29 protein-coding genes, 2 tRNA genes and 5 rRNA genes (2 of these 36 running past the window's edge) are annotated in these 57,671 nt (G+C 42.8%); 15 read left to right on the top strand and 21 right to left on the bottom strand.

All coding sequences use genetic code 11. The annotated features are described in order from the left end of the window. The 4 genes from ylqF to AC2SLO_RS02400 all read left to right on the top strand — a co-directional run. Window positions 1-131: the end of a ribosome biogenesis GTPase YlqF gene (gene ylqF, locus AC2SLO_RS02415; RefSeq protein ID WP_486541890.1), read on the top strand. Its footprint begins 841 nt before the window's first position; 131 of the gene's 972 nt are visible here — the last part of the coding sequence; the start codon falls outside the window, past its left edge; the stop codon is at window positions 129-131. Window positions 132-658: 527 nt separating this feature from the next. Beyond that, entirely contained in the window at window positions 659-1,126 is a 468-nt protein-coding gene (locus tag AC2SLO_RS02410; RefSeq protein ID WP_486541888.1) for a hypothetical protein, read from the top strand. Between the two features lie 94 nt (window positions 1,127-1,220). Beyond that, window positions 1,221-2,471, top strand: a complete 1,251-nt coding sequence (gene mutY, locus AC2SLO_RS02405; RefSeq protein ID WP_486541886.1) for an A/G-specific adenine glycosylase — start codon at window positions 1,221-1,223, stop codon at window positions 2,469-2,471. A gap of 214 nt (window positions 2,472-2,685) precedes the next feature. Beyond that, window positions 2,686-4,008 carry a lytic murein transglycosylase gene (locus AC2SLO_RS02400; RefSeq protein ID WP_486541884.1) on the top strand — a complete coding sequence of 441 codons (1,323 nt, stop codon included), beginning with the start codon at window positions 2,686-2,688 and terminating at the stop codon, window positions 4,006-4,008. Window positions 4,009-4,269: 261 nt separating this feature from the next. On the opposite strand, the gene AC2SLO_RS02395 is transcribed toward AC2SLO_RS02400, so the two are convergent. Beyond that, window positions 4,270-5,166, bottom strand: coding sequence for an acyl-CoA thioesterase (locus tag AC2SLO_RS02395; protein WP_486541882.1), 897 nt, complete (start codon window positions 5,164-5,166; stop codon window positions 4,270-4,272). A 438-nt stretch (window positions 5,167-5,604) separates the two neighbouring features. On the opposite strand from AC2SLO_RS02395, the gene plsB reads away from it, so the two are divergent. Beyond that, window positions 5,605-8,445: a glycerol-3-phosphate 1-O-acyltransferase PlsB gene (gene plsB / locus AC2SLO_RS02390; RefSeq protein ID WP_486541880.1), complete on the top strand. Its 2,841-nt coding sequence runs from the start codon at window positions 5,605-5,607 to the stop codon at window positions 8,443-8,445. Between the two features lie 201 nt (window positions 8,446-8,646). Here plsB and AC2SLO_RS02385 read toward each other — a convergent pair whose 3' ends face one another. From AC2SLO_RS02385 to AC2SLO_RS02360, 6 genes are all read right to left on the bottom strand, one after another. Continuing rightward, entirely contained in the window at window positions 8,647-10,566 is a 1,920-nt protein-coding gene (locus AC2SLO_RS02385; RefSeq protein ID WP_486541878.1) for a ShlB/FhaC/HecB family hemolysin secretion/activation protein, read from the bottom strand. A 175-nt stretch (window positions 10,567-10,741) separates the two neighbouring features. Next, window positions 10,742-15,298 carry a two-partner secretion domain-containing protein gene (locus AC2SLO_RS02380; RefSeq protein WP_486541876.1) on the bottom strand — a complete coding sequence of 1,519 codons (4,557 nt, stop codon included), beginning with the start codon at window positions 15,296-15,298 and terminating at the stop codon, window positions 10,742-10,744. Window positions 15,299-15,910: 612 nt separating this feature from the next. Further along, entirely contained in the window at window positions 15,911-16,783 is an 873-nt protein-coding gene (locus AC2SLO_RS02375) for an OmpA family protein (protein WP_486541874.1), read from the bottom strand. 126 nt (window positions 16,784-16,909) lie between these two features. Then, window positions 16,910-28,930, bottom strand: coding sequence for an ESPR-type extended signal peptide-containing protein (locus tag AC2SLO_RS02370; RefSeq protein WP_495637085.1), 12,021 nt, complete (start codon window positions 28,928-28,930; stop codon window positions 16,910-16,912). 1,041 nt (window positions 28,931-29,971) lie between these two features. Beyond that, entirely contained in the window at window positions 29,972-31,633 is a 1,662-nt protein-coding gene (ettA, locus tag AC2SLO_RS02365) for an energy-dependent translational throttle protein EttA (protein ID WP_486543841.1), read from the bottom strand. A 79-nt stretch (window positions 31,634-31,712) separates the two neighbouring features. Next, the gene (locus AC2SLO_RS02360; protein WP_486543842.1) at window positions 31,713-32,237 is read right to left on the bottom strand and encodes a GNAT family N-acetyltransferase; all 525 of its coding nucleotides are present in this window, start codon (window positions 32,235-32,237) and stop codon (window positions 31,713-31,715) included. A 201-nt stretch (window positions 32,238-32,438) separates the two neighbouring features. On the opposite strand from AC2SLO_RS02360, the gene AC2SLO_RS02355 reads away from it, so the two are divergent. From AC2SLO_RS02355 to AC2SLO_RS02345, 3 genes are all read left to right on the top strand, one after another. Next, complete coding sequence (locus AC2SLO_RS02355) at window positions 32,439-32,720, top strand: GNAT family N-acetyltransferase (RefSeq protein WP_486543843.1); 282 nt, start codon at window positions 32,439-32,441, stop codon at window positions 32,718-32,720. 107 nt (window positions 32,721-32,827) lie between these two features. Next, a complete protein-coding gene (locus AC2SLO_RS02350) occupies window positions 32,828-33,121 on the top strand; it encodes a 4a-hydroxytetrahydrobiopterin dehydratase (RefSeq protein WP_486543844.1) in 294 nt (97 codons plus the stop codon). Window positions 33,122-33,251: 130 nt separating this feature from the next. Continuing rightward, window positions 33,252-33,959, top strand: coding sequence for a metal-dependent hydrolase (locus tag AC2SLO_RS02345; RefSeq protein WP_486543845.1), 708 nt, complete (start codon window positions 33,252-33,254; stop codon window positions 33,957-33,959). Between the two features lie 53 nt (window positions 33,960-34,012). Here the strand turns inward: AC2SLO_RS02345 and AC2SLO_RS02340 are convergent, their stop codons facing one another. Then, complete coding sequence (locus AC2SLO_RS02340; RefSeq protein WP_486543846.1) at window positions 34,013-35,236, bottom strand: Lnb N-terminal periplasmic domain-containing protein; 1,224 nt, start codon at window positions 35,234-35,236, stop codon at window positions 34,013-34,015. Between the two features lie 184 nt (window positions 35,237-35,420). Between AC2SLO_RS02340 and AC2SLO_RS02335 the strand changes: the two genes are divergently transcribed. Both AC2SLO_RS02335 and AC2SLO_RS02330 read left to right on the top strand, forming a co-directional pair. After that, window positions 35,421-36,311: a CBS domain-containing protein gene (locus AC2SLO_RS02335; RefSeq protein ID WP_486543847.1), complete on the top strand. Its 891-nt coding sequence runs from the start codon at window positions 35,421-35,423 to the stop codon at window positions 36,309-36,311. Beyond that, window positions 36,304-37,344 carry a patatin-like phospholipase family protein gene (locus AC2SLO_RS02330; protein WP_486543848.1) on the top strand — a complete coding sequence of 347 codons (1,041 nt, stop codon included), beginning with the start codon at window positions 36,304-36,306 and terminating at the stop codon, window positions 37,342-37,344. The genes AC2SLO_RS02335 and AC2SLO_RS02330 overlap by 8 nt, the downstream gene beginning before the upstream one ends. Window positions 37,345-37,441: 97 nt before the next feature. Here the strand turns inward: AC2SLO_RS02330 and AC2SLO_RS02325 are convergent, their stop codons facing one another. Together AC2SLO_RS02325 and AC2SLO_RS02320 are read right to left on the bottom strand one after the other, a co-directional pair. Then, the gene (locus AC2SLO_RS02325) at window positions 37,442-39,187 is read right to left on the bottom strand and encodes a choice-of-anchor I family protein (RefSeq protein ID WP_486543849.1); all 1,746 of its coding nucleotides are present in this window, start codon (window positions 39,185-39,187) and stop codon (window positions 37,442-37,444) included. 221 nt (window positions 39,188-39,408) lie between these two features. Beyond that, the gene (locus AC2SLO_RS02320; protein ID WP_486543850.1) at window positions 39,409-40,017 is read right to left on the bottom strand and encodes a hypothetical protein; all 609 of its coding nucleotides are present in this window, start codon (window positions 40,015-40,017) and stop codon (window positions 39,409-39,411) included. A 19-nt stretch (window positions 40,018-40,036) separates the two neighbouring features. Between AC2SLO_RS02320 and AC2SLO_RS02315 the strand changes: the two genes are divergently transcribed. Both AC2SLO_RS02315 and argA read left to right on the top strand, forming a co-directional pair. After that, window positions 40,037-40,171: a hypothetical protein gene (locus AC2SLO_RS02315; protein ID WP_495637084.1), complete on the top strand. Its 135-nt coding sequence runs from the start codon at window positions 40,037-40,039 to the stop codon at window positions 40,169-40,171. A 311-nt stretch (window positions 40,172-40,482) separates the two neighbouring features. Next, entirely contained in the window at window positions 40,483-41,805 is a 1,323-nt protein-coding gene (gene argA / locus AC2SLO_RS02310) for an amino-acid N-acetyltransferase (protein ID WP_486543851.1), read from the top strand. 131 nt (window positions 41,806-41,936) lie between these two features. Here the strand turns inward: argA and bamJ are convergent, their stop codons facing one another. Beyond that, complete coding sequence (bamJ, locus tag AC2SLO_RS02305; protein WP_486543852.1) at window positions 41,937-42,710, bottom strand: BamJ family beta-barrel-assembly machinery protein; 774 nt, start codon at window positions 42,708-42,710, stop codon at window positions 41,937-41,939. A gap of 710 nt (window positions 42,711-43,420) precedes the next feature. Between bamJ and AC2SLO_RS02300 the strand changes: the two genes are divergently transcribed. Then, a complete protein-coding gene (locus tag AC2SLO_RS02300; protein WP_486543853.1) occupies window positions 43,421-44,992 on the top strand; it encodes a mechanosensitive ion channel in 1,572 nt (523 codons plus the stop codon). A gap of 340 nt (window positions 44,993-45,332) precedes the next feature. After that, window positions 45,333-46,115, top strand: a complete 783-nt coding sequence (gene budC, locus AC2SLO_RS02295) for a meso-2,3-butanediol dehydrogenase (protein WP_486543854.1) — start codon at window positions 45,333-45,335, stop codon at window positions 46,113-46,115. Between the two features lie 94 nt (window positions 46,116-46,209). On the opposite strand, the gene AC2SLO_RS02290 is transcribed toward budC, so the two are convergent. The 3 genes from AC2SLO_RS02290 to AC2SLO_RS02280 all read right to left on the bottom strand — a co-directional run bounded on the left by AC2SLO_RS02290 (window position 46,210) and on the right by AC2SLO_RS02280 (window position 49,626). Next, on the bottom strand, window positions 46,210-46,878 hold the full coding sequence (locus AC2SLO_RS02290; RefSeq protein WP_486543855.1) for a lysophospholipid acyltransferase family protein: 669 nt from the start codon (window positions 46,876-46,878) through the stop codon (window positions 46,210-46,212). A 64-nt stretch (window positions 46,879-46,942) separates the two neighbouring features. Next, window positions 46,943-48,832, bottom strand: a complete 1,890-nt coding sequence (gene parE / locus AC2SLO_RS02285; protein ID WP_486543856.1) for a DNA topoisomerase IV subunit B — start codon at window positions 48,830-48,832, stop codon at window positions 46,943-46,945. Between the two features lie 170 nt (window positions 48,833-49,002). Further along, on the bottom strand, window positions 49,003-49,626 hold the full coding sequence (locus AC2SLO_RS02280) for a YqiA/YcfP family alpha/beta fold hydrolase (RefSeq protein ID WP_486543857.1): 624 nt from the start codon (window positions 49,624-49,626) through the stop codon (window positions 49,003-49,005). A 122-nt stretch (window positions 49,627-49,748) separates the two neighbouring features. On the opposite strand from AC2SLO_RS02280, the gene AC2SLO_RS02275 reads away from it, so the two are divergent. After that, window positions 49,749-50,009: a DUF1289 domain-containing protein gene (locus tag AC2SLO_RS02275; protein WP_486543858.1), complete on the top strand. Its 261-nt coding sequence runs from the start codon at window positions 49,749-49,751 to the stop codon at window positions 50,007-50,009. 276 nt (window positions 50,010-50,285) lie between these two features. On the opposite strand, the gene rrf (AC2SLO_RS02270) is transcribed toward AC2SLO_RS02275, so the two are convergent. The 7 genes from rrf (AC2SLO_RS02270) to AC2SLO_RS02240 form a co-directional block, all read right to left on the bottom strand. Continuing rightward, a 5S ribosomal RNA gene (rrf, locus tag AC2SLO_RS02270) occupies window positions 50,286-50,399 on the bottom strand. A 150-nt stretch (window positions 50,400-50,549) separates the two neighbouring features. Continuing rightward, window positions 50,550-53,402, bottom strand: a 23S ribosomal RNA gene (locus AC2SLO_RS02265). A gap of 309 nt (window positions 53,403-53,711) precedes the next feature. Next, a tRNA-Ala gene (locus AC2SLO_RS02260) sits at window positions 53,712-53,787 on the bottom strand. Window positions 53,788-53,873: 86 nt separating this feature from the next. Further along, a tRNA-Ile gene (locus tag AC2SLO_RS02255) sits at window positions 53,874-53,950 on the bottom strand. 66 nt (window positions 53,951-54,016) lie between these two features. Further along, window positions 54,017-55,553 (bottom strand): 16S ribosomal RNA (locus AC2SLO_RS02250). Between the two features lie 875 nt (window positions 55,554-56,428). After that, a 5S ribosomal RNA gene (gene rrf, locus AC2SLO_RS02245) occupies window positions 56,429-56,542 on the bottom strand. 150 nt (window positions 56,543-56,692) lie between these two features. Further along, window positions 56,693-57,671, bottom strand: a 23S ribosomal RNA gene (locus tag AC2SLO_RS02240); it runs 1,874 nt beyond the window's last position. Together the 16S, 23S and 5S rRNA genes with 2 tRNA genes alongside form the textbook arrangement of a ribosomal RNA operon.

Below are 57,671 nucleotides of genomic sequence, written 5' to 3'. Positions count from 1 at the left end.
AGACCCCTGCCATGCGTGAAGACGAGTTCAAACTGGTTGAAGCACTGCGAGAAGAGGCGGAACAGAAACGATTGGCAAAAATTGAAGAGAAAAAGCTGCGTAGAAGACGCGCTAAGAAGAATCGTAAATAGTTTATTAAAAGCTTAAAACTTAGCCTTGTTTATAATACGGCATTGGTAGCTACTCTTGCTATCCGCTTGTATCTGTCTTACCAATGACCTGCAAACTGTCGTGGCTAGAGTCGTTGCTGTTGTCTCGACACCTTCTCTAGCCACAGTCTACGTCAGAATACTGCTACTATCAAGGCTAAACCACACGGTTTGTACGGTGTCGCCATGCGCATCATTAGCAAGATCTTGTTTTAAATTTGGTGCGTGGAACGTACCCTACACCTACCTATCAATCAAAACCAGCGATGACATCGGTTTCTTGATATTATTTATCGTGGTTTGAGTCAGTAATACTAATATTCTCACAACAAAGCTTAAGAATGTATTTCCATAACGACAAGTGCAAAAGCTCCGTTAGTTATATCTTTTTTCATAAGCTTTCTTTAAACTTCAATAACAAAGATACGCCCTCTATTTGTGAAATCATAATGACGTTTAATATCAGTTAAACCCCTCTAGCGCCATAACTCAATGGATTTATAAATTACATGACAAACAAACCTTCTAAGAAGCCTGCTAAGTGGATACGAGTCATTATTATTATTGCAATTATTAGTATAGGTAGCAAAATCACAAGCTTTGCACTCAGTCATATATCAGAAAACAAAGTACACGATGACGTTGTCATGACTCTTACTAAAGAAGCTAAAACCCTGCAGGAGACTCTTCCCTTAGAACTGGATGAGTGGACTGTATTGGAAAGAGTTGACGTAGAGGATTTAGAAATCACCTATGGGTATAAAGTAAATATGGACGCTGAAACCATTAGCCCGTCAGAGCTTGAGAAAGCGAATCATGAACTCAAGACAGCGAATATTAATAAATCATGTAACGAGCCTGAGTTACAAGATTCTCTAGACTTTGGGGTGACCTATAATCATGAATATTACGACAACAACCGTCAGCCTATTTCGTATTTTAAAATTAATAGACAAGTATGTGATAACACGATGTAATCAATCTATCGGCTAATCTGTGAACACGTTTCAAACGTTATCAGACTCCCTATAATATTTTTATAAGCTTATAAGCTGAGTATACTTTCTAATTATGTCTACTAGAATCACCACTTTAAAGAACATGAGTAAAGACGCTAGTTTTAACCACACTCCCACCGAACTCGACAGCTTCGCTCCCCGTATTCTTAATTGGTTCGATAAAAACGGTCGCCACGATTTGCCGTGGCAGCAACACAAAACTGATACCCCAAACCCGTATATCGTTTGGCTGTCTGAGGTCATGTTGCAACAAACCCAAGTCACTACCGTTATCCCCTACTTTCAGCGCTTTATGACCTCCTTTCCAACCGTGCATGATTTGGCCAATGCGGACTGGGATATGGTGGCGGAACACTGGGCAGGGTTGGGTTATTACGCGCGTGCCCGCAATTTGCACAAAGGTGCTAAGCAATTGGTCGAGGTCATCAACGAGACAGGCGACTTTCCGCAAACCGTCGCAGGCTGGGAAGCAATATCTGGAGTCGGCCCTTCGACCGCAGGCGCCATTGTTGCTATGGGCTTGCATGGTTATGGGGTGATTTGTGATGGCAACGTCAAACGCGTATTAACCCGTTGGGCCGGTATCGAGGGAGATATCACTAAGTCTGCGACCAATAAAGAGCTGTGGGCACTGGCAGAGCGTCTAACGCCCATTGATGACAGCGGACACTACGCCCAAGCTATGATGGACATGGGCGCCACCTTATGTACCCGTCGTCATCCAAATTGCGAGGCCTGTCCGATTAGCCATGACTGTATCGCACATGCGCAAGGTCGTGAGATGGAGTATCCCTTTAAGGCCAAAAAGAAACCCAAGCCAAGCAAGTTTAGCAACGCATTATTGATTCAAAATGAGCAAGATGAGCTGCTGTGGTTACAACGTCCGGATAGCGGTATCTGGGGCGGTCTGTGGGTATTACCATTACAGTTTGAGAAAAAGACACTGGGAAGAACGGTCGTGTCCACCTCGGATGAAGACAGCGCTTTTGAAAGTGAAAACACGCTTGCAGAACAGATAGTCGATCAATGGATTGCAGATAATAGCTTAAATCCCATCTCAATTAGTAATGAGTTATTAGACGACTCCCCTATTCAACATACCCTGACCCATTTTAATTGGTATCTGCAGCCGCAAGCCCTGACACTCACTAAAGCCGAAAGCACAGCCTTGACAGCACAATTAAAGGATGCGGATATCCAGTCAACTTGGCTCACTGCCGCTGAGGCTAAAGTAACGCTAGGCTTACCAAAGGCGATGTTGAAAATTCTTGAGAGTTTGGGTACTGATAGTTTGAACAGATAGGACACCTATTTATTAACAAGGTGATATAACAGATCCTTTAGCCAGTATATGTCTACTCAATTACTTTATCACACTGCACGAACATCGACTTTACGCTCATTTATTGATACAGTATTTTGACTTAATCTTATGTAATCAATACGACCTGTTTTACCAACGCCTTGTATATCACTTTATTTCTCACCAAACAACCTATAATACGAGACCTTCTTTCATGCTAAAGCAACACGCTAATTTTCAGTTAAAACACGGCCTAGCGCTTATTTCAGCCCTATTTTTGGCAAGCTGTGCCAGCCAAGCACCAATACAACAAGTGCCGGTTCAAAAGCCAGTACCTATACAAAAACCAGCCCCGGTTATTGTTATCAAACCAGAGACTCCTAAAACCACACCTGCGCCGCGCCCCACACCTAAGCCCAAAACCACGTACCGTAGTTTTTCTGATTGGAAGTCTGACTTCACCATGCGCGCTATTTCAGAAGGTCATAATCCTGCTGATGTGAGCCGTTTAATTGACAGTGCGCAGCTTAACTCTCAGGTTATCTCGCTTGACTCAAGTCAGCCAGAATTCTCTAAAATGCCTTGGGAATATGCCGACTCTGCGGTATCAAGTGGCCGTGTTAGCCGTGGTGTTAGCAAGTTTAACGAGCATCGCTCACTACTTTCTCGCCTTGAATCACAATATGGCGTGAATGCTGAGATTATTGCCGCTATTTGGGGCATGGAATCGTCATTTGGCGCTGTCACCGGTAACAGCTATATCCCAAGCTCGCTTGCTAGCTTGGCTTATGATGGCCGTCGCCGTGAATTCGCTGAAGAGCAGTTAATGGCATTAATGACCTTAGTTGAGCGCGGCGATGTATATCCATCACAGCTTGACGGCTCTTGGGCTGGCGGTATGGGTCAGACTCAGTTTATCCCAGCCACTTGGTTGTCGCATGGTGTTGACGGCAATGGCGACGGTCGCCGTAGCCCTTGGACCACTGCAGATGCGCTTGCCTCTACCGCAAACTATCTAAGCAATTCAGGTTGGGTACGTGGTCTATCGCCATTTTATGAGGTAACGCTACCTGGCTCGTTTGATTACACCGTGATGGGTCAAAAGATGCCTGCCTCTACGTGGCGCTCAATGGGCGTAAACATGATTGATGGCTCGTATGTTGATCCAAATACGCCGCTTGAGCTTTGGTTACCAGCCGGTAAAGATGGTCCTGCCCTACTATTAAGCCCTAACTTTGATGTGATTAAAGTGTATAACAACTCATCAAACTATGCGCTTGGCGTGAGTTTATTGGGTCGTGCGCTTAACGGTCAATCAGGTATCCAAAAGTCATGGCCTCGTTACGAGCAGCCACTATCGACTATGCAAGTTACTAATTTACAGCAGCGTCTAACCAATGCTGGTTATGATACCAAAGGTGTGGACGGCATCATGGGTAGCAATACCCGCAAAGCTTTTGCCCGCTGGCAGGCTGATAATGGTCAAACACCAGATGGTTTCGTTAGCAAGCGCAGTGCCTCTGCACTAATTTGGTGAAATATAAGCTTCGCTTATGTGTTTGAGTGGGCTAAAAATGTTGATGAGCCCACTGTGCTAAGCTTTAGGCCAAGCGATAATGCTTAATGCCTAGGTTAAGAAACCTAAGCTGTGTGTCTAAAAACAGGCTATAAAAAATAATTAAGTGTAATAAAAATCCGCCGTTTATTAAACGGCGGATTTTTCGATTTTGGAATAAAGAAGTCTCAATATGTTGTCAGATGATATAAACCGCTTAATCGCAGTTTATCACGTGATGGTTTATCCACCACGTAAGCGCATCAAGCCTTCTTGCTGGACCGTGGCAACGAGATTGCCATTTTGCCAAAATTGACCATGGTTTAAGCCTTTAGAATGTGAAGTGGTGTCGCTCCACATATCATAAAGCAGCCAATTATTGATATCAAAAGGACGATGGAAATGCATCGAATGGTCAATACTGGCAGCCTGTAAGCCTTTGGTCATAAAGCTAATACCATGTGGCATCAGCCCTGTACCGACCAGATAGTAATCAGATGAAAATGCCAATAACGCCTGTTGAACCGCAAGTGGCTGCTCGCCAAGTTCTCGAATACGCAGCCAGTTGGCCTGCTTTGGTACCATTGGCTCTGGATACACCGGATCACGTGGCTTAACTGGCTTAATCTCGACATGACGAGGACGCATAAAGCGCTCACGCAATGGTTCTGGCACGCTACCGACATGATGCTCTTTTAGCGATTGCTCAGATTCCAAATCCTCTGGCGGCGGATAAGCGGGCATCTCTTCTTGATAGTCCAAACCGCCCTCCATCGGCGAGAAGGAGGCAATCATCGAAAACACCACTTGCTCAATCTTATTACCGTCTTGGTCTTCTTTAAATTGAACCGCAGTGACCTCACGTGCCGATAAGCTGCGTCCATCACGCAAGCGTCTTACTTGATATGTCACCGATTGATTGATACTACCGCCACGCAAAAAATAACCATGCAATGAATGGCAAGGTTTGTCCTCTTCTAGCGTATGCGCTGCCGCCATAATTGCCTGCGCCAGCACCTGACCACCAAAAATACGTTTACCAACATAATCATAACTGCGCCCCTCAAAAACATCGGGCGACACCTCTGTCAGTTTTATCGTATCTAATAATTGATCAACAAGCTGTTTATAATCAGGCATTTAAATCTCCCATAAGCACAAACAGAGGCCTAACCCCTGTTCAGTATTACAAAGTCTTAGTATTATACATAGGTAAGATTATTATCGTAACAGGATTTGCACGTCAGTAGGAGATTCATATAATCACCGCTGTCATGATAGGTGCATCATTAAATGTTATTTTAGCGTAGACATTTGCACTGTAATCAAATGGATCGTGTTACATCACAGACATTTATACTGTAATTAAATAATTTGTGTTACATAGTGTAGGAAGCAATTTTGTGGCATCGGATAGCCAAGATTCCCTTATCTTTTATAGGTTGCCATTAAACACCGCTCACCTAAGTAACGTATAATAACTCCTAACATTTAAATATTCCAGAGAACACCTGTATTACTTTCTCTAGATTTATGGCAATATAGCCTTATCTCTTTTAATAGGTTCAACCCAGACTTATGCAACCATCTCGTTTATTGCACTCGCTTAAAGAGCGATTAAAAAAACAACGCCAAACTCAAAAAAAGCATCGTGCTAATAGCACGCAGTCCTCACGAGCTGCGCTCAGCTTCCAAGAACAAGCAGCACAAGCCAGTGCGGCTATTTCACGTTCTGGACGCTCTGTTAACCAGTTATATCGCAAAATCTCTGGTAAAACGCTCGATGTGGCAGTAAAACCAAAAATCATTGGTGAGTTGCCAGAAATTAGCAGTGATGATGGCGCGCTGACCTTTTATGTGCTGCGTGAATACTCTCGCTCAAACAGTATTTTGGTCGATTTACAGACCAAGGAGCACGGCTTCCCGCCAGCACTGGTTGGTGTTGAAGATGAGACACACGGTATTGATGAAAATGCAGCAATTATCTTTTTGCATCATCCCAATGCCGCCGATCGCAAAGTATCGCCACGTTTGGCTCGCTTGGTCACCGCTTGCCGTCAGAACCCTGTACCGAAGATTAATTTGGTACCGGTGTCTATTCTGTGGGGACGTGCGCCAGATAATGAGGACTCGTTATTTAAGCTATTAATGGCAGATAACTGGGAAGAGCCGTCTATTCCTAAGCAGCTGTTTAATATTGGGGTGATGGGACGCGATACCTTTGTGCAGTTCCATCAGCCACTGTCTTTGCACGATTTTATCGACTCTTTATCAGATACCTCTACCGCTAATGATGCGCTGACCAATTTATTCTCTGATTCACATGAAGCCGGTACGGTATTAGCAGAAAATGAAAAAGAATTACTGATTCAGGCCAAGCGCAATATCGAAGGTCAAAGCTCATCAAGCTCGACTGCACTATTAACCGCTGCAGAAGCCAACTTCAGCCTATCACTATTGGTTCAGCATAAGTTGAATGCTTATTTAGACAGTCATCGTCAGAGTATGATAGGTCCTGACTTATCAGATAAGCGTAATTTGGTTGAAAAGCTAATTCAAACGCCAGCTATTACTCATGCATGTCAAGAGGAGGCGGCGAAATCAGATATTTCTCCTACTAGAGCCCGTCAATTGGCGCGCAGTTATGCCAATGAGATTGTGAACGACTACAACTACTCTGTGGTGAAGTTCTTCTATAAGTTCTTAAACTGGTTATGGACTCAGCTTTATGATGGCGTGGAGGTGCACCATTTTGAGCGTGTGCGTAATCTTGCAACGACGCATGAACTGATTTATGTACCGTGTCACCGCAGCCACGTCGACTATCTATTATTGGCCTATATTATTTTTGAAAAAGGCTTGGGACTACCATATGTTGCCGCTGGTAACAACTTAGATGTGCCTGTATTGGGCCCTCTACTGCGTAGCGCGATTGCTTTTTATATCCGTCGCAGCTTCAAAGACAACGACTTATATAAAGCAGTATTACGTGAATATCTACATACGCTTATTCAGCGCAATACACCGGTTGAATACTTTATCGAAGGTGGTCGCTCACGTTCAGGTCGCCTATTGCCGCCGAAGCTCGGTATGCTTGCAATGACGGTGCACAGCCATTTACGTGGCTCGAACAAGCCGCTTGCATTTATTCCGACGTATATCGGTTATGAGCGTATTATGGAAGGCGGTACGTATATTGGCGAGCTGAAGGGTAAACCAAAAGAGTCTGAATCTCTATTGGGTCTATTAAAAGTCAGCCGTAAAATTGAGCGTATTTTTGGCCATGTTCACCTAAGCTTTGGTACGCCACTGCATATGGACGACTTTATGCAGAAGTTCGATGTACAACCGAATAGCTTACCGGCCGATCGGACCGATACCCTGCTTGATGATAATGTTTCTGCGATGGTCGATAACATTGCGATTAAAATCATGCAGAATATCAACAAGGCTGCGGTGGTTAACCCGATATCGTTACTGTCTCTGGTCCTTCTATCGACCCCCAAAGCTGCCTTAGATGAAGACAGCTGTCGTGAACAAATTGCCTTATGTCAACACATTGCCACTGGCTCACCTTATGCCAAAGAGACCATCATTACCGATATGGATCCGCAGGCCATTATTAATTACGGTATCAAGCTAAAACTGATTGAGCGTACGCCGCATATCTTAGGCGATATGATTAAAGTTATGCCGAAACAGTTGGCGATTTTAAGCTACTTCCGTAATAACATCCTGCATGTGTTTATCATGTCATCGTTCTTGGCAGCTTTGGTATATCGCAATGGCCGTATCGAGCGCAAACATTTAGACAGCATTGTCACTCAGCTTTATCCGTTCTTGCAAAGTGAGCTGTTCTTGTACTGCTCTGCCCGTAATCTGCCGAACTTGATTGAGGAGAAGCTAAATAACCTTATCAAACAAGGCGTTATTATTGAGCTTAGCGAAGGCATACTGGGTACTCCTGAGAAAAATAGCGAGAAATATCAACAGCTTGACATGCTCGCCTCTCCGGTATCACAAAGTCTTGAACGCTACTTTATGTCGTTAGCACTATTGGCACAGCAAGGTTCAGGTAAATTAACTGCCGAGCAAGTGGTCGACTTATGTCACCTACTCGGTCAGCGTCTGTCAGTGCTTTATTCTGACGATATTCCAGACTTTTTTGATCGTGCGCTGTTTACTAGCTTCTTGAATGCGCTGATTCGTCTGGATTATGTGCAAAAAGACCCTGAAACAGGAGTATTAACCTTTGATGAGCGGATTAATAATATTGCTCAGCATGCGCATTACATCCTTAACCCAGATATGATGCAAATCTTAGAACATGTGGCAAGCTTAGAAGAAGATGAGATTAATCACGCCATTAGCGAGATTAATAATAAAAAACTTAGCAAATTTAGCCGCAAACCTAAGTAAGTCGCAGTCATATTTGCCCGTTTAAAATAAAGAAAGGGACAGCCACTGGCTGTCCCTTTCTTTATACTGATATTAATATGAGAAAAGCTCACCTGCTATAGTCAGAAGTCTAAGTGGTGACAAGGCAACCGAGTACAAGTACTACAAGTGTAGGCTTAGCGAGGTTAATGCCGTATCCATTTAGGTGTTCACTGAATATATCTAGAAGAACCACTGCCAAGCCGCGGAGACTTCTGTATCTTGTGAGCCGTCATCTTCTTGATTGGCATAATCGGTATGCGCTTTACTGGCACTGATATCAAGCTGCCAACGTCTATCATAGCTGAGATCTTGAGCGTCATAGGCCGTTAACTTAAGACCCACCGTACCGCTTGCCGCGTCACTGGTATCATCCTCTAAGGTATGGTCGCTATATTTGACGACACCGTAGTCGATGCCCACATAAGGTGACCAGCGTATTTTTTGATTACCAAAGGTTTTCCAGTCTGCCTGACTTGGCTCATAACTGAGTGTGTTACGTAGGCTTACCCCACTTTCGGCGGCATTATAAGCGTTATCAATACCGCGCACCCCAGAGTAAGTTGAGCCAAGCGACTGCTGACTGACACCGAATAGCTGATCATCGCTGTACTGTGCTTGCAACTCATGCGTCATCTGCCAATAGCCTTTGCTCTCCCCTGAATTGATAATAGGATGCTGATGCGTCAGATAACCGGATAATAGCCAGCGTAAATACTCATCCTCTAGCCCTTGCTTAGTCGCCGGATTATCATGATTACCGAATCCCTGTTCAGCACTTAAATCAACCACCCACGCACCGGTGCTTCGCTGATTAGGATTAGTCTCTGAGCGTTTATCGAACAGTTTGGTATGACTAATCCCCAAGCGGCCGCTACTTAAGGTTGGACTTTGAATATCTAATTGGCTACCAAGCAGCTCACTGGTGACATCTTGGTGCGCCAACTGACCATACAGCGTGGTAATGCTGTCTTGGTCACGCTTTAACATATAGTCGCCACGTATATTGGCCTGCCAACTATCGCCCTCTTGCTCTAATACGGAGTTCGGCAATCGCGTTGTGCGTTTGTATTCATCTGCCGCCAACAGTCCTGACCACTGCCAACGGCCATTTGGAATGAGTGTATAAATACTGGCACTGCGGCGTTGATTGTCCTCATCATAGCCATAATTATCACGCAGGCTCTGCTCCACCGATATCGACGTATAATCGGCTTGGCCTAGCACATTACGCAGCGTGCCATGTAGCTGAATCAGATTGTGCCCGTAGCTGTCATCGGGGTCATAGCGCCACTGCATGTCTGCACTAAAGGGGTCGACCTCACCTTGCTGACTGACTTTAATACGTAGGTCATTACCGACCGGATAAATATCTAGCAATAACTGACCATCAATAACTCGCTCACCTTGACTGACTGCCTGATCCAGCGCTGCCATATTTGCTGGTTTACCGATAATGTTGCCAAATAAGCGTTGTGTTGGTAGTTTGGTCTGGTTATCTATTTCAGTAATTTTAGCGACCGTTACTTGCCAAATAGAACGACCATTTTCAGCAGGACTCGGGACAATATTAATCTTAAAATAACCGGCATCCAGATAGGCCTCGGTAATCGCCCGCACTAAGTTATTGGCATCCGTAACAGAAATACATTGCGTCTCAGAACTAACAGGATTACTAGTGCTGTTGTTAGATTGCTCTGACCCAACAGATATCTGACGCGCTTGCTCACGTAATTTGGCTTGGGCGCTATTACCTAATTGTGGCATCTCAACCAGTTCAATCTGCTGCATTGGCAAACAAGCAGATCTATTTGGCTCACCTTGATTTGGTGAACTCGGGGTTTGATTGACCGCTGTTTGCTCTCTATCCTGCGTATCATCATTGCCCTGCTGAGACTGGCGTAGCGCTTCAATACGTTGCTGCTGTAGAGACTCTTGCCACACTTGCTGCTGCTCAATGGTCTGCTTTGAAGTAGAAGCGAGTGTACTACTGCTCGATGCACTGGTAACCGGTGTGGCAGCGGTTGCAAGACTTGGCAATACAGCGCCGCCCATTAAGCCAATTAGTGCATGAACCGCAAAACGATGCTCATATTTGGCCACAGTAAACCTCTTTTTTGATTCATTAGGAGACGATCTAAAAAGTGATAACATAATTATTCAACATCTACTATTAAGGAATAAAAAGCCCACACCTGCGACAGGCATGGGCTCGAATAACGACTAAAGTAATAATAAACACAGCAATAACTAAAGCATTAAGCGTTTAAGAGATACTTTATAGCTTAACATTTGCCTTAGTGTTTGCACCGTCTTTGTCATCCCAGTCATAATTCACATCAGCATGTACAGGGATACCAAGATCAAGTGGTTTTCCGGTAAATGCGTCTTTAATCAAACTAGGAATAGTTTCAACAAATTTAGGCACACTAAATGATTTTCCATCTACTGACGCTCCAACTTTGTGTACGAAGTCATCATTGTTACTGCTATTGACCACTGCACCACCAAGATTAGAACTGCTCGCACTTACTTTAGCAGCATTGACGTCTATAGTACCACTACCAACCGTAGTATTTAAAGAGTCAGAATTAACCGTCGCTTGATGGGTAGTCTTTTGATGATCAACATCAAATCCGGCTTCACCCGCGACACTAACGCCTAAGATAGTGCCATTGTCAAAGTCATTTTTAAGAGCATCTATAACATTGCCAGCAGTGACCTCATCGATAAATTTAATGGGAGAGCCATCCACACTAAGTCCTGTTTTTACATTGACTTTAGCAACTTTGTCTTGAGCTGAGTTAATCGCAAGACCATTACCAGCCACTGTGTTTAAGGTACCTGCATCAATATTGCTTTGCAAAGCGATATTATTGCCACTATTAATATCAACACGGTTGGCTTTCACCGACCCTAATTGATAATAGTTACTATTGTCGGTTTCTACATTAAGATGAGCGCCTACTGTATTGCTCTCGAAGCTCTCAGAGCTTGCAGTACCACCAAGGTTACCATCTATACCAAAGTTACCCACGTAGTCTTTAGACTCAGCAGCAACTAGGTTGACATCACCTTTAGCATTCGCATTGGTTAAGCTGATATTATCAGCAGTAATATTAGCGCCTTGTACTGACAGCGCATCACCCGCCTCATTTGCCGCAACAGTTAGGTTCTTAGTGTTAACAGTCGCACCCTGTGCCTTGTTGCTGGTTTCATTAACCACACCAAGTTTCGCGCCTAAGCCAAGCTTATCACTAGCAAGATCAGGGGCGAATCCACCATTAGCATTCATCAATACCCCAACCGCACGATGTGTATCTTGTGCAGCTGCAATATTGGCTTTGTTGCCTTTGATAGTGACGTTATCAGACGTCAAGTTTGCACCATCGATTTGAGCAAGCTGATCCGCTGTCACGCTCACATCTTTAACATTGACTGTTGCTGCTTTGGCTTGTTGATCTTCAACGCTTAGGTAGTTAAAGCCTGCTTGAGCAGAGACAGAAGGTAGGACACCTACCCCAGTAGTCACTGCCGCAGGAATAACCGTAACACCAACTGATCCACCTAGTTCAGCGCCACCGGCCGTATTCCATTGTTTATCACTGTCTTGACCAATACGAGCTTCTTCACCTGCAGTAACACTGTACTTATCCGCCGTCACATCTTGTGCGGCAACGGCGCGAGTACCGCCATTTACCGTGACATTATCTGCTTTTAAGCTACCTTTAATGGCTTTAGCATCTCCTGTTTGTAGATACTGATACGTGCCTTTACCACCTGCGTCCACTGTTACATCTGTGAAATCACTGGTTGACGCAGTGACATTAATGTCGCCACGACCACGGTGAGAGGTGGTTACAGTTGAGTCATAAGCGGCTGTACCGGTATAGTCATCAGCATTGATATTAATGGTATTTGCAGAGATTTGAGTACCTGCATCTACCGCTGTATTTTGAGCGGCAATATTGACATCATTAGTCGCTGTGATACCCGTGGTATGTGCCGTTTTAACCTCGGTAGTAACGCCATCACCGTCACCGGATAACTTAATACCACCACCTAAAGGCTTACTAGTGCCCGCAAATAGGTCTAATGCAGCATCACCGCCAGCGACTACTTTACGATCAACAACCCGATCATATGAAGCATCATTGTTAATATCTTGACCCGCTAAGTCTACTGTTGCAGCAGTTATCTGCGTACCTTGGTTGCTCAAGCCTTCTTCTGCGTTTAAGGTAGCTTTGTTACCTGCTTTAATTGTTGAGTTAGCCGCTTGGTACTCATTGTGCTCATCGATGATCTGATTGTGCCCAATGCTAACACCGACTTGTACACCCGTTGCACCGCCTCTTACATAGGCTTCAGGTCCAGTGCTCTTATAAACTTTACTGTCTACTGCCGTTAAGGCTTCGGTTGCACCCGTGGACACTTGCTTGCCGTCAATAACCGCACTATTAGTCGCATTGATATCTGTACCATTTAGGCTGACCTCTTGTGCTTTGAGTGTCGCATTATTGGCAGATATGGTGTTATTACGCGCATTTCCTGACCCTTTGGTAGTGAGCGTCGTCACCCCTTTAATAGAGCCTGAAGCCTCAACTTCAAGATTTTTTAATTGGTCAACACCATCAGTCACCAACTTGGTCACACTACCGTTTAATACACCGTCAACGCCGCCCTTAATCACATTGTCAAAGTCATCTTTTAGATCAAGGTTAGAGCTTGCTTTGCCATCAGTACTGATATCATACGTTTCAGTCTTGGTAATGTCAGTAGCATTGGCAGCATTGGTGGTTAACGCTGATTTAGCAGCCGTATCAAAATCTCCCGTTGCCGCTACATCACTACCGGTTAAGGTAATATTGTCACCGGCTAAAGATACCTCTTTTGCAGACACATTACTGGCGACAGTGCTCTGAGCCAAACGATCGACCGCTGTTTTCTTATCGGTGATGTTAAACGCAGTACCATGACGGTCTTCTGCATAATCTTGCTCAGTTGCAAAGCCATTACTAATATTAACGTCACCTGTTGCAGTCACACTCAATGCGTTATCCGCTTTGATAGCACTAGCGCTGACTGTAACATCGCTATCACTGCTCAATGTCGCATTATTTGCCTTAATTTGACTGCCTGTTAATGCAGTTTGGGTTTTGTTATTGATATGGGTTTCACCACCACCAATACCACCCCAGTATTTAAAGTCTTCTTCATCCGTTTGACGATTACTTGTGTCGCTACTTGCTACGGTCAATGCGCTATCACTGGTTAAGTTAGCCGTATCCGCAGTTAGCTGAACACCTTCTAAGCGCTGTTCACCACCACTATTTAAGCTTACATTTTCGCCATTTATAGTGGTTTGATTTCCGCTTTGGGTCGCTTGAGTAATTGTGCGCGCACCTGATTTAAGATCTGCCGTCTCATTTTTATAACGGTTAATATCACTATGCGATTTTTCTGTTGTTGCGCTTGTGGCAACTAAATCATTACCAGAGCTTAAAGAAACACTATCGCCTTTGATATCAGTACCAGCGATTTTTAAATCTGCTGATGAATTTAAACTGATATCATCTATCGCATTTAGCTGAGACTGGTGATACTGCTGATCTTTATCTAAAGCTTCATTTTCATTAAACCATAGACCTTTGCTATTGCGTGCCGTTACGCTATCGGTATTGGTTGTGGTCACACCACTTACGCTAATATTATCACCAGCGGCATTGATGCTATTACCTTGTAACTGGCTACCTTCAATGTCTATATTGCTACCACCAAGCGCTATGGTGTCACCCTTAACATTCGAGCCTTTAAAGGCTTGAGTTTCTTTATAACCAGAATGAGTCAACGTGACATTATCGTCAAGCTGCTCTTTACTCTCTGGTAATTCAGTACGTGCGGTTTGTACCTCACCGCCGATAGATAATTGCTTCGCCCCAACAAGGGACACTGATTTGCCCGAAATGTCGCTGTCAGATACTTTTAAGGTATTCGCTGCCGCATCAAAATCTTGGTCGGCACTGAACTGACCTTGTAATGTCTGAGTGGCGTTGGTATCAGTATTATGTAAACGGATACGGCCAGACTGCATACTACCTAAGATTTGTCCATCCAAAGTGACATGAGGCTGAAGTCTTTTAGGCGCACTGACCTCTAACGTATCATAATCAATATTATTACGACCAGAGATCACATTAATCGCATCAGATGCATTAATATTGCCATTAATATCGACTTTCGGTGCCAATAAATCTAAACGTTTTGCCCCTTCCACATCACCGCTTAACGCTAATGTTTTACTATTGCGATCCCCAACACTAAAGCCCGCTAGACGCTCCTCTTCGATAGTTGGTTTACCTACTACTAATGAGGCTCGATTGGTATTAATAAAACCTGTGTCTTTACCAGTAATACCGTTTGGGTTCGCTAAAATATAATCGGCTGCCATCCCAAAGACTTCTTGTTGCCCTAAAAGAAGTGATGGGTTTTTTGACACAACTTCATTTAAGATTACTGACGCCGATCCTGTTAAGTTGCTATTGGCATCAAGCTGACCGGCAAGCTGTGATTTGCCCGCTTTCATAGAGTTGTTTAAAACGGCGCCCGCTTCACTGACATTAAAATCTTTATATTGGTTATGTGATAACCCTTTAGCATTTGGATTAGCGATATTCACTACATCCACATTACCGACTTGGCTAACGCTGGTCTCGCCAACCGGCTTAATGTTGTCTGCTAAAGCAGCAACACTCATAAAAGGCAGAACGAGCGCCATACTAACGGCACTTGCAATCCGGCCCTGAGGAGATAATTTAAAAGCTTGTGTGTGTTTCATAACCGTGCCCTTTTTAGTAGTAATTGCCAAACTCATGTTTACTTTCGACTTTATTTGCTTCATAAAGCGAATTTGGCAGTAATGAAGCCCTATTTTATAAAATAATTAATAAAATCAGCCGTGTATCCATATAATCAGATAAATATGACAGTCTTATTACAGATAACACTTTAGTTACAATCAGTATCGCTTGTTACTTATATTTAACGATGCTTCAGATATTACCTAGATTTCACCATTTAAATTATCAAAAAAAACAATTGCTTAGCGGCTATTTTTGTATCTGAATGTGACAACCAGCTTGTATTAAAAATAAATATTAATTAATTAATTTAAATTATTTTATATATGAAATCGCAATCAATATTCACACCACTATTTTTAATAATACTTAAATTTCTCATTCTTTTACTTAAATCCCTTATACTACAAGCCTCTCTGTAAATGATAATTATTAACAAGTTAATTATTCTATAAGCTTTGTTAAATAAATGACGACTACTCGCTAACCTGTTCATTTATCATATCTTTATACAATAAAATATAAAAAAGTGCCCATCGAGATGATGAGCACTTTTGAAGTAATCTTTTGGTGTCATTGACTACACTTTTTTAATCTTGTGTAACTGTCACATCTAGAGTTACTCGGCGATTTGGCTGTAAGCAATCAATCTCTTGCTGCCGCGGTAAGTTTGTAGAACATTCTTTAACAGGCTGAGATTCACCTGCACCAACGGCAAGCATAGAACTTGGGTTCACACCGCGCTGTACTAAATAACTGCGCACGGTTTGCGCACGTAACTGTGATAGGTTCATGTTATACATATCATCACCTTTACGGTCAGTATGACCGGTGATAACTATACGAGTATCACCCATATCTTGATACTGTCTTAGTTTAGCCGCTAACTCATCAAGCTCCATTTTACCTTTCGGTAGCATATTTTCAGGTTGCCATTTGTCAAATTTAAATAAGGCATCGGCTCCTAAATTAATACGCTCTTTAATAGGCGCAGCTGGAGCCTGAACAACCACAGGTGGTGCTGGTTGCATAGGTGCTGGCTCAGGCTTTTTAGGAGGGCAATCAGCGGGCTTCCAATAGAATTCCTGTCCTCTAAAGTCTGTGTCAAAAATAACTTTATATTGACATACCTTTACTGAATCATCAGGCATATAGAACTTCATAATATAATCCCACTCACGCGCATGCTGTGCTTCGCTAAAGTGAGGTCGTCCAATAAGCTGATATAACTCATCTTTTACAATGCCAGGTTTTATTTTTGCTAAATTTTCACTGTTTGGAAATTGCCCTTCATTTTGCCATGCCTCATCAAGTTCTGGAAAGACAATTTCCTCTTTTTCAATATGACCCTCATCTGTAATACCTTCACTCAGATATTTTGTTCCCACACAGCCTGACAGTGCCAGAATGCTAAGCCCTAATGCTCCAATGCCTGTCATTCGCTTCAAATGATTGTTTTTCATAAAACTTCCTTAAAATTTAAAATCATGTTAGTAAGTGTTAATACGATAGTAAGAGTTAGTATTAATTGATGCTCACATCCTATTTTCATGAGACGTGAGCACACTTAAATTATGTTTAAAGTTGGTTTAGAAGTGGAAACCTGCACCCACTGCACCACCTGCATTACCTTCTGTATCCGCACTACCACTGATTTTAAGTACCCAGCGACCGTTATCAGAAAGCTTAGATATACCTACAGCGACTGCGCCTTGACCGTTGTATGAAGCCATACCACCCGTTAACATGCTCTTACCTGGGATATAGGCTTGTGGTAAAGCAGCCATCGCCATTGCTGATGACACACCTGCATTCGCTTCATCACCAACTTTGTCAATCTTAGTATTTAAGTTATAGCCAAGATCTTTCAGCTGGTTAAGGTTAACAGCATCTGTACCATTCACACCAGGACCTACATTAGTAATAGTATTACCGCCGTTATTTAAACCCTGATTGGTAAGGGTAACTGTATTATCAGGCAGATCCGGATTAGTCACTGTAATACCATTGCTATCTACTAAAGTATTACCCGCTTGTAGACTACCATCTTTACCTAGATCAACATTCTGAGCTAACTGAACTTCTATGCTGCCATCTTCATTAGCAACTGTTTTAATGTTGTCTTCGGTACCTTTCTCAGCGCCACCTTTAATTGCTAGCACTTGGTTAGGATTGCGTTTAATAGTGACAGTATCATTATCGGCAGTGTATTGTTGCTCTGTAGTATTGATGGCATTGTAAACATCGCCACCGTTAACTACTGACTGATTACCTTCGGTTACGTAATCAACCTTACCACCTTGAGCAATACTGTCACCATTTTTAACTGTCATACTATCTGACGTCACTTTATCGAAATTAACGTCATCTTTAGTAGCTACAGTAATATTAGTGCCATCACGTTTAACTGTAATGTTATTACCCTGTTTGAAGTCAACTACATCACCCGGATTAACCATTTCACCGTCATCACTATTAGCCTTGACTGTGAAGCCAGAGTTGTTGATTGCATCAGCAATGTTGCCAGTAGTGGCAATAGTGTCAGGCTTAAGCGCTGAAGCAACACCATTCGGAGATGTATTGACTACCCCTGTATTAACACTTAACTTATCACCATCAGTTTTGATAGTGCCATCAGTATCCACTGCGACCACATACTCTTCACCGCCATTAGCGTTAGGAGTAGTAGATTTACTGACTTTAATAGGACCTTTGCCAACTACAGAAGTATGTTTAGCGGCTTCTGCTTCAATGGCTGATGTATCCACAGATAGGTCATAGATACTACCATTTCCATTGTCTTTCTTCACAATAGTAACTGTACCATTGTCAGAAGTAACTTGAGTACGACCACTATCTACATACTGTTTATTAGTTACCGAATTAGGACCAGTGCCGACATTTTCTACAGTCATGTTGCCCGCATTGATATTGCCCGCATTAACATTGCCTGCTGTCACATTGTCAAACTTAACGTCAGCTTTAGTAGCAACAGTAATATTAGTGCCATCACGAGTAACTTGAATATTATCACCGCTGATGAAGTTAACTTCATCACCTGGATTAATCATCTCGCCAGTGTCGCCTGTCGTAGCGCTATCAGTTTTAACGGTAAAGCCAGTATTGTTAATGGTTTCCGCAAGGTTACCTGCGGTAACTAACTTATCACCCTCACTTGTAGCTGGAGTATTTACTTTACCGCCATTCACGCTTAGATCGGTTGTCTGAACGTTTCCAGCAGCTGGTATAACGGCTTGCAATTTACCATTTACGATTTTGATTGTTGAACCATCAACATTCACATCGTATTTGATATTACTGGTTGTACCATCACTGTTGATATCTACAGTTGTAGCATTGCCGTTTTTAAAGTTGACGTTATCGTAAGCCTGTACAAAGTCTTTTTGTGTACCGGCTTGCTGCAGATTGAAGCCTGCATTTAATACGTCACCTACTGTTGCAGCACTAGATTTGTCGATATTACCAGGTGCTGGTGTACCATCTGTTGGCAAGTTAGGGCCAAGGCCTGTAATCGTGTTTGTATCACCATTGATAATAATTGGGTTATTACCACCAACCTTAACAACATTTGCTAACTCAAAGCCAACTTGGTTATTGGTTACAGTAGTAATAATATTACCGTCTGTACCTTTGTAAGTTACTGTTTCACCTAATTGGACGTTGTCATTAGTACCTGCACCATCGGCAATGTTAAAGCCTTTAGCAACAGTAGCCAAAGTACCTTTAGTAGCATCATCTAAGCTTACTTGGTAATCAGTCACATTCTCTGCATCAGGAACTTCGTTTACTGCTAAACCAGAGTCTGGTGTAGTAGTTACTTTCGCACCTTTTGCATTTACTTTATAAATGGTCTGACCGTTAGCACCAGTTTCCATTTCAACCGAAGCGATGTTACTACCCGCTGTTACTTCTGTTTTAGAGGCTGCTGCCGCTTGACCTAACTGGCTAACATTAACAGCGTCTGTTGGATCTGTACCTGCTGCAACATCAGTAATCTTGTCACCATTTACACTTAAGTTACCCTCTGCAGTACTGGTAATTGTCGTGCTAGTTTCAGGCGTATCACCACCAACTGTAATTGAGTCAGTTGCTTTTACTGTGGTAAACACTGGGTTTTGACTTACTGAATAAGTAAATACTTTACCGTTTTGGTTAAGTACCATGTTGTCGCCAGCTTGGAATTTAACTTCCGAACCTGGGTTAACTAAATCTACGCTAGTACCTGTTGTTACACCTGTACCTACTTCACCAGAGGTTACGTTAAAGCCTGATTTGTTAATCGCATTTGCTACAGTATCTGCTGTTGCTAGAGCATCAGTATTAGGTGTTCCATCAAGGTTAGTAGGTGCATTTACTATGCCATTACTATCATTACCTAACATTGCAGTAACCGCTTTAATAGAACCATCCGCATTCTTAGTGATAGTTAAATCGTCTGTATTAACTGCTACGTCAAAGATAGTAGCGCCATCGGCAGTCTTATTGCTGTCATCTACTAAGATTGAACCGTCTGTAGACTCTACTACTTCTTTAGATGCCGCTACTTGTGTAGTTAGCTGACTAACGTTAACTGCATCTGTTGGAGCTGTACCTTCAGCTAGGTTGGTAATGGTGTTACCGCCCATGTTGATGCCGTCTTTATTGATAACTGGACCACCGTTATTAACAGTAATGCTGTCAATATCGGTTAAGTCTTTAGCCATCACTAAGTTTAGATTACCATCAGCACTGTCAACACGTAGGTTAGCGCCTGATGCTGGAGCAGCATCTTCAAGCTCACCTTTAACTGTTAAGGTCTCATTTAGCTGCTTGGCAATGGTATCGCCTGTGTTACCAGCGAAGTTTAGACCATCTTGCATGGTGGCTACTTCAACATCGTCAACAACAATACGGGTGATGCCATCTTTACCATCAACACCAGGTACGCCGTTAACAACACTGATGGTACCGTTAGCGCCATCTTTACCGTTTAGACCAATAGTACCGTCTTTACCGTTGATGCTAACGCCGTCTTTACCATCTTCACCTTTGACTATGATAGTGCCTGGGTTCTGATCATCACCTACGGTTAAGTCATTGCCTAGACCAAAGTCGATTTCATTGTCTGCTGATACTGTTGTGACAATGTTTCCGTCTTTACTAGTGTAAGTTACTGTCTCACCTAGCTGAACGTTATCAACATCACCATTATCAGCTGCAATGTTAAAGCCTTTGGCGATAGTGTCTGTATTGGTATCTACTTGCGTATTGGTATCAAATAACTGGCTACCATTTACAGCGTCTGTACTAGTGGCTGTAATGTCACCATCAGCAACATCAGTAATCTTGTCACCATTTACACTTAAGTTACCCTCTGCAGTACTGGTAATTGTCGTGCTAGTTTCAGGCGTATCACCACCAACTGTAATTGAGTCAGTTGCTTTTACTGTGGTAAACACTGGGTTTTGACTTACTGAATAAGTAAATACTTTACCGTTTTGGTTAAGTACCATGTTGTCGCCAGCTTGGAATTTAACTTCCGAACCTGGGTTAACTAAATCTACGCTAGTACCTGTTGTTACACCTGTACCTACTTCACCAGAGGTTACGTTAAAGCCTGATTTGTTAATCGCATTTGCTACAGTATCTGCTGTTGCTAATGCATTGCCGTTAGTAGGGGCATTTACTATACCGTTACTATCGTTAGTTAATGCCGTAGTTACCGCTTTAATAGAACCATCCGCATTCTTAGTGATAGTTAAATCGTCTGTATTAACTGCTACGTCAAAGATAGTAGCGCCATCGGCAGTCTTATTGCTGTCATCTACTAAGATTGAACCGTCTGTAGACTCTACTACTTCTTTAGATGCCGCTACTTGTGTAGTTAGCTGACTAACGTTAACTGCATCTGTTGGAGCTGTACCTTCAGCTAGGTTGGTAATGGTGTTACCGCCCATGTTGATGCCGTCTTTATTGATAACTGGACCACCGTTATTAACAGTAATGCTGTCAATATCGGTTAAGTCTTTAGCCATCACTAAGTTTAGATTACCATCAGCACTGTCAACACGTAGGTTAGCGCCTGATGCTGGAGCAGCATCTTCAAGCTCACCTTTAACTGTTAAGGTCTCATTTAGCTGCTTGGCAATGGTATCGCCTGTGTTACCAGCGAAGTTTAGACCATCTTGCATGGTGGCTACTTCAACATCGTCAACAACAATACGGGTGATGCCATCTTTACCATCAACACCAGGTACGCCGTTAACAACACTGATGGTACCGTTAGCGCCATCTTTACCGTTTAGACCAATAGTACCGTCTTTACCGTTGATGCTAACGCCGTCTTTACCATCTTCACCTTTGACTATGATAGTGCCTGGGTTCTGATCATCACCTACGGTTAAGTCATTGCCTAGACCAAAGTCGATTTCATTGTCTGCTGATACTGTTGTGACAATGTTTCCGTCTTTACTAGTGTAAGTTACTGTCTCACCTAGCTGAACGTTATCAACATCACCATTATCAGCTGCAATGTTAAAGCCTTTGGCGATAGTGTCTGTATTGGTATCTACTTGCGTATTGGTATCAAATAACTGGCTACCATTTACAGCGTCTGTACTAGTGGCTGTAATGTCACCATCAGCAACATCAGTAATCTTGTCACCATTTACACTTAAGTTACCCTCTGCAGTACTGGTAATTGTCGTGCTAGTTTCAGGCGTATCACCACCAACTGTAATTGAGTCAGTTGCTTTTACTGTGGTAAACACTGGGTTTTGACTTACTGAATAAGTAAATACTTTACCGTTTTGGTTAAGTACCATGTTGTCGCCAGCTTGGAATTTAACTTCCGAACCTGGGTTAACTAAATCTACGCTAGTACCTGTTGTTACACCTGTACCTACTTCACCAGAGGTTACGTTAAAGCCTGATTTGTTAATCGCATTTGCTACAGTATCTGCTGTTGCTAATGCATTGCCGTTAGTAGGGGCATTTACTATACCGTTACTATCGTTAGTTAATGCCGTAGTTACCGCTTTAATAGAACCATCCGCATTCTTAGTGATAGTTAAATCGTCTGTATTAACTGCTACGTCAAAGATAGTAGCGCCATCGGCAGTCTTATTGCTGTCATCTACTAAGATTGAACCGTCTGTAGACTCTACTACTTCTTTAGATGCCGCTACTTGTGTAGTTAGCTGACTAACGTTAACTGCATCTGTTGGAGCTGTACCTTCAGCTAGGTTGGTAATGGTGTTACCGCCCATGTTGATGCCGTCTTTATTGATAACTGGACCACCGTTATTAACAGTAATGCTGTCAATATCGGTTAAGTCTTTAGCCATCACTAAGTTTAGATTACCATCAGCACTGTCAACACGTAGGTTAGCGCCTGATGCTGGAGCAGCATCTTCAAGCTCACCTTTAACTGTTAAGGTCTCATTTAGCTGCTTGGCAATGGTATCGCCTGTGTTACCAGCGAAGTTTAGACCATCTTGCATGGTGGCTACTTCAACATCGTCAACAACAATACGGGTGATGCCATCTTTACCATCAACACCAGGTACGCCGTTAACAACACTGATGGTACCGTTAGCGCCATCTTTACCGTTTAGACCAATAGTACCGTCTTTACCGTTGATGCTAACGCCGTCTTTACCATCTTCACCTTTGACTATGATAGTGCCTGGGTTCTGATCATCACCTACGGTTAAGTCATTGCCTAGACCAAAGTCGATTTCATTGTCTGCTGATACTGTTGTGACAATGTTTCCGTCTTTACTAGTGTAAGTTACTGTCTCACCTAGCTGAACGTTATCAACATCACCATTATCAGCTGCAATGTTAAAGCCTTTGGCGATAGTGTCTGTATTGGTATCTACTTGCGTATTGGTATCAAATAACTGGCTACCATTTACAGCGTCTGTACTAGTGGCTGTAATGTCACCATCAGCAACATCAGTAATCTTGTCACCATTTACACTTAAGTTACCCTCTGCAGTACTGGTAATTGTCGTGCTAGTTTCAGGCGTATCACCACCAACTGTAATTGAGTCAGTTGCTTTTACTGTGGTAAACACTGGGTTTTGACTTACTGAATAAGTAAATACTTTACCGTTTTGGTTAAGTACCATGTTGTCGCCAGCTTGGAATTTAACTTCCGAACCTGGGTTAACTAAATCTACGCTAGTACCTGTTGTTACACCTGTACCTACTTCACCAGAGGTTACGTTAAAGCCTGATTTGTTAATCGCATTTGCTACAGTATCTGCTGTTGCTAATGCATTGCCGTTAGTAGGGGCATTTACTATACCGTTACTATCGTTAGTTAATGCCGTAGTTACCGCTTTAATAGAACCATCCGCATTCTTAGTGATAGTTAAATCGTCTGTATTAACTGCTACGTCAAAGATAGTAGCGCCATCGGCAGTCTTATTGCTGTCATCTACTAAGATTGAACCGTCTGTAGACTCTACTACTTCTTTAGATGCCGCTACTTGTGTAGTTAGCTGACTAACGTTAACTGCATCTGTTGGAGCTGTACCTTCAGCTAGGTTGGTAATGGTGTTACCGCCCATGTTGATGCCGTCTTTATTGATAACTGGACCACCGTTATTAACAGTAATGCTGTCAATATCGGTTAAGTCTTTAGCCATCACTAAGTTTAGATTACCATCAGCACTGTCAACACGTAGGTTAGCGCCTGATGCTGGAGCAGCATCTTCAAGCTCACCTTTAACTGTTAAGGTCTCATTTAGCTGCTTGGCAATGGTATCGCCTGTGTTACCAGCGAAGTTTAGACCATCTTGCATGGTGGCTACTTCAACATCGTCAACAACAATACGGGTGATGCCATCTTTACCATCAACACCAGGTACGCCGTTAACAACACTGATGGTACCGTTAGCGCCATCTTTACCGTTTAGACCAATAGTACCGTCTTTACCGTTGATGCTAACGCCGTCTTTACCATCTTCACCTTTGACTATGATAGTGCCTGGGTTCTGATCATCACCTACGGTTAAGTCATTGCCTAGACCAAAGTCGATTTCATTGTCTGCTGATACTGTTGTGACAATGTTTCCGTCTTTACTAGTGTAAGTTACTGTCTCACCTAGCTGAACGTTATCAACATCACCATTATCAGCTGCAATGTTAAAGCCTTTGGCGATAGTGTCTGTATTGGTATCTACTTGCGTATTGGTATCAAATAACTGGCTACCATTTACAGCGTCTGTACTAGTGGCTGTAATGTCACCATCAGCAACATCAGTAATCTTGTCACCATTTACACTTAAGTTACCCTCTGCAGTACTGGTAATTGTCGTGCTAGTTTCAGGCGTATCACCACCAACTGTAATTGAGTCAGTTGCTTTTACTGTGGTAAACACTGGGTTTTGACTTACTGAATAAGTAAATACTTTACCGTTTTGGTTAAGTACCATGTTGTCGCCAGCTTGGAATTTAACTTCCGAACCTGGGTTAACTAAATCTACGCTAGTACCTGTTGTTACACCTGTACCTACTTCACCAGAGGTTACGTTAAAGCCTGATTTGTTAATCGCATTTGCTACAGTATCTGCTGTTGCTAATGCATTGCCGTTAGTAGGGGCATTTACTATACCGTTACTATCGTTAGTTAATGCCGTAGTTACCGCTTTAATAGAACCATCCGCATTCTTAGTGATAGTTAAATCGTCTGTATTAACTGCTACGTCAAAGATAGTAGCGCCATCGGCAGTCTTATTGCTGTCATCTACTAAGATTGAACCGTCTGTAGACTCTACTACTTCTTTAGATGCCGCTACTTGTGTAGTTAGCTGACTAACGTTAACTGCATCTGTTGGAGCTGTACCTTCAGCTAGGTTGGTAATGGTGTTACCGCCCATGTTGATGCCGTCTTTATTGATAACTGGACCACCGTTATTAACAGTAATGCTGTCAATATCGGTTAAGTCTTTAGCCATCACTAAGTTTAGATTACCATCAGCACTGTCAACACGTAGGTTAGCGCCTGATGCTGGAGCAGCATCTTCAAGCTCACCTTTAACTGTTAAGGTCTCATTTAGCTGCTTGGCAATGGTATCGCCTGTGTTACCAGCGAAGTTTAGACCATCTTGCATGGTGGCTACTTCAACATCGTCAACAACAATACGGGTGATGCCATCTTTACCATCAACACCAGGTACGCCGTTAACAACACTGATGGTACCGTTAGCGCCATCTTTACCGTTTAGACCAATAGTACCGTCTTTACCGTTGATGCTAACGCCGTCTTTACCATCTTCACCTTTGACTATGATAGTGCCTGGGTTCTGATCATCACCTACGGTTAAGTCATTGCCTAGACCAAAGTCGATTTCATTGTCTGCTGATACTGTTGTGACAATGTTTCCGTCTTTACTAGTGTAAGTTACTGTCTCACCTAGCTGAACGTTATCAACATCACCATTATCAGCTGCAATGTTAAAGCCTTTGGCGATAGTGTCTGTATTGGTATCTACTTGCGTATTGGTATCAAATAACTGGCTACCATTTACAGCGTCTGTACTAGTGGCTGTAATGTCACCATCAGCAACATTAGTAATCTTATCACCACCAACACTTAGGCCATCAGGAGTAGTGGTTAGCTCAGTTACATCACCATTTGAGTTTTCTAAAGTTAGACTGTTGAAGTTTGGATCTTTACTTACTGAGTAAGTAAACGTACGACCATCTTGCTTTAACACCATGTTGTCACCAGCTTGGAACTTAACAGTTTCTCCTGGTTTAACAAGTTGTGGGACTGGTGTTGCGTCTGTCTTAGTTGCTGTACCTGTGTCTACTTTACCTGAGTCAACAATAAAACCAGACTCATTTATAGTCGTTGCAATCTCAGCGGCAGTGACTAATTTATCTGCTTCAGGGGAAGTTGGTACTGGCACATTTACCCTGCCATTTGTTACATCTAAATCTGTGGTCTCTGGCGCAGCTGCTGTCACAATGGCTGTCAGGCGACCTTTATTATCGAGTGTGATAGTTTCATCATCATATTCTACATCGTACTTAATCGTACTGGTTTTACCATCTGGTGAGGTTTCTACAGTAACCTTAGTTGCGTTACCATCGCCAAATGCAACATTGTCATAAGCAGTTACAAAGTCTTTTTGTACTCTAGTATCAGTTGTAGGATTAATTTGTTGTAGGTTAAAGCCTGTGTTTAAAACATCGCCCACAGTCGCTGCATTTGAGTTGTTAACAGCATTTGGGGCAGGAGCAGTACCTGGAGTGCCTGCTGCTGGAATAGCTGGTAGGTTATTTACTAAGCCTGAGATATTGCCTCCGTTACCGTCAATAACAATACCTGAGCTTTCAGTTGTATTCGCTCCTGTACCAACTTTAATAACATCATTTAACTTAAAGCCAATCTCATCATCACGTACGGTAGTAATGATATTAGGATTTGATTGGTCAGCACTGTCATCAGTGAATTTGACTGTTGAGCCTGATGCTACAGTTTTAGCATCTGCATCATTGGTATTATTACCAGCAGTATTTTTATCTGCATTAATTTTTAAAGCAAACGCATCGCCACCTGTGGCAGTTGAGTTGATTCTAAATTTTCTACCAACTTGGTCAACTGTAATATTATCACCACCGATGAACTCTACAGTTTCGCTTGGATTTACTAACTCTTTAGTAGGTTCTGCTGCGCTAGCACTTTTATTACCAGAAGAGGTTACATAAAAGCCACTTTTATTAATAGTGTTCGCTATTTCAGCAGCATTAACTAAGTGACTAGCTGAATCACCTGTAGGTACAGTCACAGCACCGTTTGGAACGTCAAGTGTTGTAGTATTAACTTGAAGACCGTTAGTACCGTTCATGATAGTTTTATCATCATATTCAACATCGTACTTAATCGTACTGGTTTTACCATCTGGTGAGGTTTCTACAGTGACTTTACTCGCATTACCATCTGTAAAGTTAACGTTGTCATAGGCTGTTACGACGTCTTTTTGTACGCCGCCTTGTTGTAGGTTAAATCCTGAGTTTAGTACGTCACCTACCGTTGCTGCTGATGAGTTGTTCACATCTGTAGTTGGCGCTGTTCCATCTGTCGGTAAGTTATTTACTAAGCCTGTGATATTGCCTTCGTTACCGTCAATAACAATACCTGAGCTTTCAGTTGTATTCGCTCCTGTACCAACTTTAATAACATCATTTAACTTAAAGCCAATCTCATCATCACGTACGGTAGTGATGATGTTTGGATTAGTTTGGTCAGCGCTGTCATCAGTGAATTTAACTGTTGAGCCTGAAGCAACTGCATCACTGCCCGTTTGAGTATCAGTACCGTCTTTATCTGCACTGATATTCAAGGCATACGCACTACCACCTGTGGCAGTAGATGAGAAAGTGAACTTAGAGCCTTCACGTTTAATCGTTACGCCATCGCCTTCAGCGAATACTACATCATCACCTGGTAGGATTTTTTCACCTGCATCAGTAACTGTAGTTTCACCTTTACTAGCTTTTTTGACTGTGAAGCCTTTATTAATTTCCTGCGCTATGGTATCAGCTACTACAAACAATTGACTTCCATTAACTGCATCTGTACTAGTCAGTGACAATTCACCTGGAGCCACGTGTTTTATCTGACGCTCATAATCAGCTTTACCAATAGATACCTGATCACCTGGTTGAATTGCTGCCCCACCAGCAAATGGTGCATTGAATTCTATCAGATTACCATTGGTATCTCTAATAGTACTAGTGACATTAACTTGACTAGTAGCATCCGTGTCTGTTTTTGACCCTGCACCTAAAGCAACAGAGTTAACTTTTGAAGCATTGGCACCAACACCAAACGCTGCTGTTCCTAATTCAGAAGCTCTTGATCTGGTACCAATAGCTGTACTTAAATTACCTGTCGCCTCCCCTTGCACACCTACTACAACAGAACCCTCACCACTAGCTACAGTAGCATAGTAATCCGAATCAGCTTTATACCCTTCTTTAATAAGAAGACCCGTATAGGTCTCTAAGTCAGCTTGTACAGTACCAGTACCAATTGCTTCATCTAAATCATCCCCACCAATGGCAATACTTGAGTTACCTGGTACCTCCACATTATTACCAATAGCAGTAGATTGCTGACCAGAAACACGGTTTAAAGCACCTATTGATACAACCTCACCAACGCTACCAGTAATTAGGTTGTTACGCCCTATAGCAATATTGGAATTACCGCCATCTATTTGGTTATAATTACCAATAGCTAAGGAGTCTTGACCAATAACTCTAGATGGGCTTAAAGGAACAGACTGAGTTCCGGCTGAATTCTGGTTATTTGAAGCAATATTAATATTACGATTAAGGCGATCAACAGTACCAACCGTTTCACCGTCAATAAAAGCAGCAGTAGAGTAGCTACTCACGGCCATCAAGCTTGCGGTTAGCGCACTGAGCACAAAAGTGCGAGTACTCAAAGTAGAAAGAGTAGATTGAGTGCGGCGGCTACTGCCAACAACGCCACTGCTTTTTTTGCCAGCGCCTTTGGCATATTCGGCGACTGCCACAAAGGTGCCTGTTGCTCTATTAAATACGACTTTGTAAATATGGTTCATAGTTTATTTCTCTTAATTTAGGATGGTTTTGGATGGTTTAAGAGGGTAAGTCTGTCTACATTTATTTAGGCTTATTACCTATAGTTTGTGAGAGTTAACCTTGTGACATTAAAAAAGCCCATGAGTTACTAAGAACTCAATGGACGATAAAGTTATAATTTGCAGATTTTTTGAACTTTAAAATTGGACAATGCTGATATCTTTGTTCTATTTAGTTTGATGTTTATGCTACTAGCAGGTAGCAGGTAAAGGGGGGATGCTGAGTAAAAAGTGAATCAATATGCATCCAATTTTATTTATTATTGTCAATAACATGATCCCACTCCAATCAGTGAGTATTAACATCCCAATCCTTAAACTGTTTTTTTTCAGTTCATTTAACAATCGAAGCATTAAGGTTAATTAGTACATTCTGGACCCTGTAAGAATAAATAAATCAAAATTATATTGTTACTACTCAATTTTGAAACTAACTAAAGAAGAAAAATTTACATCTTTAAGATAAAGCGCTTAGTCATAAAGGTGTTAATAGAACTTCAAAGTAATTTTTACAGTGACATAAATAGGCTGATTACTTATCAGCAGAGCTTAAGGAGCATTAACGTGACGTTAATGAGTGTATTAAAAACTAAACCACTGCCGAGGTCAACAACATAAACAACTAAAATTACTTAAATTATATATATAGATACAAAATAGAAATATTCTATTTTATTTTTCATAATAATCAATATTGATCTTAATTATATAATTAGTTTATTAGCTAACAAATTTATAAAATAATTTTTCTTTACAAATGCAAATTTATAATGAAATTTTCAGGACTAGGGAGCTTTTGGTAATAACTATTACCAAAAGCTCCCTTAATGGCTTATTTTAATAAGGAATTAATGACATCTATTAAAATGCCAGACATAAAAAAGGCATAACAGCTTTTGCAATTATGCCTCTAGTAAATAATGATAAATTATGTAAGATAATGGTTTATAAAATAGTAAACCATTTATAAATCATTTAATAAACCCTCAAACCAACCTACTCTTAGCCGCCAATCTTCTTGTACTTCATACGCTTAGGACCGGCGTCATCACCCATCGTTTTCTTACGGTAAGCTTCATATTCAGAGTAGTTACCATCAAACCAGACTGGACCTTCTGGCTCAAAGGCCAAGATATGAGTCGCGATACGGTCAAGGAACCAGCGGTCATGCGATACGACCAATACTGTGCCTGGGAATACCTGAATCGCATCTTCTAGCGCACGTAAGGTTTCTACGTCCAAGTCGTTTGATGGCTCATCCAGTAAGATAACGTTTGCGCCCTGCTTTAGGGTTTTCGCTAATTGCAGACGGTTACGCTCACCACCAGATAGGTTACCAACTAACTTTTGTTGGTCAGAGCCTTTGAAGTTAAAGCGGCCAATATAAGCACGGCTTGGCGTTTCATAGTCGCCAACTTTGATGATGTCTAGGCCGTCTGATACTTCTTCCCAAACGGTTTTGCTGTCATCTAAGTTATCACGAACCTGACCCACATAGGCCACGCTCACACTTTCACCCAATTCAACCGTACCCGTATCTGGTTTATCTAGACCGGTCATCATGTTAAATAATGTGGTTTTACCTGCACCGTTAGGACCGATAATACCGACAATACCTGCTGGTGGCACATTAAAGCTTAGGTTCTCATATAGCAGACGATCACCAAAAGATTTTGAGATATTGTTCACCTCAATCACTTTGTTACCTAGGCGAGGACCAGGTGGAATATAGATTTCAGAGGTCTCGTTACGCTGCTGGAATTCTTTCGAGTTCAGCTCTTCAAAGCGCTGGATACGAGACTTAGATTTGGCCTGCTGACCTTTTTGGTTTTTACGCACCCACTCAAGCTCTTTTTTCAGCGCTTTGGCAAATGACTCTTCTTGCTTTTGCTGCTCTTCTAGACGCTTATTCTTCTGCTCTAGCCACTCAGTGTAGTTACCCTCATATGGATAGCCATAGCCGCGGTCAAGCTCAAGAATCCACTCCGCCACGTTATCAAGGAAATATCTATCGTGGGTAATGGCAACGATGGTTCCGCTAAAGTTCTTCAAGAACTGCTCTAGCCATGCAACAGACTCTGCATCCAAGTGGTTAGTCGGTTCGTCAAGAAGTAACATATCAGGGCGGGATAACAACAAACGGCACAGTGCCACACGGCGCTTCTCACCACCAGAGAGCTTACTCACATCAGCATCCCAAGGTGGCAGACGTAGCGCATCGGCCGCTTTTTCAAGTTGGGTATTTAAGTTGTGTGCATCCCAAGCTTGAATGATGTCTTCCATTTTGCCCTGCTCTTCAGCAAGCTTATCAAAGTCAGCATCAGGTGCGGCGTATTCTGCATAAATCTCGTCAAGACGAGTCAGCGCATCTAACGCTTCACGCATACCGTCTTCCACGTTACCACGAACGTCTTTGCTATTATCAAGCTGCGGTTCCTGCGGCAAATAGCCAATCTTAGTACCTGGCTGCGCACGGGCTTCACCGCTATATTCGGTGTCCACGCCAGCCATAATGCGTAGTAAGGTTGACTTACCCGCACCGTTGATACCTAAAACACCAATTTTTGCGCCAGGGAAGAAAGACAAGCTAATGTCTTTTAAGATTTCACGTTTAGGTGGAACAAGTTTTGACACCTTGTTCATGGTGTAAATATATTGTGCCATTAAGACTCCATTATTCGTTTTAGGCCTTATTTAAAAGCAATTAGAAAAGGGATAATCAGTTAAAAGGCATTATCGCATATCAGGGGTAAGTTATCATCTTATAAAAGTGTTTGAGGTTAATCATTGTGTCATTCAAAGATACCGCTTCAACTTCCGTATGTGAGTATTGGAACCCATTTTTATGAAGTACCTTCTCTGACGCAAGATTAGTGTCCGCTACTTGGGCATTTAGACGCGTTACACCTCGTTGTTTTGCTATTTGTAGTATTTGCTTAACAGCAAAACTAGCTATACCTTGCCTAATTGCAGACTCGCAGATGCGATAGCCCAAGTTCGCACATCCTTTTTGAATATCCCGTAAGTTAATCCTTCCGACGACTTTATCTTCTTGATATATTAAATAAAAGGCAATCGTGCCGTCAGCTTGCTTTTGCATAATCTCGCTTTGAACGTCGCAAAAACTGTCATATTTACGATACGTATCAGGTCTTGCGCCAACAGCTTGCTTAAAATAGTCCCAATTACGTTGCTCAAAGTCAAATAATGCTTCGTAATCATTGGCCGATAAAGGCTTGATAGTGAGGTCGTCTATTGCAATAGTCATAACTAAATCATCCTTTGTAATCATCCTATTTAGTTCAAAACCGATAACGATACAATACTTTCATTTACTATTTGCCTACTGACCGCCTTAGTTAAGTTCACTTAATATATAACTCACTATTTTACCTATTTACCTATCTAACTTCTGTAATTAACGTGACAGTCTATATAGAGGTTATAAACACAATATAAGGAATGAGATATGAGTAATAATGTTAATATCACCCAAAATACAAGCGAAAACCGTTTTGAAACAACCATCGATGGTCATACTGGATTTATCAGCTATCAAGATCAAGGCGATACCATCGTTTATGATCACACTATCGTGCCACCAGAGCTTGGCGGTCAAGGTGTTGGCTCAGCACTGGTAAAACACGCGTTAAATTATGCACGTAGCGAGAATAAGAAAGTGGTACCTGCATGTTCATTTGTTGATTCATATATTAACAAGCATGAAGAGTATCAAGACTTAGTCAAATAAGTGGTGATAGGCTCTAAATGCTAGAACTGCTCCACACTCTATACAATAGGCTAGCAACTTTAGTATATTATCCTGCTAGATACCTTTTACTTTTTTAGGAGGGCTGTATGAGCCATCTTACCGACGCTCAAGTAGAGATACAATTGCAAGAATTAAATGGCTGGAGCAAAGACGGCAATGCGATTGTAAAAACCTTTGTTTTTCACGATTTTATTGAAGCCATTAGCTTTATGACTCAAGCGGCTTTTCATGCGCAAGAAATCGAGCATCACCCCGAATGGACCAATATCTATAATGAGGTGCACGTTCGCCTAACCACTCATGATTTAAATGGTATTTCTAGCCATGATATACGCTTGGCCAAGCGTATGGAACAGATCTTACAACCTAAAACCTTTTAATATAAACCCTTAAAATATGAAATAGTTTTTATATTTTAAGGGTTATAATCTATACTAAGTCGTGCTATCTATCAGATAGCACGACTTTTTTTGGAATAGTGAATGAACATTATTGGTAGGCTAATACTCTGTGGCAAATTTTAATACCCACCTCACTGGCGGCTTTATCGTCAGTGGGGTTTTGGGCTTGGTAACCTATAAAGCAGGTCTGGTCGGTGCTCAAGAGTTTTTATTATGCGTGCTTGCCGGCACGGTCGGCGGATTGTTGCCCGATATCGACTCTGACAACTCAACACCGATTAAGATTGGCTTTAATTTAATGTCTTTTGTGATGGCATTTTCGCTCTTGATTCATTGGCGCAGTGAATTATCACTGGTTTCTATGCTATTGCTCTGGCTCGCCGGCTATGCCTTTGTGCGCTATGCCATCTTTGCTGTGTTCACTAAGCTGACCGTGCACCGCGGAATCATTCACTCCGTCCCCTATATGCTGGTTTTGGCCTTACTGTGTACGAGTATAAACTACTACGTGTTGGATACGCCGCCTGCCACCAGCTGGTTCTATGGGGCCTTTTTATTATTAGGCTCTTTGGTGCATCTTGGACTGGATGAAGCCTATAGTGTTGATTTATTAAACCAACGCCTTAAGCGCTCGTCAGGTACAGCAATGAAGTTCTATCAAGACTCGCAGCGCTATTATTATCTTGGCTTATATGCCATTTTGTTAGTGATGATTTTTGTATCACCCCCATTTGAACCGTTTTGGCGCAAGGTATCTGACCCCGTTACTTGGTGGCTATTAAAAGACTCTATATTGCCAGAAGTCTTAACCCGTTAAGTACGAAGCAAAGCCATTAGTATTAATAATAGCTTTGCTTACGGTCCAAGCTATTAAGACTCTGGATTATTGCTAATCGAAGGTTTAGGGATTGGCAATCCTTCGCGTATCTTCTGCGAATAGTCATAAGCGCTTTGGTTATCCGCTTCACTAAAGCTGGCGACTTTAGGATTAATATGAGCACGTTTATACCACTGCTTAATATCCCAGCTCCCTGCCGGCAATAATCCTTCGTCATATAAATAATTTGGCACATAACCAGACGCCAAAATACGATAGTCACGAGGGAATAGGCCGTCACCTTTAGTAACATCGCGCGCCATATCAAAAAGCACCGTGGTACAGTTACGTATTAAGGTGTTATACCATTTGGCTTCTTGCTGCAGCTGCTCTGCTTGATTAAGATATTGTAAAAACAGATCCTGAATCTGCTGCTGCGTCATACCTTGCACTGGGAATAGATACACCTGTTCACCACGTACATTGCTGCGGGTATAAACAATATCGCGCTCCTCTGCCGCTACTACTATCATCTCAAACTGTTTAAAAAACCCGCCTATAGCCGAAAACACTTCATCTTCTTCTTTACGAATCTCAATCGAGAAGCTCAGCGGCCTATCATCTTCAAAACGGAAGCTCAACAAAGTATGCCCGATAGGCGCCCCCATCCAGTAGGAATTAATAATATCCACCCCAGACAGCTTGCTTAAATCAATCGTACGATCGACCCAACGTTCTTTAGCAACCAGATCAATTCTTTCACCTTTTTCTTCTGATGTCTCTGCAGCGACTTTATAGTAATAAGGCTCTATAGGCTGCACCAGTGTCTCGCTATCTGGCGCGCGCACCCAATCAAAATCACGCACATTATGCAGCGTAACCAGATTTGGATTCTGCTCATCTTGGCTGATACTTAAATAACGACTGACCTCAGGCTGCCAAGGACGGTCTTGCTTAGCCGGTAACCATGCAAACCACATAGCAAGCAACACCCATAAGACTGAGAAGCCTGCCAGCCACTTAGCGCCTTGCTTTGAATGGCGAATATAATTGACCAAAGTTATTAAAGAGAAGGCGGCAACCACCGCTACCACTAGCCAGCGCATCACTGGGTAATCGACTAACTGAATCCACAGCAGCAGGCCTGCCCATATGGCACACACGATTAATGTCAAAAAGATAAGCGCTTTTACCACGCCGTTAATCACTCTCGCCGCCAAACGTGTTGCCGGCTGTAAGCGAAGCTTAAGTCGAGAGATCAAGGAGGTTTTTGACATAGTGGGTGTTCATCCGTAATCCAAAAGTGGACTCAGTTTATTTCAGTCATAACAACATAGCAATTGCGTCTCACAGTGACAATACAAAATAGCAGTCAAAATAGTGGTGTTTGCCGTTGAATATCAACGCCCCTTGGGATAAAGTGAGAACAACTTAATAACCATACGAGGTGATAACTTCCCCATGTCTGATGACAATTCTGGCACAGCTAGTTGGTCAATGCGCGGATTAAAGCGCTGGCTAAACACCGCCCCTGAGACTCGAGATGAGCTAATCAAACTTGTTCAAGACTCGCACCAATTTTTAGAGCCTGATACTGTCGATATGTTAGAGGGCGTCCTCGACCTGCCAGCAACTCAGGTTCGCGAAATCATGACACCGCGTCCACAAGTAGAAGGGGTTCATGAAAATGACAGCTTGGCTGATATCATGGACATGATTTTGGAGACCAGCCATTCACGCTACCCTGTCTTTGACAGCCAAGATGATGATGCTGTCATTGGTATCTTGTTGGCAAAAGACCTTATCCCTCTACTTGTTAACCTAATTCGTAAAAAAGACGATGGCAATACCTCGTTTCGCCTAAAATCATTGGTACGTCAGCCCCTTTATATCAGTGAAACCTCACGCTCTGATACGCTACTGCGCTCATTACAGCGCACCCAAGTGCATATGGCAGTCGTGGTCGATGAGTTCGGTAATATGGTCGGTGTGGTGACCATGGAAGATTTATTAGAAGAGATTGTTGGCGATATTGTCGATGAGCATGACGATTTCGATGAGGACAGCGATATTAATAATATTATTCCGCATCCTGAAAAACCAAACACTTGGATCGTGCAAGCCTCAACCTTAATTGAGGACTGTAACGAAGAGCTGCATACCCGTTTTGATGATACCGATGTCGATACCATGGGCGGCCTTGTAATGCAGGAGCTTGGGCATGTAGGCGACCTAGAAGGCGAGAGTGTCACCACGCAAGGTTGGCATATCTCTATCATTGACGTCGATGGCCGCTTTATTAAAGTGCTAGAGCTTACCCCACTTACGGATTATGTAGACGACGATGAATAATCAACCCTTCCCTTTAAAGACCTTGCCTAAAAGTATGCGTACATTTGGCGCTATTATTAGTGCAGGCATATTACTGACCGCTTGTGCGACTACTCCTAACAGCTCTAGCCCATCGAAAGCTCAGCCTGTAGCCAAAGGCCCCGTGATTGCTTTGGTGCTTGGCGGTGGCGGGGCTAAAGGCTTTGCTCATGTTGGCGTTATCAAAGTACTTGAAGAAAACAACATTAAGCCAAATCTAGTCGTAGGCACCAGTGTTGGCAGCTTTGTGGGAAGCCTTTATGCTAGCGGTAAGACAGCCAATGAGCTTGAATCAATCGCATTGAGCGTTCGAGATAGTGAGTTGACTGACCCGACCTTATCCTATCAAGGCGTGATTGAAGGCATAAAGCTGCGAAACTTTGTCAATCAGCAAGTCAACGGCCTGCCTATCGAATCGCTCCCTACCCGATTTGCTGCCGTGGCTGCAGAAAAACACAGTCTTAAAAAAGCCGTCTTCACAGAGGGCAATACAGGCTTAGTGGTTCAAGCGTCTAGCAGTGTGCCAAACATCTTTATTGCACCGCGTATTCCTGACCCTGCCCTATCTGGTATTGTTGGCAAAAAATACGTTGATGGCGGTGTGGTCAGTATTGTACCGGTCGATACCGCAAAATCACTGGGCGCTGACGTGGTAATTGCTGTGGACTTGCAAGTCGGTACGGGGGATAGCAATAACAAAGATAATGCGCTAAATAATAAAAATATTTGGTCGCTAATTGAGCAAGGCTATAGTAACTACGCCAATAGCAGCGCTAATTCACGTAATAAAAAATCCTCAGACTATTCGCAAAATTATCAGGCAGCCAATAGAGCTGAGATAGCGCGTGCTGATGTCTTGATCCAGCCAGATGTGGCAAATATTAGTACCATCAATACCCTTGATCGTGAGCAAGCCATTGAGGCAGGAGAAGCTGCCGCACAGCGCAGCTTACCGGCTATATTCAAAGCGATTAAACAAGCGGAATCTACCTATCGAATGGCGTCAGCACAATAGACATTATTTGTTATAAACAGCGTTCATTCTAAAGAGCCTCAAACACTGTTTGAGGCTCTTTTAACTCTTAGGCTAATATCCGATACCGTTAAGGCTATTAAGCCGCAGGCTCTTGAGTAAAATCAAGCTCAAACACTCTTGAACTGCCACTAACCTCAAAACCTACCAATAACAATGGCTTGCCAGAAGGCGACTCTTCTGCTGAAACAAAAGTTAGACCTTCAGGACCTAAGTCACCATCAGCATCCGCTAGCAGGGTACCGTCTTTTGCTGCGGCTAATTTTGTATCATCAAAGCTGCGTGTATTAATCTCACCCAAAAAGTGCACATTGTCAGGGTCAGTGACATCAAACGCCATCACACTTGAAATACGCTCAAGGCCAATAAAGGCAATCGTTTGTGAGCCGATATGCCCGATGGTTACGCCTTCTGGCTCAACGCCTTTGTTATCACTGCGGTTGTCCGCTTCATTTTTATCGTTGCTGGCATTAAAGTTATTCGGATACTTCTCTGCGGTGTATCTGGCCATAAAGCTGCCGCTGTCATAAACTGGCGTGGTCAAGTTATCGACATCCCAAATACTAAATGAGCGGGCGCCAAAGCTGTATAACGCGTCATAGATACCATCGCCATTACTGTCACCCATGGTATTGGTAAAGTCTATTTTACCCAGTGCTTTTTTATCGCTACAGTCCAAGTTATGACAAGCCAGCGCATTAAATTTAGCAGGGTCTACCTCGACATCTTTAATACCAATCTCTTCATTGAAGTCGCCCCATTCACGTGCATCACCCTCGTTTGCTGTCACTAAATACCCTTTATTACCTACTGAATAATAGGCAATGGCATCTGGCATATACATGCCCATAATCGGCCATGTTGTGATGTTAATGGCATCATCTTTATTACTGACATCCAGCTCATTACCTTCAACTGAATGATCTTTTGCACCCAGTGCTTTAATAGCAGTCACATCAGCAGAAGCAATATCAACGATGGCTATAGCATTATTCTCTTGCAAGCTCACGTAAGCCGTCTGACTGTTTTTATCGACTGCGATATATTCTGGCTCTAAGTCTTCAGCGACCGTACTCATACTGCCGTCTGCTTTTTGACCAAAGATACGCACGCCAGCATCAATTAATTGCTGTTTTTGTGAATTAAACTTGGTAAATGTCGCGGTTTGCACCAATGGGTTGTTGATATCCATTAGGTTGATAATACTAATTGAGCCTTCAGCATCTACCTGATAGTCATCCTCAGGCTCGCCTTCATTGGCAACCAACAAGTAATTACCATTTGGGGTGAAGGTCACCATATCAGGCAACGCACCAACGGCAATAGTTTGTAATCGCTGCAAGCTATTGGCATCATAAATCACCACAAAACCATTATCGCTTTTTATATTCGCTTGAACAGCCAGTGCAATCAAGTCGCCCTGTACGGCTACGCTGTTCACAGTACTGCCAATATCAGAGACATCCAATGCTTGTTCAAATACCGGTTTAGTGATGTCTGAGATATTAAGTACGTCGACTTTTTTGTTTTGTGCATTGACCACAAAGCTGCGTTTTGTCGGTGCATGAAATGCCACAATCTCGGCCGCAGATTCATCAAACCTGCCATGCACATAACTGCCGACAGGGTTAAACACCACACGGTTATAGTGCGTCATTAGATCCACAGAGTCATCGTCGTCTATCATACTACTAATATTGTTATCAGAGTCACTACCACAAGCAGATAAAAGAAAGCTTGTTGATAATAAAGCGGATGCCCAAAGGGTGCGTTTTAAGCTGTTTTTTAATAAAGAAGGTCGTGATGTCTGTGATGCTAAAGGCATGGTGGGTCCCTATCATTGTGTGAAGGCTTTGGTAAACGGATGTAATAAATGGCTTTGTGAGACGTTATCTATGACACAGACTACGTTTGCTTTATTAAGGCTTCATGACACATAGCTTTAAAACCTAAAAAAGCCCACTACCATAAGGGTAATGAGCTTTTTGATTTTACTTAAGTGTTAACTAATCGCTAGTCACTAGCGACTCATAGGCGGTCTAAAAACTATCGAACAACAGCGCGGTATTTCATCACTGCTGTCTCATCGATACCTAAGCCTTCAATGGTCCAACGTAGATGTTTATAGTACTCAAGTGGTACATCTTGCAATTGACCATTGATGCGGCCACGTAATGGCATGCGGCTATAGTTCGTACCATCCACACTGGCAGAAGCAGTATCTGGAGCAACTTCACCAGCAAGCTTCACTTGGGCAGGAATGCTCATGGTTACTGTCATTTTGCGCATACGGTCTGGGCTGTGATTGGTCACATAAGTATGATATTCAATCACATTACCTTTTTGTAGACGCGTATTGGCATCAATAGGTTTTAAGGCTGGCTGACCTTGTGCATCAACGCTAACTAATGCAGCGACAGTCTTAGTTTCAACCTGATTGGCCCCATTAACTCGGCCGGCATTCATCTGATTTTGACCTTGAACTTGGCTTTGATTTATTGCTGCAGCATTGGCTAAGTTGCTAGGATTGTTCATCTCAGGCTCAGGCGTTGGCAACATAGCCTGCGCACTCATGCTAGCCACTAACATTGCTGAGGCGAATGCCGCACCACTGGTCAGTTTGGTTAGCAGCGGAAAAGATGCATAAGATTTCATAAAGAGTGTCCCTTATTGTATGTTTATGGATATGACGGTGAATAAAAGTATGTCAGTGCGTGATAGCTTTACTGGCTATATCTTAATGGTATTAACAGGCAAAGTCAGCCTTTCTCAGTGGCTATCGTTAACCATAGCCACCTATCACATATAACTTTAATAGTCTTATATAAATAGCTATGTATATCACTCAATATGAATTACTCAACCGTATTATTGAGTATGGCCATTTTCTTAAGGCTATTTTTATTTTAAGGTCAATTATAATGGACCTTAAAGCTGACATTGATCTTATTAAAAGTGAATAATGAGCCATAGTATGCGACAAATTCACGTAATTATCTGTATTAAGTCAGTTTCTGAGCCCTTACTGCTAAAATAAAGATAGCCCAAGTTGGGATTTTTTGCTATCGTAAAAGCGTCTGTCCCTCTCTTAAGCCTTAAGTCCACTGCGATATTTTATATATGATTGATACTGCTATGCCACAAATAACTCCAGATTATGTTCATTGGTTTCGCAATTCTGCCCCTTATATTAATACTCATCGAGGCAAAACATTCGTTATTATGTTTGGCGGCGAAGCGGTTAACCATCCGAACTTTAGCAATCTTATCCATGACTTTGCTTTATTACACAGCTTAGGCATTAAGCTTGTGTTGGTACATGGTGCCCGCCCGCAAATTGAGAAAAATCTACAAGACCTTGGTATAGACTCGCCGCTACATAATGATATTCGAGTCACGCCGCGAGAAGCAATGCCAACTATCTTACAAGCGGTAGGCGCTATCCGTCTACAAATTGAAGCTCAGCTGTCTATGGGGCTCGCAAACTCTCCTATGTATGGCTCACGCATTGATGCGGTGTCAGGTAACTTTGTAACAGCCAGACCTTATGGTGTGCGTGATGGCGTTGATTATCAAATGACCGGTGAAGTTCGCTCTATCGATGTTGAAGCTATTAAGAATAACCTACAACATAGCCATATGGTTATTTTAGGCTCTATGGGCTACTCTGCCACAGGTGAAATCTTCAACTTATTGGGCGAAGATGTGGCGTTAAAAGCAGCAGTCGCGCTAAAAGCAGATAAGCTAATTTTCTTAGGCAACGAAACCGGTATTAATGAAGAAGGCCGTCTGCTTCACGCTATGATTCCAAACGAGATTGACCGCTTCTTGCGTGACCGTGATTTAGACCGTGAAATCTATTACTTCTTGCACTGCGCGGCACAAGCTTGCCGTGACGGTATTCATCGTACCCATATTATCTCTTATGCTCAAGATGGTGCCTTACTTGAAGAATTATTCACCCGTGATGGATCAGGTACACTGATTAGCCATGACCCATATGAAGAGATTCGCCGTGCCAATATCGATGATGTGGTCGGTTTAATTGAACTGTTGGCACCACTAGAAGAGCAAGGCATTTTGGTGCGCCGTTCACGTGAGCGTTTAGAGCAAGAGATTGAGCTATATAGTGTCATTGAACGTGATGGTATGATTTTAGGCTGTGCTGCCTTATATCCATTAGATGAAGATTCTGCAGAAGTGGCCTCTATTGCCATCCACCCTGATTACCGCAATGGTAGCCGCGGTGCCGACTTATTAGCTTTCTTAGAACAACAAGCGCGCAGTCATGGCCGCCATCAACTATTTGCATTGACGACCCGTACCGCGCATTGGTTTGTTGAACAAGGCTTTGAAGAAGTTAGCGCTGAAGAATTACCTGAGCCACGTAAGACCACCTATTATAATGGTCGTAACTCAAAAGTCTTCCGTAAAAAACTATAAGTCGACTACTTTTAAGCTTTAGATGAATAAATTTACCACAAAAAAAAGGCCTGCGATTTGCAGGCCTTTTTTATATGAATTAGCGACTAAATATCTATCTAGCAATATCTAATATAACTCGACTGATTAGATTATTGTGCTGATGGTGCTGCCGCTGGCTGTTCAGGCATTGCTGGGTTCACTTCAATCATGTCTACTTTGAAGATTAAAGTACTGTTTGGATCAATACCTGGGTTACCCGTTTCGCCATACGCAAGCTCAGCAGGGATATATAATTCATACTGACCACCCTCTTTCATAAGCGTTAGACCTTCGCTAAAGCCTGGAATCATACCTTGTACTGGGAATACAACGGGCTCACCACGGTCATACGAGCTATCAAATACGGTACCATCAAGTAATTTGCCTTCATAGTTAATTTTAACCATATCGCTGTCACTTGGTGATTTGCCATTACCTGGCTTAAGTACTTTATACTGAAGACCAGATTCAGTGGTTTTAACACCCTCTTTCTTAGCGTTTTCGGCTAGGAACTTATCGCCTTCTTGTTTATTAGTGACGGCTGCTTGCTGCATTTTTTCCATCATTTCAGTCTGCTTTCTCTCCTGATAGCTCATCACAACTTCTTGCATTTGCTCTTCAGTTAAAGCCGCTTCCTTACCGTTATAAGCATCTCTAAAACCAAGCTCAAAAGTATCTAGATTTAAGTCATCAACCATCTCTTTATTGCCTTCAGCCATCATGTAACCGATGCTGTAACCTACTTTTTCAAGCTCTGAGCTTTGCTCAGTGACTGTCGCCGTAGAGCTGCTTTGTTCAGATTTATTGCCATTATTTGCACATGCAAATGCAAGCGAGCTTAATAGGGCAACTGCAAGTACTTTAGGGGCCATTACTTTTTTCATAAATAAATGTTCTCTGTAGTGAATTAAAATTATATTCAGATTGAATGAAATAATGTGTCCCTGTTATAACCATTAAAGGTGACACATTATCGTTTAATGCGATTTGTGCTTAATACTGTTTATCGCTTATCTATACCACTGTTTAAAGCTAATTAAATCAATTACCTCTTTATTCTAAGATATGAAATAAAGAGAATGTGTTTACACCTAAACTTTAATGAAATATTAATTTAGTAAAATCGACGAACCAACATCGGTATAATTTTAAAGAATCCCATAGGATACGTTATTTATATCAATGGGGCTAATAATATCAAAATCGACACTCATTCACCATACAGCTACGTTAATACGACAGATAAATGTATAGAATATGTTAATAAATTGGTGCTATATCACATTTATATGCATATATTTAAACATATATGAAAGATAGCTGTTTATTATTGTTAACTAATCCGATAAAGTGGGGTCGTGAACTGTCAGTTATTTAGATTGGCTATTATTGACCAACTGATATCATTAGTTGAATTGAATATTTAGTTAAGTAAAACTGACTAAATAACTTGTTTTTTAAGTTGTCTGACTAAGTCATCGTCAGATATTTTGTCACAATAATCTTGCTAGACAGCAAAATTTAAAACAACAAAAGTAGTTATAGGGGCGGTTTTTCTGCCCCTCTTATTGCATTACATTATAGGAGAAACAGCATGGACAACATGTTTGTTTGGTTTAATAACAATTTAAGCGGACCAATTGGTTCGATTATCGCAGCTATTCTGATATTCGTTATTGGTTGGTTAATCGCTATGGCTTTAGGTGGTGTGGTACGTAACTTATTAGCACGTGTTAACTTAAACCAGCGTGTTAATAGCTCAACAGGTAAAACATACGATATCGAAAACATCATTGCCAAAGTCGTTTTTTGGTTTGTGTTCTTAATGGCCATCTCTGGCGCATTAAGCATGCTTAGCTTAAATGCTATTTCAGCACCATTTGCCAATATGATTGATAGCGTTCTATCATTCATTCCAACGCTATTAGGCGCTGTGGTTATTGGTGTTATCGGTTGGGTTATTGCAACAGTTGCTCGCACTGCGATCAATGCTGCACTATCTAAAACCACACTAGATGAAAAATTAAGTGCTGAAGCCGGTGTTCAACCAATGAGCAGCACCATTGCTGACATGGTTTACTGGGTAATTTTACTATTCATCTTAGTAATCGTACTTGGCCAATTGCAGTTAGACGGTTTATTTGCACCGCTAACCAATATGCTTAACAAAGCAATCAGCTACATTCCTAACATCTTTATGGCTGCTGTCGTATTCTTTGTTGGCTATATTGTGGCTAAAATCATCCGCGGCATCGTTACCAACATGGTATCAAGCCTAAACCTACAAGGTTTTGCGGAAAAAGCGGGTATCAGTAATAACCGTGAAAACAGCCTACCAAACATTGCTGGTTCATTAGCTTTCTTAATGGTTATCATCCCAACCACTATCATTGCTCTTGACGCATTAAACATCGAAGTAATTTCACGTCCAGCAACTAATATGCTGAACAAAATCATGAACGCTCTGCCAAATATCTTTACTGCAGCTGCAATCTTGATTATTACTTACTTCATCATGAAAATGGTTGCTAACGTTGTTAAAGGTTTACTTGAGAATACCACTGTTAACGCTCTACCAGCGAAAGTTGGCCTAGATAGCGCTATGGGTAACACTAAAGTTTCTGACCTTGTTGGCCATGCGATGGTTTTCTTCGCTATGTTGTTTGCTGGCATTCTTGCCGCTGACCTACTAGGTTTTGAACAAATTAGTGCTATCATCACTATGTTCATCAGCTTTGGTGCAGACATCATCCTTGGTGCTGTTATCCTATTCATCGGTTTCTGGCTTGCTAACATCATCGCTGGCGTTGTTGAGCGTTCTGATAAAGGCTCAAACTTCCTAGCAACTATCGTTCGTGTACTTATCATGGGCCTAGTGCTTGCGATGGGTCTAAAAGCGATGGGCATTGCCGATTCAATCGTTAACCTTGCCTTTGGTCTTACTTTGGGTGCGGTTGCTGTTGCTTTCGCTCTATCATTTGGTCTTGGTGGTCAAGAAGCCGCTGCACGTTTCTTACGTAAGATTCAAGATAAAGCAGAAAAAGAAGCCACTAAAGCGAAGGCAGAAAAAGCCATCGCTAATACTCAAGAGAAAACAGGTGAAGAACCTTCTATCACTACTCTATCAGGTGAAGAGCCTTCACTACCAACATCTGACGACAAATAATATTTGCTAGATATTATCATCGAGATAGATGTTAGTTATAACTCTTAAAAAAAGGCAGCCAATTGGCTGCCTTTTTTGCATCCTGACTATCATAAATATATGAGACAGATAAAACATCAAAATAGTAATTAAGATAAAAACCATAAGCTTATGCCTACAATTAGATAGTAAGCGATTATATGCAAGACCTAAGCGGCCTTAGCGAACTTAACGCAGCAACTGCTCTCAATGATGGGCTATATTACATAACTCAGTCACACCAATGGTTGCTAAGCCCGCTGATTATTGTCAAAATTCTATTGAGAATCATGATTTTAAAATTATAAGGCAAGGTATTCATATGAAACGCTTTAAAGAGAAGACTGTTATTGTTACTGGTGCAGGTTCTGGCATTGGACGTGCTACTGCGCTTAGATTCGCACAAGAAGGCGCAAAAGTGGCCTTAGTAGGCCGTACACAAGAAACGTTAGAGGAAACCGCAGCTGAGTTCCCAGAGGACCATACCTTTATTCATACAGACAATCATCTAACGGTCACTTGTGACATTAGTGATAAAAGTCAAGTCAAAGCCATGGTCGATCACGTGGTCAAGAAATTCGGTCATATTGATGTCGTGGTTAATAACGCCGGCAAATCAGCCATGGGCAAAATCACAGAGCTGTCTCAAGAAGACTGGCAAGCAGCTATCGATGTAAACCTAAACGGTACTTTTTATGTGTGCCAAGCGGTAATGCCAGAGCTGATTAAATCTAAAGGTAATATCGTCAACGTGTCCTCTGTATCAGGTTTAGGCGGTGATTGGAATATGGCTGCTTATAATGCTTCAAAAGCAGGGGTTACTAACCTAACACGTACCTTGGCCTTGGACCATGGCCCGGATGGCGTTCGTGTTAACGCGGTTAATCCAAGTCTGACCCGCACCGATATGACCACTAATATTCAACAAGATGATGCGAAGACCAATGCCTTTAACTCGCGCTGTCCATTAGGCCGTATTATTTCTCCTGAAGATATTGCAGCAGCCATTACCTTCTTAGCCAGCGAAGATGCTGCTATGATTACTGGTGTAAATCTGCCTGTCGATGGTGGTATCAGCGCCTCAAATGGTCATCCTGCCTTTTAGATAATTGGTAACCTTTAAACAAAAAAAAGGCGAATTCCTACTATTATCAAGTAAGAACTCGCCTTTTTTTATACTCAAAATTTAACGTCATTCGTTATTCGTTATTCAAATCCTGCAGTACTTTCGACATCTTTTTAGGATGTTTAGGTACAACACCTTTATACTGCTGAATGATTTTAGTCATATCAGCGTCTATGTCACCCGTTGGTTCCACTGGGGTCATAAAGCGAATTTCTTTGGTCTTATAATCTAAAGCAACCGGTATAATCGGAACATTCGCCCCTTCTGCAATGTAATAAAATCCTGTCTTTAACTTCTCTGAAAATTCTCGCGTGCCTTCTGGTGCTAGGCCCAAATGCAGTTTGGAGCTTGCATTAAAATGATCAATAGTTGACTGCAAGACTGACCCTTTATCATCACGATCAATAGGAATAACTCCTGCCCATGTCAGAAACTTACCCATTGCTGGGTTTTTAAATAAGCTTTTTTTACCCATCAAACTCATGTCTAAATCTAAGGCCAATAGAGTCGGTATGGAATAAAGCGCATCAATGTTTGATGTATGTGGCAATGCCAAATAAAGCGCCTTGGGAACATCAGGCACTGAGCCCACAATTCTCCAACCTAGCACCTTTAAAAATAAATGGGCTGCAGGCGGTATGAGACGACTACCGCGTCTGGGTACCTGTTTACCTAATTTTTTTCGAGTTAGCTGTGGTAATTTACTCCTAGATACGGCCTTTACCTTATCTTTGTTTAGCATAGGATGTCCTTATAATTGATAGTCTTTATTATTAGTTAAGATAATCTGCGTCCATTCTTTTTGGCTATACCAAAATCTCTGCAAGGTCACCTTTGCTCTCAAGCCATGCTTTACGATCTGAAGCACGTTTTTTAGCCAATAGCATATCCATCATACTATTGGTCAGCTGCATATCATCCATATCTAGCTGTACTAAACGTCGTGTATCTGGACTCATAGTCGTCTCACGCAGCTGTTCTGCACTCATCTCACCCAAGCCTTTAAATCGGGTAATTTGTGGCTTTTTATTACTTGGCACATTGCCTAGAATATGATCAAGTTCACTCTCATCCAAGGCGTAATGCACCTCTTTACCAATATCAATTCGATATAATGGCGGCATGGCCACGAACAAATGACCTGAATCCACAAGCGCAGGGAAATGCTTCACAAACAGCGCGCAAATAAGGGTCGCAATATGCAGACCATCAGAATCCGCATCAGCTAAGATACAAATCTTGTCGTAACGTAGCTCAGATAAATCATCAGATGCTGGGTCAACACCAATGGCAATGGCAATATCATGAATCTCACGACTTGAAAGTACGGTATCAGGTGACACTTCCCATGTATTTAAAATCTTACCACGCAGCGGTAAAATAGCCTGAAAATGACGGTCTCTAGCCTGTTTAGCACTACCACCTGCTGAATCACCCTCCACCAAGAATAACTCAGCACCATCACGAACACCGCCGCGACAATCAGCAAGCTTACCAGGCAGTGCAGGACCTTGTGTAATCTTTTTACGCGCGACCTTTTTAGCAGATTTTAAGCGTTTGCCTGCTTTAGAGATAGCCAATTCCGCAATCTGGGTACCCAGTTCTGCATTTTGATTTAACCACAGACTGAAGGCATCTTTCGCTTGCACTTGAACCGCTGCCGCTGCTTCTCGACTCGATAAACGCTCCTTTGTCTGGCCTGAGAATTGCGGCTCACTAAATTTAAGCGATAGGATATAGTTTATGCCATCCCAAACATCCTCACCAGTCAATTTAACATTTCGCGGCAATAGATTATGAATCTCACAAAACTCACGTAGGGCCTCTAAAATACCAGTACGCAGACCATTAACGTGTGTACCGCCTTGCGCTGTTGGAATCAAGTTAACATAGCTTTCTTGAACCGGATTACCACCCTCTGGTAGCCATGACAAAGCAAAAGTAATACCTGCACGTTCCCCTTCTTTGGCATCATATGAGAAGTAGAAAGGATCAGGTGGCAATGTCTCTAAACCATCAAGCTGTTCATTAAGATATTCGACAACACCATCAGCGAATTGCCAGACAACCTTGTCATTATTAATTTCATCATAAAACTCAATCAATAGTCCAGCAGCCAGTACCGCTTTTGCCTTTAGATTGTGCTTTAGTTGTTTAACACTAAATTTAGGGTTATCAAAGAAACTCTCATCGACCCAGAAACGGACCTTAGTCCCTTTTTTACGCTTATTAGAGCTTACTGATTCGGTTAACTTAGTAATGGGTGCACCGTTCTCAAAAGCAATATCATACTGAATGCCATCGCGCCAAACGGTCACCTCAACACGCTTAGAGAGCGCATTAACCACCGAAATACCAACACCATGCAGACCACCAGAGACCTGATAGTTATTGGTATTAAATTTACCGCCAGCATGCAAACGCGTTAGGATAATCTCAATACCCGTTTGCTTAAACTCAGGATGAATATCGGTTGGCATACCACGCCCGTCATCCTCAACGGATAAAGAGCCGTCTTGATGCAGCTGCACCTTAATACTTTTCGCATGCCCTGCTAACGCTTCATCCACAGAGTTATCGATAACTTCTTGAGCCAAATGATTTGGGCGCGTGGTATCCGTGTACATACCGGGACGACGACGAACTGGCTCAAGCCCTTCTAAGACTTCAAGTGATTGAGCGGTATATTTACTCACGATATTATCCTTTGCTTAACTAAGCTTGTTATTGTTTCAATACCCCTATTATAACGAATATCAGCAGAATAGTTGTTTCAGTATCATAATTAACGACAGCCTTTGACGTATGTTTTTTAATGTATTTGCTACAGCTAACATGACTAGCCTTTTAAGTTAAGACAGAAATACTATTCAACGAGTTTCAAAACCTCTGATACTATAAAAGGCAGCTGTTGTTCAAAATCAGTCATACGGTGATCGCCCCCTGGTTGCAAATTAACATTGGCGCCTTGAGAGCGGTAGAAGTCTGCTGCAATTGTTGGGTCTAATAATTCATCGCCTTCTTTGATGAGTGCATATACGCGTTGCGGATTATTAACATTTTGCAGTTTATGAGCGTTAAACCAGCTTAAGTCGTTAAATGTAATATTCCATCCACCCGTCGTATTATAAATGACTGTATCAAGCGACTGATCAGCATTTAACTCTACATTTTCATCAACAAAGCGCTGTAGGCTAATATGAGGCTGCGTACTAGGATTGAGTAAAAATGCAGGGCAACCGGTCTTATTACTCACTAAGGTCGAAAAATAGCTGCCTAGGGAGCTACCGATTATTACAACCTTTTCGTTATCAGCTCTAGCTTGCTCAACATAGTCACATAAGTGCTTAAGAACCTGTTCGGGTGATTTATTTAAATCAGGGCGTATAACCTTAATATCTTGATGATATTGCTGGCAGTAGTCTTCTAATAAGACACCTTTTACCGAATTTGCAGAGCTGTCTAGCCCATGTGCATAAACTATTATCATAGTAATCTCCTTATCTCATGAATGATTAATCAAGATAATAAGCTATTATGGACTTATGCTAAACTTAATAAATATTAAATGCTTATTCCTTTTTTGATGAGCCACGGACTGGTAAACGACTCATGCTTAACCAAATCGAACTTTTTGAAATCCCAAACCCTTGCATCGGGGTCTGTCAAAGCAATAAAAAAGGATATTGTTTTGGATGCCTGCGTAGTCGTCAGGAGCGTCAGCTGTGGCTAAAAATGAGTAACGAAGAAAAACGCGAAGTACTAAGACTCATCACAGGACGAAAACAACGAATTAAAAGTATGAGACAGCGTCAGAAAAAACAGCTTAGTCTTGAATTAGAACCAGATATGATACCTGGGGATTTGTTCTAAAGCTTTTATGAGTTCTAAATTATCTAATATCAGTATGAATTTTCTAAAAATTAAAAACTATGTCCAAGAAAAAGCCCCCATTCAAATTAATGAATAGGGGCTTTTAAGGTATAGGGAGCTGACGATGACCTGAGCGAGGATATAGTCAAAGCACTGCTTTGACCCGAGCGCAAGAGAAAATCCCTTAATGGGGATTTTCTGTATAGTAGGTCACAACAAATTTTAGATAAAAAAAGAGCCACCTAAATATTAGGTGACTCTTTTTTAGGTATAGGGAGCTGACGATGACCTACTCTCACATGGGCGAACCACACTACCATTGGCGCTACGATGTTTCACTTCTGAGTTCGAGAAGGGATCAGGTGGTTCCATCGTGCTATTGTCGTCAGCAAAGGGGGTATAGATATGAGTTGGTTAAGTGTTAGCTTAACTTTGTGTTGACTAGTATATCAAGAACCTGAATCAATGTATTATCAGGATGATATCGAAATAATTGGCTGTCTCTGTTTTATCAGAGCTACAAAACCACTTGGGTGTTGTATGGTCAAGCCAAACGAGCAATTAGTACAGGTTAGCTACACGCATCACTGCGCTTCCACACCCTGCCTATCAACGTTGTAGTCTTCAACGGCTCTTAAGGGAAATCTAATCTTGAGGTTGGCTTCCCGCTTAGATGCTTTCAGCGGTTATCCAATCCGAACGTAGCTACCGGGCAATGCCATTGGCATGACAACCCGAACACCAGCGGTTCGTCCACTCTGGTCCTCTCGTACTAGGAGCAGATCCTCTCAAATTTCCAACGCCCACGGTAGATAGGGACCGAACTGTCTCACGACGTTCTAAACCCAGCTCGCGTACCTCTTTAAATGGCGAACAGCCATACCCTTAGGACCTGCTTCAGCCCTAGGATGAGATGAGCCGACATCGAGGTGCCAAACACCGCCGTCGATATGAACTCTTGGGCGGTATCAGCCTGTTATCCCCAGAGTACCTTTTATCCGTTGAGCGATGGCCCTTCCATACAGAACCACCGGATCACTAAGACCTACTTTCGTACCTGCTCGACTTGTGGGTCTCGCAGTTAAGCGCGCTTTTGCCTTTATACTCTATGAACGATTTCCGACCGTTCTGAGCGCACCTTCGTACTCCTCCGTTACTCTTTAGGAGGAGACCGCCCCAGTCAAACTACCCACCATACATTGTCCTCGGTATTGTTATACCTGAGTTAGAACCCCAACATGACCAGGGTGGTATTTCAAGGTTGGCTCCACAAATACTGGCGTATCTGCTTCAAAGCCTCCCACCTATCCTGCACAAGTCAGGTCAAAGTTCAATGTAAAGCTGTAGTAAAGGTTCACGGGGTCTTTCCGTCTAGCCGCGGGTACACAGCATCTTCACTGCGATTTCGATTTCACTGAGTCTCTGCTGGAGACAGCGCTGCCATCATTATGCCATTCGTGCAGGTCGGAACTTACCCGACAAGGAATTTCGCTACCTTAGGACCGTTATAGTTACGGCCGCCGTTTACTGGGGCTTCGATCAAGACCTTCGCATACGCTAAGCCCATCAATTAACCTTCCAGCACCGGGCAGGCATCACACCCTATACGTCCACTTTCGTGTTTGCAGAGTGCTGTGTTTTTAATAAACAGTTGCAGCAGCCTGGTATCTGCGACTGTCAATAGCTTACGGAGCAAGTCCTTCACCATCGACAGCGTACCTTCTCCCGAAGTTACGGTACCATTTTGCCTAGTTCCTTCAGCAGAGTTCTCTCAAGCGCCTTGGTATTCTCTACCTGATCACCTGTGTCGGTTTAGGGTACGATTCGTTTATGACTATCGTTTAGAAGCTTTTCCTGGAAGCATGGTATTTGCCACTTCGCTGTACAAGTACAGCTTGCTATCAGATCTCAGTATTAACAGCCCGGATTTACCTAAGCCGTCTACCTACATCCTTTCACTCAGACAACCATCGCTGAGCTGGCATAACCTTCTCCGTCCCTCCATCACATCATAAACAAGTATCAGAATATTAACTGATTTCCCATCGACTACGCCTTTCGGCCTCGCCTTAGGGGTCGACTCACCCAGCCCCGATTAACGTTGGACTGGAACCCTTGATCTTCCGGCGTGGATGCTTTTCACACCCATTATCGTTACTCACGTCAGCATTCGCTCTTGTGATACCTCCAGCATGCCTTACGACACACCTTCACAGGCTTACACAACGCTCCCCTACCACTTGAAACATGTTCAAATCCGCAGCTTCGGCTCCTAGTTTGAGCCCCGTTACATCTTCCGCGCGGGCCGACTCGACTAGTGAGCTATTACGCTTTCTTTAAAGGATGGCTGCTTCTAAGCCAACCTCCTAGCTGTCTATGCCTTCCCACTTCGTTTCCCACTTAACTAGGAATTTGGGGCCTTAGCTGGCGGTCTGGGTTGTTTCCCTCTCCACGATGGACGTTAGCACCCACCGTGTGTCTCCCGGATATCACTCATCGGTATTCGGAGTTTGCATCGGTTTGGTAAGTCGGTATGACCCCCTAGCCGAAACAGTGCTCTACCCCCAATGGTGTTCGTCCGAGGCGCTACCTAAATAGCTTTCGGGGAGAACCAGCTATCACCGAGTTTGATTAGCCTTTCACCCCTATCCACAAGTCATCCCCTAGCTTTTCAACGATAGTGGGTTCGGTCCTCCGGTGCCTGTTACGGCACTTTCAACCTGCTCATGGATAGATCACTCGGTTTCGGGTCTATACCCTGCAACTAATTCGCCCTATTAAGACTCGGTTTCCCTACGGCTCCCCTAATGGTTAACCTTGCTACAGAATATAAGTCGCTGACCCATTATACAAAAGGTACGCGGTCACGGATCAAGTCCGCTCCCACTGCTTGTACGCACACGGTTTCAGGTTCTATTTCACTCCCCTCACAGGGGTTCTTTTCGCCTTTCCCTCACGGTACTGGTTCACTATCGGTCAGTCAGGAGTATTTAGCCTTGGAGGATGGTCCCCCCATCTTCATACAGGATTTCTCGTGTCCCGCACTACTTAATATGCTTGCATTTATGTTTCGAATACGGGGCTATCACCCACTATGGCCAGTTTTCCCACACTGTTCTTCTACATAAAATTAAGTCGGCTCCTCCCCGTTCGCTCGCCGCTACTAGGGGAATCTCTATTGATGTCTTTTCCTAAGGGTACTGAGATGTTTCACTTCCCCTCGTTCGCTTCCTAATAAATTAGGATACCTAACTTACGTTAGGTGGGTTTCCCCATTCAGAAATCTCCGGATCGCAGGTTATTGCCACCTCCCCGAAGCTTATCGCAGGCTGTCACGTCTTTCATCGCCTCTGACTGCCAAGGCATCCACCATGTGCGCTTAATTACTTGACCATACAACCCCAAAGGGTCTTTGTCAGCAATTATAACGATATCACCTTGATAATTTACGCTTGATTCAGTTCTCTTTACTTTGTAACCAACCTCTTGGGATAACAACTGATGTCGTTAAAGAGGTTGGTTACTGGTTGACACCTAAACGTGAAAGATTAGGTATCAACCGTATTACAACTCATATCTATGTTTTTAAATAATAATAACGCTGTCATCCAGTCGTCATATGCTTTCTGTATAAAACAGAAGTAAGTAATCAGTAATCACTTAATTCTGGTTTATCTATTACTCTTAATCTGTATCACCAAATGGTGGAGCCAAGGAGAGTCGAACTCCTGACCTCCTGCGTGCAAGGCAGGCGCTCTACCAGCTGAGCTATGGCCCCTGAGAAGCGTGAAGAAATGTGCTGGGAGCACATTTTAGCTTCGCAAGAGAAAATCTGTGATTTTCTAGTGCTTTCCGTATGATAAGTGGTGGGTCTGATAAGACTTGAACTTATGACCCCCGCGTTATCAACACGGTGCTCTAACCAGCTGAGCTACAGACCCTGAGCTTAAAGCTTACTAAAACCAAAGAACAACTTGTTGTGAATTCTTGCTGACCGGATGCGTCAATAAGGAGGTGATCCAGCCGCAGGTTCCCCTACGGCTACCTTGTTACGACTTCACCCCAGTCATCAACCACACCGTGGTGAGCGCCATCCTAAAAGGTTAGGCTACCCACTTCTGGTGCAATCAACTCCCATGGTGTGACGGGCGGTGTGTACAAGGCCCGGGAACGTATTCACCGCGGCATTCTGATCCGCGATTACTAGCGATTCCGACTTCATGGAGTCGAGTTGCAGACTCCAATCTGGACTACGATAGGCTTTTTGAGATTCGCATCACATCGCTGTGTAGCAGCCCTCTGTACCTACCATTGTAGCACGTGTGTAGCCCTGGTCGTAAGGGCCATGATGACTTGACGTCGTCCCCGCCTTCCTCCAGTTTGTCACTGGCAGTATCCTTAGAGTCCCCGGCCGAACCGCTGGTAACTAAGGAAAAGGGTTGCGCTCGTTGCGGGACTTAACCCAACATCTCACGACACGAGCTGACGACAGCCATGCAGCACCTGTATTCTAATTCCCGAAGGCACTCCCGCATCTCTGCAGGATTCTAGATATGTCAAGACCAGGTAAGGTTCTTCGCGTTGCATCGAATTAAACCACATGCTCCACCGCTTGTGCGGGCCCCCGTCAATTCATTTGAGTTTTAACCTTGCGGCCGTACTCCCCAGGCGGTCTACTTATTGCGTTAGCTGCGTCACTAAGGGATCAAGTCCCCCAACGACTAGTAGACATCGTTTACGGCGTGGACTACCAGGGTATCTAATCCTGTTTGCTACCCACGCTTTCGAACCTCAGTGTCAGTATGATGCCAGGAGGCTGCCTTCGCCATCGGTATTCCTTCAGATCTCTACGCATTTCACCGCTACACCTGAAATTCTACCTCCCTCTCACCTACTCTAGCTCACCAGTATCAGATGCAGTTCCCAGGTTAAGCCCGGGGATTTCACATCTGACTTAATAAGCCACCTACGCTCGCTTTACGCCCAGTAATTCCGATTAACGCTTGCACCCTCTGTATTACCGCGGCTGCTGGCACAGAGTTAGCCGGTGCTTATTCTGCAGCTAATGTCATCGCTTATGGGTATTAACCATAAGGTCTTCTTCACTGCTTAAAGTGCTTTACAACCAAAAGGCCTTCTTCACACACGCGGCATGGCTGGATCAGGGTTGCCCCCATTGTCCAATATTCCCCACTGCTGCCTCCCGTAGGAGTCCGGACCGTGTCTCAGTTCCGGTGTGGCTGATCATCCTCTCAGACCAGCTACAGATCGTCGCCTTGGTAGGCCTTTACCCCACCAACTAGCTAATCCGACTTAGGCTCATCCAATAGCGAGAGCGCAAGCGCCCCCTTTTCCCCGTAGGGTGTATGCGGTATTAATACGAGTTTCCCCGTGCTATCCCCCACTACTGGGCAGATTCCTAAGTATTACTCACCCGTCCGCCGCTCGACGCCTGATAGCAAGCTATCATCGTTTCCGCTCGACTTGCATGTGTTAAGCCTGCCGCCAGCGTTCAATCTGAGCCATGATCAAACTCTTCAGTTTAATCTTGCTATGAAGTCCTTTAAAGAGACTTCTAAACTTGGCTCATCCTATTACTAGCAAATTTGCTTTCCGTATGTTTCATATAATGAATTAACTTCGAGTTTCTTTACTAATTAAAGAATGATAATTTTTATAGTTAGTCACTACCCCGATAAGAGATAGCCCCAACTTTAATTTTTAGCATCCTAAATCAGCAAAAATCCACACAAGTTGTTCTTTGATTTTAGCTTTTAAATAGTTGACTTATCGCGTCATCCGCGGTAAGTTTAACACTAAGATAAGTTTAAGCAATTTACGTTCTTACTTAGCGAGCCATTCAGTATATCACTTTTTCGATTCCTGTCAAGCTTTTGTTCTAATTCGTTTCATTCAGGTAACACGAACCAATCTTTCAATTGGCAATCTCGTTGTCCCGATGAGGTGCGTATTATAGACGCTTTAATTATTTAGTCAAGAGCTTTTTTAAAGTTTTTCAATTCTTTATCCGCTTCGCTTACGCTAGGCTTTCTCTTGAACAGGTAGCGTATTATATAGACTATTAGAGCAAGGTCAAGGGTTTGTTTTTATTTAATTTATTGACTCAAATCTGCTACTTGGACCAGCTAAAATGACACCTAAATAATCAACTTTTAATAACTTCTAGCTAAATAATAAAACCATGCAAAAGAAAAAGCCCCCATTCAAATTAATGAATAGGGGCTTTTAAGGTATAGGGAGCTGACGATGACCTGAGCGAGGATATAGTCAAAGCACTGCTTTGACCCGAGCGCAAGAGAAAATCCCTTAATGGGGATTTTCTGTATAGTAGGTCACAACAAATTTTAGATAAAAAAAGAGCCACCTAAATATTAGGTGACTCTTTTTTAGGTATAGGGAGCTGACGATGACCTACTCTCACATGGGCGAACCACACTACCATTGGCGCTACGATGTTTCACTTCTGAGTTCGAGAAGGGATCAGGTGGTTCCATCGTGCTATTGTCGTCAGCAAAGGGGGTATAGATATGAGTTAGTTAAGTGTTAGCTTAACTTTGTGTTGACTAGTATATCAAGAACCTGAATCAATGTATTATCAGGATGATATCGAAATAATTGGCTGTCTCTGTTTTATCAGAGCTACAAAACCACTTGGGTGTTGTATGGTCAAGCCAAACGAGCAATTAGTACAGGTTAGCTACACGCATCACTGCGCTTCCACACCCTGCCTATCAACGTTGTAGTCTTCAACGGCTCTTAAGGGAAATCTAATCTTGAGGTTGGCTTCCCGCTTAGATGCTTTCAGCGGTTATCCAATCCGAACGTAGCTACCGGGCAATGCCATTGGCATGACAACCCGAACACCAGCGGTTCGTCCACTCTGGTCCTCTCGTACTAGGAGCAGATCCTCTCAAATTTCCAACGCCCACGGTAGATAGGGACCGAACTGTCTCACGACGTTCTAAACCCAGCTCGCGTACCTCTTTAAATGGCGAACAGCCATACCCTTAGGACCTGCTTCAGCCCTAGGATGAGATGAGCCGACATCGAGGTGCCAAACACCGCCGTCGATATGAACTCTTGGGCGGTATCAGCCTGTTATCCCCAGAGTACCTTTTATCCGTTGAGCGATGGCCCTTCCATACAGAACCACCGGATCACTAAGACCTACTTTCGTACCTGCTCGACTTGTGGGTCTCGCAGTTAAGCGCGCTTTTGCCTTTATACTCTATGAACGATTTCCGACCGTTCTGAGCGCACCTTCGTACTCCTCCGTTACTCTTTAGGAGGAGACCGCCCCAGTCAAACTACCCACCATACATTGTCCTCGGTATTGTTATACCTGAGTTAGAACCCCAACATGACCAGGGTGGTATTTCAAGGTTGGCTCCACAAATACTGGCGTATCTGCTTCAAAGCCTCCCACCTATCCTGCACAAGTCAGGTCAAAGTTCAATGTAAAGCTGTAGTAAAGGTTCACGGGGTCTTTCCGTCTAGCCGCGGGTACACAGCATCTTCACTGCGATTTCGATTTCACTGAGTCTCTGCTGGAGACAGCGCTGCCATCATTATGCCATTCGTGCAGGTCGGAACTTACCCGACAAGGAATTTCGCTACCTTAGGACCGTTATAGTTACGGCC

It is taken from the genome of Psychrobacter sp. CX14 (assembly GCF_057396205.2).
The sequence above is the reverse complement of the archived record's forward strand: the minus strand, read 5'-3'. Positions and strand labels throughout refer to the sequence as shown.

Bases quoted from the DNA above. Each gene is read 5' to 3' on its own strand.
- AC2SLO_RS02410 (WP_486541888.1), top strand. From the start codon at position 659: ATGACAAACAAACCTTCTAAGAAGCCTGCTAAGTGGATACGAGTCATT.
- mutY (WP_486541886.1), top strand. From the start codon at position 1,221: ATGTCTACTAGAATCACCACTTTAAAGAACATGAGTAAAGACGCTAGT.
- AC2SLO_RS02400 (WP_486541884.1), top strand. From the start codon at position 2,686: ATGCTAAAGCAACACGCTAATTTTCAGTTAAAACACGGCCTAGCGCTT.
- AC2SLO_RS02395 (WP_486541882.1), bottom strand. From the start codon at position 5,166: ATGCCTGATTATAAACAGCTTGTTGATCAATTATTAGATACGATAAAA.
- plsB (WP_486541880.1), top strand. From the start codon at position 5,605: ATGCAACCATCTCGTTTATTGCACTCGCTTAAAGAGCGATTAAAAAAA.
- AC2SLO_RS02380 (WP_486541876.1), bottom strand. From the start codon at position 15,298: ATGAAACACACACAAGCTTTTAAATTATCTCCTCAGGGCCGGATTGCA.
- AC2SLO_RS02375 (WP_486541874.1), bottom strand. From the start codon at position 16,783: ATGAAAAACAATCATTTGAAGCGAATGACAGGCATTGGAGCATTAGGG.
- AC2SLO_RS02370 (WP_495637085.1), bottom strand. From the start codon at position 28,930: ATGAACCATATTTACAAAGTCGTATTTAATAGAGCAACAGGCACCTTT.
- ettA (WP_486543841.1), bottom strand. From the start codon at position 31,633: ATGGCACAATATATTTACACCATGAACAAGGTGTCAAAACTTGTTCCA.
- AC2SLO_RS02360 (WP_486543842.1), bottom strand. From the start codon at position 32,237: ATGACTATTGCAATAGACGACCTCACTATCAAGCCTTTATCGGCCAAT.
- AC2SLO_RS02355 (WP_486543843.1), top strand. From the start codon at position 32,439: ATGAGTAATAATGTTAATATCACCCAAAATACAAGCGAAAACCGTTTT.
- AC2SLO_RS02350 (WP_486543844.1), top strand. From the start codon at position 32,828: ATGAGCCATCTTACCGACGCTCAAGTAGAGATACAATTGCAAGAATTA.
- AC2SLO_RS02340 (WP_486543846.1), bottom strand. From the start codon at position 35,236: ATGTCAAAAACCTCCTTGATCTCTCGACTTAAGCTTCGCTTACAGCCG.
- AC2SLO_RS02335 (WP_486543847.1), top strand. From the start codon at position 35,421: ATGTCTGATGACAATTCTGGCACAGCTAGTTGGTCAATGCGCGGATTA.
- AC2SLO_RS02330 (WP_486543848.1), top strand. From the start codon at position 36,304: ATGAATAATCAACCCTTCCCTTTAAAGACCTTGCCTAAAAGTATGCGT.
- AC2SLO_RS02325 (WP_486543849.1), bottom strand. From the start codon at position 39,187: ATGCCTTTAGCATCACAGACATCACGACCTTCTTTATTAAAAAACAGC.
- AC2SLO_RS02320 (WP_486543850.1), bottom strand. From the start codon at position 40,017: ATGAAATCTTATGCATCTTTTCCGCTGCTAACCAAACTGACCAGTGGT.
- AC2SLO_RS02315 (WP_495637084.1), top strand. From the start codon at position 40,037: ATGTTTATGGATATGACGGTGAATAAAAGTATGTCAGTGCGTGATAGC.
- argA (WP_486543851.1), top strand. From the start codon at position 40,483: ATGATTGATACTGCTATGCCACAAATAACTCCAGATTATGTTCATTGG.
- bamJ (WP_486543852.1), bottom strand. From the start codon at position 42,710: ATGAAAAAAGTAATGGCCCCTAAAGTACTTGCAGTTGCCCTATTAAGC.
- AC2SLO_RS02300 (WP_486543853.1), top strand. From the start codon at position 43,421: ATGGACAACATGTTTGTTTGGTTTAATAACAATTTAAGCGGACCAATT.
- budC (WP_486543854.1), top strand. From the start codon at position 45,333: ATGAAACGCTTTAAAGAGAAGACTGTTATTGTTACTGGTGCAGGTTCT.
- AC2SLO_RS02290 (WP_486543855.1), bottom strand. From the start codon at position 46,878: ATGCTAAACAAAGATAAGGTAAAGGCCGTATCTAGGAGTAAATTACCA.
- AC2SLO_RS02280 (WP_486543857.1), bottom strand. From the start codon at position 49,626: ATGATAATAGTTTATGCACATGGGCTAGACAGCTCTGCAAATTCGGTA.
- AC2SLO_RS02275 (WP_486543858.1), top strand. From the start codon at position 49,749: ATGCTTAACCAAATCGAACTTTTTGAAATCCCAAACCCTTGCATCGGG.